Here is a 57,671-nt window from a genome sequence, read left to right as displayed (position 1 = left end):
TGATCAGTTTTCAAGAGGGATTCGTTATTACTTAGCGAAATTATATTAGGAGAGTAATCATTTCAAAACGTTTATAAGAAACAGATTACTGCAATTAGAAAAGGGGACATACCTATGAATGAATTGATTTTCGTCTTATTAATTTGTCCGTTATTTATCTTTATCGTATCTGTTATTGGAACACGCAAAACGAAAACGTATTACGTAATGCCGATTGTAACGTTTGCTAGTTTTTTAATAATAGGTGTTATCGCCTTTACTCCAAAATTTTTCTTTTGGGTTGGCATGTACAGCATCTTCTCATTTATTGTTTCTTATATGACGCTATTGTTTGTGAAAGGATATGAGGTTGCTGAAAACGCTAAATAGTTGTTAGCAAGGAGACAGGAATATGATTTTCTTTGATATTGATGGAACTTTACATGAAGTTTTAACAATAATATAAAAAAACGACTGCGTTCCCCCGCAGTCGTCTTTTTTCGTGTTACGCTGTGATCCAAGCTTCGTTAGCTGGATTTTTACGCCACTCTTGTAATTTTTTCGTTTCAGCTTGTCCGATCATACCTTTTTCTGCTGCAACTTCAGTTAATGCACTGTAATCACTTAAAGAATATGATGCTACGTTCGCTGCTTCTAACTTTTCTTTTCCTGCTTCTAGCTCGTATGTGAAGATTGATACGATTCCTAATACTTCACAGCCAGCTTCGCGAAGTGCTTCTACACATGTAATTGCACTGCCGCCAGTTGAAATTAAGTCTTCTACTACTACAACTTTTTGACCTTTTTCAGCTTTTCCTTCGATTTGATTCCCTTTACCGTGACCTTTTGCTTTACTACGTACGTAGCACATTGGTAAATCCATACGATCACTTACCCATGCCGCGTGCGCAATACCAGCAGTTGCTGTTCCTGCAATAACTTCTACAGTTGGGAAGTGCTCTTTAATTAACTCTTCTAATCCAGCTGCAATCGCTTGACGTACTTTCGGATAAGATAAAGTTAAACGGTTATCACAATAAATTGGTGATTTCATACCTGAAGACCATGTGAATGGATCATTCGGTTGTAAAAATACTGCTCCAATTTCTAATAAATGCGATGCGATTTCTTTTTTCATACTGTTACACCTTCCCACTGTTGTTTTACTGTTTTATACGCTTCAAGCGGATTTTCTGCTTTTGTAATACTACGTCCAACTACGATATAGCTTGAGCCAAGTTCCCTCGCACGTTTCGGTGTTGCTACGCGCACCTGGTCATTTACATCATCGCTTGCAAGACGAATCCCCGGTGTTACTGTTACAAATTCATTTCCGCATACTTCACGTAATTTTGGAACTTCAAGCGTTGAACAAACAACGCCATCCAGTCCACTTTCTTTCGTTAATTTTGCATAATGAGCAACCGCTTCTTCTAACGTTTTCTCAATGCCGATCTCTTTTTTCATCATAGCTTCCGAAGTGCTTGTTAGTTGTGTAACTGCAATACAAATCGGTCTCTCTTTTCCTTCTTGCTTACCTTCCTCTAATCCCTCAATCGCAGCTTTCATCATGCTGCTTCCCCCAGCAGCATGAACATTTACCATATCAACATCTAGACTAGCTAGGCTACGCATAGCGCTTTTTACCGTATTTGGAATATCATGAAGTTTTAAATCTAGAAAGATCTTATGCCCTTTTTCTTTTAAGTACGAAATAATCGCAGGGCCTTCTTTGTAAAATAACTCCATACCAACTTTAACAAATAACTCTTCCCCTTCAAAGTGGCGCAAGAATTGTTCTACATCTTGTTTCCCCGGAAAATCTAGTGCAACGATTAACGACTGTGACATGTTTGCTTCCAGCTCCTTCCTTGACATTCCGAAATGTGATCAAATCCTAATTCATCTAGTAATGCTGGTAACTCTTCAATAATTGTCGGACATACGAACGGATCGATAAAGTTCGCTGTACCTACTGCAACTGCGCTTGCGCCAGCGTAGAAGAATTCAATTACATCTTCCGCTGTTTCAATACCACCCATTCCGATAATTGGAATGTTAACCGCTTGGCTTACTTCATGTACCATACGAATTGCTACTGGCTTAATCGCAGGACCTGATAATCCGCCTGTACGGTTTGCTAAAATTGGTTTAGCTGTTTTTAAATCTAGACGCATACCAAGCAATGTATTAATCATCGTTAAACCATCTGCACCTGCATTTTCAATCGCTTTTGCAATCTCCACAATGTTTGCCACGTTCGGTGACAACTTCACATATACAGGTACTTCAGAAACCTCTTTTACTCGCTTCGTTAAATCAGCAGCAATTTCAGGATTTGTACCAAAGGCGATACCACCTGTTTTTACGTTTGGACAAGAAATATTTAATTCCAGTGCATGGACATTAGGCGCTTTAGAAATTTCCTTTGCAACCGCTACGTAATCCTCAGCTTGTGAACCTGCAACGTTTGCAATGATTGGAAGGTCAAATTGTTCTAACCATGGTAATTCAGAATTCATTACTTTTTCTAATCCTGGGTTTTGAAGTCCGATTGCATTTAACATGCCACCCGGTGTTTCAGCAACACGAGGCGTAGGATTTCCATAGCGTGGTTGTTCTGTCGTCGCTTTGATCATGATTGATCCTAGTACACTTAAATCGTAAAACTGTGCATATTCACGACCAAATCCAAAGCATCCAGATGCCGGTATAATTGGATTTTTTAATGATAATCCTGGTAATTCAACTTGCAATCTGTTCATAGTACAACCTCCCCGATTGGAAATACTGGTCCGTCGCTACACACCTTCTTGTAAGAATGTCCACTTGGATCTTCTTGTAAGTGGCATACACATGCGAAACAAGCTCCAATACCACAGCCCATACGTTCTTCTAATGAAATATAGGCTTTTTTCTCTTTGTAACGCCCTTCTAATGCACGAAGCATCGCTAACGGACCACATGAATAAAGAATATCAAAGTCAATTCCGTAATGATCAATTACATCTGTGACAAATCCTTTTGTACCGTGTGTACCGTCTACTGTCGCAACGTACGTATCACCAAGTTCTGCAAATTTTTCTTCATAGAAAACAACATCTTTCGTTTGAAAACCTAAGATGTGAATTACGCGTACACCTTTTGCAACGAGGCGCTGTGATAATTCATAAAGTGGTGGTACACCAATCCCCCCACCTACTAGTAAGGCTGTTTGACCAGCTTCTGCTTCTTCTACAGGAAAACCGTGCCCTAATGGTCCTAGTACGTCTACCATTTCACCTTGTTTTTTAGTGGCTAATGTTTTTGTTCCTTGTCCTTCCGCACGATATAGCATTGTAAATTCGTTCTTCTCTTGATCTACATTACAAATACTAATTGGGCGGCGCAGAAGGGGCGCAATGCCCTCTGCTACCTTAATGTGTACAAACTGCCCTGGTTCGTTCATTTGCTGTACTAAAGTTCCTTGAAGCACTAATTCGTAAATGTTCTTTGCGATTTCTTTTTGATTAACGACGATCATATTTTGCTTTTGCATCATGCATGTACCACCTCGTGACGCTTTGTTTGCGTAATTTCTTTCATTGAATGAGCTGAGAATGTCATAGATTCTAATACTCGTAAGATTGCTCTCGTTGTATCAAGTGATGTTAAGCAAGCTACACCATTTTCTACTGATTCACGGCGAATGCGGAAACCATCACGCGCTGGTTGTTTGCCTTTTGTTAATGTATTGATTACAAACTGTGCTTTTCCTTGGCGGATAATATCTAGTAAGTTGTAGTCTTCAGAATCAATTTTGTTTACAACTTGTACTGGGATATTTTGCTCTGTTAACGATTTTGCTGTTCCAGCTGTTGCTAATAAGTTATAGCCGATTTCATGGAAACGTTTTGCAATTTCCATCGCCTCTTCTTTATCTTTATCCGCTACAGTAATGATTACTGATCCGTGCGTTGGGATGTTAATTCCAGAAGCAACTAACCCTTTGTATAATGCTTTTTCAAGCGTTAAATCTTTACCCATTACTTCCCCTGTTGATTTCATTTCAGGTCCTAATGTTGTATCCACTGAGCGTAATTTCGCGAATGAGAATACCGGAGCTTTTACATATACTTCTTTCTCTTCTGGGTGATAGCCCGTTCCGTATCCTTGCTCTACTAGGTCTTGCCCTAGAATAACTTTCGTTGCAACGTTTGCCATTGGTACACCTGTAATTTTACTTAAGAATGGTACTGTACGGCTCGCACGTGGATTTACTTCAATTACGTACACTTGATCTTCGAATACGACAAACTGGATATTTAGTAATCCAACAATGTTTAATCCTTTTCCAAGTGCAATTGTATGTTCAATAATTTGTTCTTTTAATTTTTCAGATAAGCTTTGTGGTGGATATACTCCAATTGAGTCACCAGAGTGAACTCCAGCGCGTTCAATATGTTCCATAATACCTGGAATGAATACATTCTCACCGTCTGAAATTGCATCTACTTCAATTTCTTTACCGACCATGTAACGGTCGATTAATACTGGGTGATCTGCGTGAACTTTAACTGCATTTTTCATGTAGTGCAGTAGTTCTTCTTGACGATATACGATTTCCATCGCACGTCCACCTAGTACGTAAGATGGTCTTACTAATACTGGGTAACCAATTTCTTCTGCGATTGCTACCGCTTGTTCTACAGTCGTTGCTGTTTTACCAACTGGTTGTGGGATACCAAGTTTTGTTAAAGCAGCTTCGAATTTATCTCGATCTTCTGCACGGTCTAAGTCTTCAAGTGATGTTCCTAAAATCTTCACACCATGTTCTTCTAATTTTGCCGCTAAGTTAATCGCCGTTTGTCCACCGAACTGAACGATAACACCTTCTGGTTTTTCTAAATCGATGATGTGCATTACATCTTCAATCGTTAATGGTTCAAAGTATAATTTGTCAGAAATACTGAAGTCTGTTGAAACAGTTTCTGGGTTATTGTTAATGATAATCGCTTCATATCCAGCTTCTTTAATTGCCCATACTGAGTGAACTGTTGCATAGTCAAACTCAACACCTTGACCAATGCGGATCGGACCAGATCCTAGAACTACTACACTCTTACGATCTGTTACAATTGATTCGTTTTCCTCAGCGTATGTGCTGTAGTAATACGGTGTTGCAGATTCAAACTCTGCCGCACAAGTATCTACCATTTTGAATACCGGCGTCATATTATTTTCTTTACGCATATCGTAAATTTCGCGCTCCGTTTTGTTCCAAGCTGCTGCAATGTAGTGATCGCTGAAGCCCATTTCTTTTGCAGTTTGTAGTACTTCCATATTTCCTACATTCGCTTTTACTTCGCGTTCCATATTTACGATATTTTCAACTTTTTGTAAGAAGAAGAAGTCCATTTCACACCATTCGTTAATCTCTTCTTTCGTTACACCTTGACGAATTGCTTCTGCTACGATAAACAGTCGCTCATCATCTGCTTTAATAATGCGTTTTTTCATTGTTTCTTTATCAAGTTCTTTTAAGTGGTCTAATTCTAAGTGATAAATACCAAGTTCTAAAGAACGAACCGCTTTTAATAATGATTCTTCTAAGTTACGTCCGATTGACATAACCTCACCAGTTGCTTTCATTTGCGTTCCAAGTGTTCTGTTCGCTGATTCAAACTTATCAAATGGCCAGCGTGGAATTTTTGAAACAACATAGTCTAATGCTGGCTCGAAGCAAGCGTAAGTTTTTTGTGTTACTGGGTTTACGATTTCATCTAATGTTAAGCCGACTGCAATTTTCGCTGCTAATTTCGCAATTGGATATCCAGTTGCTTTAGATGCTAATGCAGATGAACGACTTACACGTGGGTTTACTTCGATTACATAGTATTGGAAGCTATATGGATCTAGTGCAAGCTGAACGTTACATCCACCTTCAATTCCTAGTGCACGAATAATTCGTAATGAAGTATTGCGTAACATTTGGTATTCACGGTCGCTTAGCGTTTGGCTCGGTGCTACAACGATAGAATCACCTGTATGAACACCAACTGGATCGATGTTTTCCATGTTACATACTACAATCGCGTTATCATTTGAATCACGCATTACTTCATATTCAATTTCTTTACAACCAGCAATACTTTTCTCTAATAAACATTGTGTTACTGGGCTATGTTTTAAACCACTTGTTACGATTTCAATTAACTCTTCTTCGTTATGGCAAATTCCGCCACCCGTTCCGCCTAATGTGAATGCTGGACGAACGATTACTGGATAACCAATTTCGTTTACAAAGCTATATGCTTCATCAAGGTTATGAATGATTTCACTTGGTGGTGTTGGTTCATTTAAATCTTGCATTAATGTACGGAACAAATCACGATCTTCCGCTTGCTCGATTGCCGATAATTTTGTTCCTAAAATTTCAACTCCGCACTCTTCAAGTACGCCTGATTTTGCAAGTTCAACAGCCATGTTTAAACCTGTTTGACCGCCTAATGTTGGTAAGATTGCATCTGGACGTTCTTTACGAATGATTCGGCTTACGAATTCTAATGTTAAAGGCTCAATGTATACTTTATCTGCAGTTGCAGTATCTGTCATAATTGTCGCTGGGTTAGAGTTAACAAGGATTACTTTGTAACCTTCCTCTTTAAGAGATTGACAAGCTTGTGTTCCAGAGTAGTCAAACTCCGCTGCTTGCCCAATTACAATTGGTCCTGACCCGATTACTAAAATTGTGTTAATGTCTAGGCGTTTTGGCATAACTCTTCCCCTTCTTTCTTGAAGTTTTCAATCATTGTTAAGAAATCTTCGAATAAATCATTTGCATCTTCTGGTCCTGCTGAAGCTTCTGGATGGTATTGAACTGTAAATGCTGGGAACTTCTTATGACGAAGACCTTCTACTGTTCCATCATTTAAAGCAACATGTGTAATTTCAAGTTCTGTATTTTCAACTGATTCTTCTTCTACTGCGTAACCATGGTTTTGAGATGTAATTGCTACTTTTCCAGTTGCAAGATTTTTTACTGGATGGTTTAAACCACGGTGACCGAATTTTAACTTACTTGTATTCGCACCAGATGCTAAAGCAAATAGTTGGTGTCCTAGGCAAATTCCGAATAAAGGAACTTTACCGATAATGTCTTTTAACATTTCAATTGCTTCTGGTACATCTTTTGGATCCCCAGGTCCGTTACTTAACATAATTCCATCTGGGCTAAGGCGTAAAATTTCTTCAGCTGTCGTGTTGTAAGGAACTACAATTACATCACAATCACGTTTATTTAATTCTCTTAAAATACCATGTTTCATACCGAAGTCTACTAATACAACACGATGTCCGCGGCCTGGGCTTGGGTATGGATCTTTCGTTGATACGCGTTTTACATGGTCTGTAAATACTGTCGCTTTTAATTGGCTTACGATGTATTCTACATCTGCATCCATGTTACAAAGGCGTCCGCGTAATGTACCGTATTGACGAATTTTTCTCGTTAATTTTCTCGTATCAATTCCTGCTAATCCTGGAATGTTTCTTTCTTTTAAGTAGTCATTTAACGAAATTTCATTACGGAAGTTTGATGGGTGATCACAAATTTCGTTTACGATTAAACCATTTACAGATGGGTGAATCGATTCAAAATCGTCACGGTTGATGCCGTAGTTTCCGATTAATGGGTACGTGAATGTTACAATTTGACCGCAATATGATGGATCAGATAATGTTTCTTGATATCCAGTCATTCCTGTTGTAAATACAACCTCACCTGACTTTTCGATTTCTCCTCCGAAACCTGTTCCAATTAATACTGTTCCATCTTCTAAGATAAGTTGTCTTTTCATACTAATGCACTCTCCTTTTGCCATGCGATCTTACCACCAACGATTGTCATTACCGGCCATCCTTGGCATTTCCAACCTGCGAATGGTGTATTTTTTCCTTTTGATAAGAATGTTGTTGGATCAATCTCTTCTTCTTGTTCTAAATCAATGATTGTAATATCAGCTGTTCTACCTTCTTTCAGGCGACCTGCTTCTAAGCCGAATGTATCAGCTGGCTTTTCTGTTAAGAATTGAATTAACTGTTCTAGTGTAATAATTCCTTTTTTCACAAGGTTTGTGTATAGAAGTGGGAATGCTGTTTCAAAACCAGTAATTCCGAACGGTGCTCTTTCAATTCCTTGCGCTTTCTCTTCCGCTGTATGCGGTGCATGATCAGTTGCAATCATATCGATTGTTCCATCTAATAAACCTTCAATTAATGCTGCATGATCCTCTTTTCCACGAAGCGGTGGGTTCATTTTAAAGTTAGGGTCAGCTGATGGGATATCATCTTCACATAACACTAAGTGATGGGGTGTTACTTCTGCTGTTACTTTAATTCCAGCGCGTTTCGCATCACGTATTACACGTACAGATCCTTTCGTACTTACATGACATACGTGATAGTGACAATCTGCCGCTTCAGCAAGCAGTATATCCCTTGCAATATGTACAGATTCACATACTGATGGGATACCGTTTAATCCGTGTTTCTCAGAAAACTTCCCTTCATGTACACAACCTTTATTAATAAGAGTATTCTCTTCACAGTGCGCAACTACTGCCATATTCAGTTTTGCTGCACGCTTCATAGCAGCTAACATCATGCTAGCATCTTGTACGCCTACACCGTCATCAGTGAAAGCAAATGCTCCAAGCTCTTTTAATGTTTCGAAATCTGTCATTTCAGAACCCGCTTGACGTACTGTAATTGCTCCATATGGTAGTACGTTAACATGTGCTTTTTCTTTAATACGATTTTGTAAGTCTTCCATATGTTCTCTGCAATCTGGTACTGGGCGTGTATTTGGCATTGCGCAAATTGTTGTGAATCCACCTTTTGCCGCTGCTAGCGTACCTGTTTCAATTGTTTCTTTATGTTCACCACCTGGTTCACGAAGGTGTACGTGTACATCTACTAATCCAGGTGCGATTAACTTTCCGTTCACATCGATTACTTCAGCATTATCTGCCGTAATATTTTCTGCTACCTTAGCGATTTTACCGTCTTGTACGAGAAGATCCGTTGCTACGATTTTTCCTTCTTCATTCATATAACGACCATTTTTAAACAAATAATTCATGTTTCATTCCTCCTAATACATTTGGTAAGGCGCGTTTTAGTACAGCCATTCTTACGTAAACTCCATTTTCCATTTGTTTAAATATGCGTGAACGCTCACACTCAACAAGTTCACTTGCAATTTCAACATCTCGGTTTACAGGAGCTGGATGCATAATAATGCTTCCTTCTTTCATACGCTTTTCTCTTTCTACTGTTAATCCGTGTTTCTCATGATACTCTTTCATAATGTCTGTTTCATAATGATCATGACGCTCATGTTGTACACGAAGTAGCATCATTACATCCACTTCCGGAACAAGTTCATCTAATGGTTTGTATGTTCCAAATGTGTTGTCTTCATCTTTCCACTCTTCTGGACTTGCAAAGTAAATTGTTGCACCTAGCTTCGTTAATGCTTCTGCATTCGAACGTGCTACTCGGCTATGACGAACATCTCCTACTATCGCAATCTTCAAACCTTCAAATCTTCCAAATTCTTGTTTAATTGTAAGAAGGTCGAGTAGGCACTGCGTTGGGTGGTTTCCACATCCATCTCCAGCGTTTAAGATCGGGATCTTCACCTGATCTTTTAGTTCATCGAAGTAGCGATCTTGCTCATGGCGGATGACCACTGCTTTTGTTCCGATTGATTCTAGTGTTCTTATCGTATCGTATAAAGTTTCTCCTTTTTGTACGCTAGATGCATCCGCTGAAAAGTTTAAAACATCAAGTCCTAATCTCTTCTCAGCAACTTCAAAGCTAAATCTCGTTCTCGTACTATTCTCAAAGAACAAGTTTGCAACAAAAGTTTGCTCTGTCGTTTTGCTCTCTTTTCCATTCGCAAAATCTTCTGCGTCTTTTAGGATTTCTGAAATTTCTACTTCCGATAATTCACTCATCGTTAACAAATGGCTCATCGTCATCCCTCATCTTTCTGATTTTTATGTTACCACTTTTGTATTTTTATAACAACATTTACATAAAAATACCCTAGTCATGTGAGACTAGGGTGCAAGAAAGAAGCCACCCTTTCCGGTCTCACAGGACTGAATTAAAAGGTTATTATTATGAAGCAATCTGCTTAGATTGTTTTATTTGTTTCGTTTCCGGTAGTAGATTTAACAGTACACCTACAATTGCTGTTAGTGCCATTCCTTCTACTTGGAATGATTCTCCTACGTGAAGTACCGCTCCACCAATACCGATTACTAGTATTACTGATGCAATCATTAAGTTTCGTTTGTCACTTAAATCTGTTTTATCGTCTACCATCATGCGTAATCCGCTTGATGCGATTACACCGAATAGTAAGATTGATACACCACCCATAACTGGTGTGGGGATCGAATGAATCAGTGCAGAAATCTTACCGATAAATCCGAACATGATTGCGAATACCGCTGAACCGATGAATAAGTATACACTGTACGCTCTTGTAATTGCTAGCACACCGATGTTTTCACCATACGTTGTATTCGGTGGTCCACCGATTAGTGATGCGATTAATGTGGCTACTCCATCACCGAAGATTGAACGGTGTAAACCTGGTTTTTTAATTAAATCTCTTTTAATAACATTTCCTAATACAATTTGATGTCCGATATGTTCTGAAATTGTTACTAGTGCAACTGGTACCATCAAGAGTACGATCTTCCATGAAAACTCTGGTGTGTATGTTACAAATGGTACTGTGAAATCTGGTACAACAAACCATTTTGCCTCAGCTACCGGCTTTAAGTCTACTAGCCCTTGGAAGTAAGCGAAAATATATCCGCCGATAATGCCAAGTAACACTGGTATGATACTGAAAAATCCTCTTCCGAATATTGAGCATATAATTGTAATTGCTAATGTTACTAATGCTACTGAAAAGTGTGTAAAGCTATATTTGCCATCCGCACCATTCATCGCCATGTTAACTGCTGTATGTGCTAAAGCTAGACCGATTACCATTACTACTGGACCAACTACGATTGGTGGTAGTAATTTCATAATCCACTTTGATCCTGATTTCTTAATTCCGATTGAGATTAAGATATACACAAGCCCTGCTAGCAACCCACCAAGCATTGCTGCTCCTGGTCCACCTGCCGTTTTTGCTGTTATAATCGGTGCGATAAAGGCGAATGATGATCCTAGATAGGCAGGTACTTGACCTTTCGTTATAAGAAGAAACGCTAACGTTCCTAATCCACTTGATATTAATGCTACTGACGGATTCAATCCTGTTAAAAACGGAACAAGCACTGTTGATCCAAACATCGCGAACAAATGTTGTATACTTAAAAATAACCATTTTCCCGGTTTCGGTACTTCATTAACGTCTAACACTGGCTTTTGTTCCATTGTTACATCCTCCTTCAGTTTAAATCTTTGCAATAAAAAAACTCTTTGTGCCTGTGCACAAAGAGTCCTACACTTTCGTATGCCAAATTTGACATATGAAAGCCAAGACCCTTTGGCAGCCTCACAGGACTACATTTAAAAGGGCTTTACTTATCGTATATGCTTACTCGATCTTGTTGATCTGTCTCTTGCAAATCAACTTCGATACGCTCTTCACTTGATGTTGGAATGTTCTTTCCTACATAATCAGCGCGAATTGGTAGTTCACGATGACCTCTATCAACAAGAACCGCCAGTTGGATTTGTGATGGTCTACCTAAATCCATCAGAGCATCCATTGCTGCTCGAACTGTTCTGCCTGTATATAATACATCATCTACAAGGATAACTTTTTTCTTCGTAATATCTACAGGGATATCAGAACCTTTTACAAGTGGTTCTTTATTTTTCGATTGTAGCGTTAAATCATCACGATATAACGTAATGTCTAGCTCTCCAACCTCTATTTCTTTTCCTTCAATTTGACCAATTCGTTCTGCCAAACGTTGTGCAATAAAAATTCCACGAGTTTTAATTCCGACAAGAACACAATTATCGACACCTTTATTTCGTTCCACGATTTCATGACTAATTCGTGTTAAAGCGCGGCGAATCATTTGGTCATCTAAAACGACAGCTTTCTCTTGCATGCTCTACACCTCCAAGCTTTTTTCTTGCGTGAGAGTAATGGTATAAAAAAAGTCCTCTCAGCGTGTGCGAGAGGACTTTTGAAAAAGGGTACAGCATACCCTATGCATTTCAAACCGTTACCTTCTCAACCTCACGGGGCTGTGTTAAAGGATCATTATTTAACTGTTGTCAGTATCTCAGTTTTCTTATGATTTGTCAATACTATTTTCGCAAAATATTTAATGCGTCTTCAAACACTTTTGGAATCGGTGCCTCAAACTGAATATATTCACCAGTACGAGGATGATCAAAGCCTAAAATACCTGCATGAAGTGCTTGTCCGTTCATATCTAATGTTTTCTTTGGTCCATACTTTGGATCTCCTGCAAGTGGATAACCAATATATTTCATATGAACACGAATTTGATGTGTACGCCCTGTTTCTAAGCGACATTCTACAAGTGTGAAATCTTTGAATCGCTCTAACACTTGGAAATGCGTAACAGCATGCTTACCATTTTCATCAACCGTCATACTTTGGCGTTCTTTCTTATCACGAGCAATCGGAGCATCAATCGTTCCCTTATCGTGCGGAATAACACCATGTACAATCGCTTTGTAACGTCTCGTTACTGTTTTTGCTACAAGTTGATTTACAAGTGATTCGTGTGCCATATCATTTTTAGCAACCATTAATAGACCAGACGTATCTTTATCAATACGATGTACGATACCCGGACGCATCACACCATTAATGCCTGATAAGTCTGTACAATGGTGCATAAGGCCGTTCACAAGTGTACCACTTGTATGACCTGGTGCTGGATGCACAACCATACCACGCGGCTTATTAACAACAAGTACATCTGCATCTTCATAATAAATTTCTAAATTCATATCTTCTGGCTGAATATCTAACTCTTCTGGCTCAGGAATCGTCACTGTAATTTCATCATTTTCTCTAACTTTATAATTCCCTTTTACAGCTTTTCCATTAACTGTAACAACGTCATCTTTAATCCATTGTTGTACTTGTGTACGTGACCATTCATTATTTATTCCTGCAACGAATTTATCAATTCGCTCATTTTTTTGTTCTTCTGCAACTGTTACTTGTACTACTTCACTCATTCAATTACTCCTTCGTTTTCTTGCCTTCTAATAATGTTTGAATAATAATTAATACAACACCAATACATAATGCTGAATCAGCGATATTGAATACTGGATAGTTGTACGAGAAAATATACACGTGAATGAAATCCACTACTTCTTGTCTAAATACACGATCAATAAAATTACCAATTGCTCCGCCTAAAATTAGACCTAATGAAATTCCTAGAAGCTTGTCTGTTTTTGCATATTTTTTCATATAAAATACGATAAATGCTACAAAAACGACTGTAATAATGTAGAAAAACCACATTTTATTTTCTAAAATACCCCAAGCAGCTCCTCTATTTCGATGTGATGTTATGTATAATACATTATCGATAATCGGAATACTCGTACCCAATTCCATGTTCTTTACAATTAGCCATTTCGATATTTGATCGATGGCAATGACAAATAACGCTATTACATAATATATCATTTTCATTTCCCCCACAAAGACAGTGTACCTCAAAATTTTAGCATAGCTGCAACCTTTTCACAATGAACCTTTATAGAAGAATAAAATAAATTAAAAAAAGGTAATATAATATCGTTGTGCACATTCATACATTTACTTTTTCATAGAAAAATTCATGAATGGTACGTGCAGTCGGCATCGTTTTCATTTGTTTTACCGACATTACTCTCCCTGTGTCTTCACAAATACCATACATATCTATTTCCATTTTAAATAATGCACGTTCTACATCTTTTAAATCCTCTTTTATATCATGTAATAAAAGTTTTTTCTTTATCTCTTCCTTAATTTCATACCCAAGCTCTTCGCTAAACTCTGTATTATATTTGTACATAACCTCTTTAGCTAGCCTCTCTTGTAACTCTTTTCGCATCAATTGCAATTCTTCTTTGATTTCCATATACATTTCATTCACGTGTACATTCCTCCCAGTTGCAATGTACGATTAGTGTGTCCGAAATTTATATGCTTACCTCTCACACATTTTTCCTTCATAGGAAAGAGAGTGAAAGTTATTTCAATATACTGTTAACCAAAAAAATGACTGCACTTTACGTGCAGTCACCCCTTATTATTTTACATAATTTTCTTTAACAACCGTTGCACAACGCTCACATAATGTTTCATGTTCAGCATCTTTACCAATTGTTTCTGAAACTACCCAACAACGTTCACATGTTTCACCAGTTGCTTGAACAACAACAACCGCTGTATGTTCATACTTCGGTGCATCTGCTGGCGCTTCTTCCATCATGCCACCAAGTTTGTACTCAGAAACGATGAATAATTGCTTTAAGTCTTCGTTAATAGACTCTAACATAGCTTTCATTTCTGCAGTTGGATATAGCGTAATGCTTGCATTTAATGACTTACCGATTACCTTTTCATTACGAGCTACTTCTAACGCTTTTAATACGTCATCACGCAATGTCATAAATGCATCCCATTTTGTTTTTAATACTTCTGCACCATCTAATTGTACAGCTTCTGGCATATCAGTTAATTGTACACTTTCTTCTGTTACACCTGGAATGTATGGCCATACTTCATCAGCTGTATGCGGTAAGATTGGTGTTACAAGTTTCGTCAATGCAACAAGAACATCATATAATACAGTTTGAATTGCACGACGATCTTCATGGTTCGCACCTTCAATGTATAAAATGTCTTTTGCAAAGTCTAAGTAGAATGAACTTAAATCAATTGTACAGAAGTTATGAATTGCATGATATACAGCAGCGAAGTCGTATGTCTCATATGCTTCTTTTACTTTTGTAATTAAGTCATTTAATTTCACTAACATGTAACGATCTACTTCACGAAGTTCAGCTATAGCTACTGTATTTTCACTTGGCTTAAAGTCGTCTAAGTTTCCTAATAAGAAACGGAATGTGTTACGGATTTTACGATACACTTCTGCTACTTGTTTTAAAATATCATCCGAAATACGTACATCAGATTGATAGTCAACAGAAGATACCCATAATCGTAAAATATCTCCGCCTAATTGATCCATAATTTTCTTCGGTACGACGATGTTTCCAATCGACTTACTCATTTTACGTCCTTCACCATCTAATACGAAACCGTGGCTTAGTACGCCTTTATATGGCGCTTTTCCTGTTACAGCAACTGCTGTCGATAATGAAGAGTTAAACCAACCACGATATTGGTCAGATCCTTCTAAATATAAATCTGCTGGACGTTGTAAGTCATCGCGCTCTTCTAATACTGCTTGGTGAGAAGAACCTGAGTCGAACCATACATCCATGATGTCTGTTTCTTTACGGAATTCACCATTTGGGCTACCTGGATGTGTAAATCCTTCTGGTAATAGATCTTTCGCTTCACGCTCAAACCATACGTTAGAACCGTGTTCACGGAATAAATCAGCTACATGGTTAATTGTTTCATCCGTAATGATTGGATCACCATTCTCAGCATAGAATACAGGTATTGGCACACCCCATGCACGTTGACGAGAAATACACCAGTCACCACGGTCACGAACCATGTTATGAAGACGAGTTTCGCCCCATGCTGGTACCCATTTTGTTTCCGCAACAGCTTCTAATAACTCTTTACGGAATGCTTCAATAGATGCAAACCACTGTGCTGTCGCACGGAAAATAATAGGTTTTTTCGTTCTCCAATCATGTGGATATGAATGCGTAATGAATGTTAGCTTCAATAATGCGCCTACTTCTTCTAATTTTTCTGTAATTGGCTTGTTAGCTTTATCATAGAATAAGCCTTCAAATCCAGGTGCTTCCTCTGTTAATACACCTTTATCATCAACTGGACAAAGTACTTCTAAGCCATACTTTTTACCAACAATAAAGTCATCTTCCCCGTGTCCTGGTGCTGTATGAACACAACCTGTACCTGCATCTGTTGTTACGTGATCTCCTAGCATAACTAATGAATCACGATCGTAGAATGGATGCTTTGCAACTGTATACTCAAGCTCGCTACCTTTTACTGTTTTCACAACTTCAGCGTTTTCCCACTCTAACGTTTTTGCAACTGTCTCAAATAGTTCAGAAGCAATAATATATTTTTCATCATTTACTTTTACAATAGCGTATTCAAGTTCTGGGTGAACAGAAATACCTAAGTTTGCAGGCAACGTCCAAGGCGTTGTTGTCCAGATAATGTATTTCTCATCACCTTCTAATACGTTCTTTCCATCTTTTACAGGAAATGCTACGTAAATAGATGCAGATTTTTTATCTTGGTATTCAATTTCAGCTTCTGCTAAAGCTGATTCACTCGTTGGTGACCAATAAACTGGCTTTTGCCCTTTATAGATATAACCTTTTTTCGCCATATCACCAAACACTTTAATTTGTTGTGCTTCATATGCTGGCTCTAAAGTAATGTATGGGTTATCCCAATCAGCACGTACACCTAAACGCTTAAATTGCTCACGCTGACGTTCTACTTGTTCATATGCATACTCTGCACATAACTTACGGAACTCAGCAACTGTCATTTCTTTACGCTTCACACCTTTATTTGTTAAAGCTTGTTCAATTGGTAAACCGTGTGTATCCCAACCTGGGACATATGGTGCACAAAAACCAGTCATTGATTTATAACGAACGATAAAGTCTTTTAATACTTTATTTAATGCATGTCCCATATGAATGTCACCATTCGCATATGGAGGTCCATCATGCAGTACAAATAAAGGACGACCTTTCGTATGTTCTTGTACCTTTTCATAAATATTCATTTCCGCCCACTTTTCTTGCATTGCAGGCTCACGTTTTGGTAAATTCCCACGCATCGGGAACTCTGTTTTTGGCATTAGTAATGTATTTTTGTACTCCATGCTCAATTCCTCCTTACATGTATAAAAGAAAGACCTAAAAAACGGAATAAAAAAGAGACTTTCTCATCCCAAAAAGGGACGAGAAAGTCTCCCGCGGTACCACCCTAGTAGATTCTATACGTATGTATACAATCCTCTTTATATTCTTAACGCGAATATACGCCTACGCTTACTCTATTTGTTCAGCGCGGAACTCCAGGGTGATATTCCCATTATCTCCTTATCCTGAGCTTACACCATCCTCAGTTCGCTATATAAGGTATGAAAAAGGTATTTATCCCTATCTTCGTTTTTCTTAATAAATATGTTGTTTAAAATTATATGTAATAATGAGAAAAACGTCAAGCTTACACTGTTTCTTCTTTTTTCAACAGCTCGTCTACTTCGTCTTCTAACTCAATTAGTTTATCCCAATCATCGTTGTTTAACATTTCAAGCTGTGTTTCTAATAACATACGGAAACGAGTGCGGAATACTTTCGCTTGTTTCTTTAGCTCTTCAATATCAAAAGCAACTTTTCTTGATTTTACTAAAGCTTCGTTAATAATACGGTCTGCATTCTTTTCAGCTTCACGTACAATTAATTTCGCTTCTTTTTGGGCATTACGTTTTACTTCTTCCGCTGCTTCTTGTGCAACAACGATAGATTTGTTTAACGTATCTTCAATATTAGAGAAATGATCTAACTTCCCTTCTAATTGCGCAACTTGTTCTTCTAAAGCTTTTTTCTCACGAATGACTAATTCATAATCTTTGATAATTTGATCAAGAAACTCATTTACTTGATCCTCATCATAGCCACGGAATCCGCGACCAAATTCTTTGTTATGAATATCTAATGGTGTTAACGGCACAACGCCACCTCCAAGTAGTTATCTAAATTTCCTCTTTCAATTATATCTTTTCTTCGACAAAATAGGAGGATTTCCTTCTAAAAAACCAATCATTTTAGTATACCATACAAAATTCTCCATTTGTCGCGCTTTGTTCTACCTTCTACAGAAAACAATTTACTGCGTCCATATCCTCTCACTGAAAAAACATCTCCTGGATAACATTCATAAGAGGTTTGCTCCACTGTTTTCCAATTCACTTTTACTAAACCATTTTTTATGAAAGGTTGTACTTTTTGCCTAGATATATGTAACATTTCAGCTAACATAACATCTAAACGAAGTGAAGAAACCGTTCCGGATTTCTCCCCCCACGTTTCTTGTATCTGTAGAATTTTTTCCCCTTGCACTGGTGATAAGGAGACTTTCACTTTTCCTATAGATTGTAAGTTCATCTCAATATAAGATACAACTTCTTTCGCGACTACAATTTGGGCACGATCTTCTTGAAGCAAAATATCACCACATTTTTCTCTCGTTAAACCGAGAGACATAAATGTACCTAATATTTGCCTATGCTCTAGCGTATAAAACTTGGAAGGATAGTCAATTTCCAATACTTCTACTTGAAATTCCTCTTCATTTATTACTAGATAGTCCGGATAAATGAGTGCTCTTTTGCGCTCTGCTTGAGACGTTGCACCATCAAATTGTACAGTAACATCCCCTTGGCCTATTACCATAGTAACAATTTGTTGTTGCCTTGGATCAAGGAAATCTGTTAATTTCACTTGATGGTACTCCGCTGCTCGCTTCCACTCTAACACTTTATCCACAAAGACCACTTCATCAGGTCTAAAATGCTCGTAGATGCTCATACATATAACCTCTTACTATAAGAAATAGCCGAATAAACTTATTAAACCATTTGTCGCAAGTCTTAAAGCAAAGATCGCAACGAGTGGCGAAATATCAATCATACCAAGCGGCGGAATAAATCTGCGAAATGGTTCTAAATATGGTTCACAAATACGCGCAAGAAACTCTCCGAAAGTTGATTCCTTTGCACCTGGGAACCATGATAGGAGAATGTAAATAATAAGTGCCCACGAGTAAATCTCGATAGCATAAACTAAAAGTCTTAAAACGGTTTCCATGGCGTATTACCACCTCTTTATATTTGTGTCTTCTTCTTCACCGAATAACTCTGAAATTGCACCAACAATATCTACATTTTCAGGCGTACACATAAATGTTTTCGGTCCTATTTTTTGAATGTCCCCGCCTATAGCGTATACAGTACCACTTAAAAAGTCAACGATACGTACAGCTTGATCCGTAGACATTCGTTGTAAATTAATTACAACAGCTCGTCTACCTTTTAAATGGTCCGCAATTCCTTGCGCTTCCGAATATGTGCGTGGTTCTAATAAAACAACTTTTGAGGATTGCTTCGCTGTTTCAATGCTCACAACATTTTGTTTCGTTTGCGCTTTTGGAAACGTAACATCTTGTTGTTCTGGCGGATCTTGCTGCTTCTTCATGTCCGTTTGCTCCTTTTCATAACTATATTGAGCTGCTTCTTTTTCTTCAGGTGTATCAAAAAAGAAGTATTTTACTTTTGACCAACTCATAATAAGATTCTCCTTCCTTTTACGCTTTTCCTACTAAAATCGTCCCCAAACGAATGTATGTAGCACCTTCTTCAATTGCAATCGTGTAATCATTAGACATTCCCATTGATAATTCTTTACATGGTGCATGTAATAATTCTAACTCCTGCACCTCTGTTTGTAGCATACGTAATGTCTTAAAACAGCGTCTAATTTCTTCCTCTTCTTCTGTAAACGGAGCCATTGTCATTAGTCCAACCACTTCAATCTTATCCAATTCTTGCAAACTTTGAATAAAAGAAACGGTTTCTTCTATTGCCAATCCTTGCTTTGATTCTTCAGATGATGTTTTCACTTGAATAAAACATTTCACTTTCTTATCCGCACGTTTTTGAATTTCTTTTGCAAGTGAAAGACGATCTAATGAATGTAAATAATCGATTTCATTAATGATTTCTTTTACTTTTCTCGTTTGTAATGATCCAATAAAATGCCAATTCACTTTTGAACCGAAATGTTCATACTTCTGTAAGAAACCTTCATTTCTATTTTCACCTAAATCGATAATTCCTGCTTCAATTACTTCGTTTGTTTTTTCAATTCCTACCGTTTTTGTAACTGCAACGAGTTTAATATCTTGCAAAGAACGTCCCGCTCGCGCGCAAGATTGTTTAATTGCTTCGTTTACAGTTGTTAAATTTGTTTGTACTGTCACTTGCTTTCATCCTCCTTAAAACCTATGAAACTCAACATTCTCCCTGTCTTACCTTGATCACGACGGTGAGAGAAAAACAGTTGTTCTTCACAGCTTGTACAAAGAGATGACATTACAATATTCTCTTCTTTTATGCCTGCTTGTACACATAATATACGATTAATTTCTTTTAAATCAATTGCGTACTGTCCGTCAGAAACTTTTTTATAAGGAACAGAACCGTTTACTACTTGCTCTGCTGCTGTTAACACTCGATCATCAACAACATAACAACAAGATCCAATTGCTGGTCCAATCGCAACATGAATTTCATCACTCGAAATCCCTTCTGCATTCCATTTTTGAATCATTTCTTTTGCAATCTCTTTTACAGTCCCTTTCCATCCAGCATGCGCAAGTCCTATCATACCATGTGATGGTGCATAAAAATAGAGTGGAACACAATCAGCATAACAAGATGTTAAAAGAACATCATTATTAGTCGTATAAATGCCATCTGTTTTTGAAATGCCGTCTTCATATGAATAAACGCCACTTCCTTTTTCCTGTTGTCCTACTTTTTCAACATGATGATCATGAACTTGTTCAGAGCAAATCCAGTTTTCTAATGGTTTTTGTAACTTATTTGCTAAAATGCGTCTATTTTCATGAACGTTCTCGGCAATATCATTCACATGTAATCCTAAATTCATTGCATGAAAGGAGCCCGTACTTACCCCACCATCTTTTGTCGTAAATCCAGCAGTAATGTTTCCAAGTTCTTTCCACGCTTCTAAATACAGTATACCGTCCACATATTTAAATGGTTCTCTCATAACAGCGGCTCCTTTTAATTAAAATAACATAAAAAAGCATGGTACTTCCTGTCTATTTTACCATACTTTTATTTTTTCATAATCCTAACAGAAAAAAAAGAGGAATTTGTAATATTCTTTATGAAATTGTCGGTGTTTGTATTGATTCTGTTACAGAATTAACAGGATTTACTCTAACAAGTATGACATCTTCCCCAATTTTCACAATTTCTTTCCAAGGAATTACAATTTCTACGTCTTTCCCAAAAATCCCAAACATACGTGCCTGTTTAGAAATAATAATAGAATCGATCTTCCCTGTGTTCATATCAATTTCAATATCACCAATATTACCCAGCCTTTTTCCGTCTGAAACATTTATTATATCTTTCATCTGCAATTCCGAAATTTGTATCACTTTCATCCTCTCCCTTATATATGACGAATCGAAAAAACATTGTTTCTCAAATGAACAGGAAGCAACCTCTTACCAACTTCATATTATTTTCATTATATGAACACAGCTACCCTACTATGAGCGCAAACAAACTATATGACATATAAAAAGGTTTCACCATAAATGGTGAAACCTTATCCTTGAATTGTCTTATTCATTTGTTTAATAGCTGATTTCTCTAAACGTGACACTTGTGCTTGAGAAATCCCAATTTCTTCTGCAACTTCCATTTGTGTTTTCCCTTGGAAGAAACGTTTGCGAATAATCATTTTCTCACGATCATTTAAACGCTTCATTCCTTCTTTTAGTGCTAGCTCTTCAACCCACTGCTCGTCCTTTTGTTTTTCATCACTTAACTGATCCATAACAAAGATAGGATCTCCCCCATCGTTATAAATCGGCTCAAATAATGAAACTGGATCTTGAATTGCATCTAAAGCAAAAACGATTTCTTCATGAGTCACTTCAAGCACTTTTGCAATATCCATTGCTGTTGGTTCTTTTGAATTTTCTGCAATCAACTTTCCTCTTACTTGTAACGCTTTATACGCAATATCTCGTAATGAACGAGATACGCGAATCGGATTGTTATCACGCAAATATCTGCGTATTTCCCCAATAATCATCGGCACAGCATACGTTGAAAATTTTACATTTTGGCCTAAATCAAAATTATCAATGGATTTCATAAGTCCGATGCAACCAACTTGAAATAAATCGTCAACATATTCTCCTCTGTTATTAAATCTTTGGATGACGCTCAGTACAAGACGTAAGTTTCCATTCACTAATTTCTCTCTTGCGCTTATCTCTCCACTTTGCATTTCACGAAATAATTTACGCATTTCATCATTTTTTAGTACGGGAAGTTTAGCTGTATCAACACCGCAAATTTCTACTTTGTTTCTCGTCAAAGTGTTCCCTCCTATCGGGAGTTGCTGTACAGTGTAAAGTATTTCCTTTGAAGGAGATTTTATGCATGCGGTTTTCTCTTCATTTTTCATTTTCGTTGTCCTTCCTCATACAACGAAAGAGAATAAGACCAGCCTACATAACGGCTGGTCTTATTCTTTACACCATTTTATTAAATTCTTTTCGTAATCTTTTTATGATTCTTTTTTCTAAACGCGAAATGTATGACTGTGAAATCCCAAGCATATCCGCTACATCTTTTTGCGTCTTTTCCTCTCCTCCAGCAAGCCCAAACCGAAGTTCCATAATTTGTTTTTCACGATCATTTAATTGATGTAATGCTTTCATTAGAAGATGACGATCAACCGTAGCTTCTAAATCTTTTGTAATAATATCATCGTCTGTCCCTAATACATCTGATAATAAAAGTTCATTCCCGTCCCAATCGATGTTAAGCGGTTCATCAAAAGAAACTTCTGAACGATTTTTATTATTCCGGCGCAAATGCATTAAAATTTCATTTTCTATACAACGTGATGCATATGTTGCTAATTTTATTTTCTTTTCTGGATTAAATGTATTTACCGCTTTAATAAGCCCAATTGTTCCAATGCTAATTAAATCTTCAATATTTATCCCTGTATTTTCAAACTTTCTTGCTATATATACAACTAGCCGTAAATTGCGTTCAATCAGTAACGACCTTGCTGCCTGATCTCCTTTTGGCAATTTATTCAAAAGAACTTCCTCTTCTTCTTTCGTTAACGGTGGTGGTAACGCTTCACTTCCACCAATGTAATAAATTTCATCGGTCTTAATTCCTAATTTCAACAATACTTTATACCAAAGGTATACTAAATAAAATTTTAATTTCATCATATTATCCCGCCTCCCATTATTAAGCAATTACCATTTTTTGCGAAATTAACATTTTCGGATGCACAATACATTGATACTCTCCATTGGTTGACAACTGTTGTGTATTTAATCCAATCAATACTTTATTGACGACAATAGAACTACCTTCATGATAAATTTGTACACTTTCTGGCTTAATTGCCCATAAAAATTGATTCTCTACTCCTACTGCTCGGAAAGGAATTAAGCGTAATTTTGCCGCCCACCCAGAATCATTTTCTGGTATTTGAGGAATCTGTGTTTTGGAATAAATTTGTTCTGTTAACCAAGCTGGTAAACAATGTTCTAACGATGAAATATGCATAATCATAACAGGTGTTTTCGTTAATGGGTCGTAAAGTTGATTCCCACTATCAATTAAACCTGCGAGTTCTAGTTCCTCTTCAGCTAATTGAATTTTCAATTTCACAATTTGATCATAGTGTATTTTTGTAACCTCTACGCTTTCAATACGCTTTTTAGAAAAATAATAAATGACTGGAAAACCAAAAATAACGAACAACCAACTAATTGGGTCACCATAAGAAATTGATTGAGATTGAACCAACCCATTTACCATTTCATTCGTTTGCAAAAAGAAATGAGTGCCCATTAATCCTCCGCCAACCATAAAGGTTACAAAGTAAAAAGTAAAAACAGTTTGTGCATAATTTCTAAATGTTGTAAACCCAAATGCTGTATACACAATAAGTAACGAGTACAGTAGTTTCATAATCGGATGTGTCATCATAGAAGCAAAAGGAGTAAAGGCAAAAATAACAATGGTTGAACCTATCAATGCCCCTAACACAAGCCTCCATCTTTTGATCTTCTTTTTTAACACGGTAGCCGTTAATAAAAGTAAAAGAAAATCAATGCAGGCGTTTAACAACCAAACAACGTCGGCGTAAACAACCAAACAATTCACCTCTTTTTTTAAGTTGAGACTAGTATAATGCATATCCAATAGGAAAGTGTGTCAATTTGCGGAGGTGTTTTTTTGTTATTTTGTGCTTTCTAGACATAATCTGTCGGTAAAAAATAAAAGTATATGTTTCATAGAATGCTATATACTTTTTACTTACATATAAAGTGAAACTTTAATCACCACGCACCAATCATGTTATCCGGCAAATAGCGGAATAGATTAAAATATATAAAATAAAAAAAGACCTGCTTAGGCAGATCTTTTCCCCGTATAAAACAAAAAAGGAGCATAAATGCTCCTTTCCTTTTATCGTCTACGACGATTACGTAAGAATGCTGGAATATCGATATCATCTGAATCTGAATGACGCTCATGTACAACTGGCTCTTCACGCTTCATTTCACGTTTTACTTCACGTTGTTTTGGTGATTGAGCTACTGGCTGTTGCTGTTGTTGCGTGTGATTCACATTCGGACGGATAATTGGTTTTGGTGGTTGAGTTGCAATTGTATCATCAAAACCAGTTGCAATTACAGTTACAACGATATCATCTTTTAATCCTTCATTAATAACCGAACCGAAGATCATATTTACTTCTGGATCTGAAGCTGAAGCTACAATATCTGCCGCTTCTTGTACTTCATATAAGCTTAAGTTAGCTCCACCAGTAATATTCATGATAACACCTTGAGCTCCATCAATAGATGTTTCTAATAATGGACTAGAAATCGCTTTTTTCGCAGCTTCAGCAGCACGATTTTCTCCATTACCAGAACCAATACCCATTAAAGCAGAACCTCTATTAGACATAATTGTTTTTACGTCTGCGAAGTCTAAGTTAATTAAACCTGGTGTTGCAATTAAATCAGAAATACCTTGAACACCTTGACGTAATACGTTATCCGCTTCACGGAATGCCTCTAACATTGGCGTGTTTTTATCAACAATCTCTAATAAGCGATCGTTTGGAATTACAATAAGTGTATCTACATTTTCTTTAAATGCTGCAATACCAGATGCCGCTTGTGTTGCACGCTTACGTCCTTCAAATGTAAATGGACGTGTTACAACACCAACTGTTAATGCACCTAATTCTTTTGCCACTTGAGCAACAACTGGCGCTGCACCAGTTCCAGTTCCGCCGCCCATACCAGCAGTTACGAATACCATATCAGCACCACGAAGTGCTTCTTGGATCTGTTCTTTACTTTCTTCTGCAGCTTTTTTCCCTACTTCAGGGTTTGCACCTGCACCAAGTCCACGTGTTAATTTTCCACCAATTTGCATTTTTGTTTCAGCTTTTGATAGATTTAATGCTTGTGCATCAGTATTCACAGCGATAAAGTCTACACCTTGTACACCGTGTTCAATCATACGGTTTACAGCATTGTTTCCGCCACCGCCGACACCGATAACTTTTATATTCGCTAATTGATCTTGAGTAGTATCAAACTCTAACATGTCGAAATCCCCCTAGAACCTCATTTTTCGTGTCCAATTTTAATCCCATAAATAACGGAATACACGTTTTACTTTTGACATCATACGGTCATCATTTTGATTATTATTGTTTTGATTACGCGTTTTTTGTTTCGCAGGTTGCTGTTGTACCGACGCTGGAGCTTGTGCTGGTACTGGTTCAAAATGCTCTTGCTTTTCCTGTACATTTTTCCCACGTAATTTAGCTTTTTGATAAGAATGTTTAATTAATCCTACTCCACTTGTATATTGTGGCTCACGCACGCCAATATAATCAGGAGTTGCTATACGAACATTTTCATGTAAAATATCATATGCAAGATCAAGAACCCCTGGCATAGAAGCAATTCCACCAGTTAGTACATAACCAGAAGCTACTTGCTTTACCCCTAACTTACGCACTTCATCTTGAACAAACATTAAAATTTCCTCTACACGAGCCTCTATTATATCCGATAATTCCAACTGAGAATATTGTTCTGTTTGATCGCTTCCCATAATAGGAACCGTAAACATCTCTTCTTCAGACGCTGTATCATAAAAAGCATGTCCATATTTCAACTTAATTTGATCTGCATTTTCTGTTGAAGTTTTCAACCCAATCGCAATATCTTTCGTTATATGGTCTCCACCTAATGGTAATACGCTCGTCGCTTGTAACTCTCCATCTTTAAAAATAGATAAAGTTGTAGATCCTCCCCCCATATCAACAAGGGCTACTCCTCTATTTTTTTCATCTGAAGATATAGCAACTGTTGCAGCCGCTAAAGGTTGAAGACAAATATCAACAATTTCAAGACCTGCTTTTTCTACACAACGAAGTAGGTTATGTAGTAAAGTTCTCGAGCCTGTAATAAGTGTACCTTCCATTTCTAATCTTACACCGATCATCCCGCGCGGATCGTTAATCTCGTCAAGACCGTCTACAATGAACTGTCGAGGTACCACATCAATAAACTCACGTTCTGGAGCAATTGACACAACTTGTGCTGCATCTAGAACGCGTAAGACATCTTCATTCCCGATTTCACGATCTTCATTTGAAACAGCGACTACTCCGTGACAAGGAAGTAGTTGTACCTGGTTTGCATTGACACCTACTACAACTTGCTCAATGTGGATTCCCACCATGCGCTCAGCTTGTTCAATTGCTTTTTTAATTGATCGAACAGTCTCGTCTATATCAACTATCGATCCCTTCTTTAAACCATTTGATTTTACATTTCCAACACCAATAATGTTTAAGCTGTCATTAACCATTTCACCAATGATGACTTTAACATTGGATGTACCGATGTCAAGACTAACATATATTTCATTGCTGTTCATTCTTTGGCACCTCCTTCTTTATTTATACCATACAACTCAATATATGGAACAACAATCGCAACTTTACTATTTATAAGAAAAATATTCAACGTCTTTATACGTTTCCCTTTTTTAACCCTATATTTTTCTTATTTTTATTTAACATTCATTTAAGAATATCGCAGTAAACTGTGAATAACTGCTTATCTTGAAATAATTCCATTTCAAGTGTAAAGATTACCGCCAAGTATAAGTCTACACTAAGATGTACTCATAGAAAAGTGAAACTTGTACCAATCCTAGTATGAATCTAAGAATTTTTACATCTTTTTCATCAAATGAACCATTCTTGTAAATTCAGGCACATCCAATAGAACGTTCGTTTCGTTTTTTCTACAATAACGTAGCGAACACTATCTTTCTATTCTTTTTTTTCTTCCGCCCCTAATTCTTTCGTATATGCCCCTACTTCTAAGTCAATTAATACCTTTTTACCCGGCTCAATTGTTTTTAAGATAAGTGGATAAGCTTCCATACGTTTTGCGAAATTTTGAATCGTAGTGCTCACTTCATACCCTTCATTCATATATAAAGTAAGGTGGTCTTCATTCGCATTCGTCGGTGAATAACGAATTTCAGAAATAGACCTTAAAATAGTTGGGGTTAATTTTTCAAGCTCAGCAATTAACTCCTTCATTTTTTCCTCTTTAAAAGGTTCAAAAATTGGCGCTGCAACAGGAAGTTTTCCGTTCGGGAGTACATCAAGTGTTTTCCCATTCTCTAATAACGGTTGTAATTTCCCTTCTTTGTTTATATAACCAATCGTTAAATATTCTTCAATATGAACGTCAATTTTATTTGGAAAACGTTTCTTTACATTTACTGCTTTAATTTCTTTTCGTTTCGTTAAATTTTCTTCAGCTTTATGTGCTGTCACCCGGAAATAACTTGTATCATACGTCACACCTGATTCCTTCATCACTTGTTCATCTGTCATATAATGATTTCCAAACACACTTATCTTTTTTATATTGCTAAGCGGAGACCGAAAATAAATTAAAAAGAGAACTAATAGAAATAAAATTGATATGTATAAAATCAACCGATGATTAACATGTTTCTTCTTTTTTTTCTGTTGATTTTTTAACTTTGGTACACGATCCTGTAGTTTAATTACTTTACTATTTTTCATGTACGATCCCCCTACGTAACATAAAGAACGGCATGTTCCTCATGCCGTTCTTATCTTCTTATTATAACATAAATGATAATGAGCGGAACGAATAACCGTTATCTTCCAATGATTTCTACTTCTGTATGCATTTCTACGCCAAATCCATCCTTAATTGTTTGTTTTATTAATGCAATTAAAGATAAGACATCTTGCGCGCTAGCTCCCCCAGTATTAATAATAAAATTCCCATGCATTTCAGAAATTTGAGCTCCACCTATTTGATAACCACGAAGCCCCGCCTTTTCTATTAAATCTCCTGCAAAGTATGGAGTTGGATTCCGAAACACACTTCCTGCGCACGGATGATTCCATGGCTGTGTTTCACGACGGTAATCTTTATTCTTTTGCATAACACTTACAATTCTCTCACGCTCACCTATTTGTAATTGAAACTCAGCCTCCAAAACAATACCAGGACGTTTCGTTTGCAATACAGATGTACGATAGGAAAACTCCATTTCTCCATGCGTTAACCAGTCAATTGTTCCGTCTTCAAACAAAATAAGAGCTTTTGATAATATGTTTGATATATCCGAATTATGTGCTCCTGCATTCATATACACTGCACCGCCAACACTTCCTGGAATACCACTTGCGAACTCCAGACCGGCTAACCCTTGCCGACTAAGTAAAGTTGATAATTTAATTAGGGGATACCCACCACCAACTCTTACTCTATGTTTTTCGACTTCTAAGTGGTCTAATCCTTCTCCTAAACGAATAACGACACCTTCTATACCTAGATCAGATACAAGAAGGTTCGAACCGCGACCAATTACAGTCCACTTTGTTTTATATTTCTTTACTAACTGCAACGTTTTTTCAATACCGGCAACATGCTTTGGCACAATTAAAATATCAGCTGGTCCACCTATTTTCATAGTTGTATAACGTGCTAACGGTTCATCCACTAACACGCGACCAACATTTGCTTCTATAAGCTCATTTACTAATTGCTCCATAAACAATCTCCCCCATACTAAGCATCCTTATTACAGTAGTATGCAGGGCGTTCACCTAACGTTATTTTTTTACAAGCTTATTCATTACTTCATACAACTGATTTGCTGCATCTGGAATACCTAATTGCCCAGCAGCAAGCTTCATATTTTGTAATGTTTGTGCATCTAATAAAATCTCGTCAATATCACGAATAAGTGTTTCAGCTGTTAAATCTTTTTCAAGCAACATTTTTGCTGCTCCTTTATCGACAACAGAACGTGCATTTTTTTCCTGATGGTTATTTGTTACATAAGGACTCGGAATTAACACACTTGGCTTACCTAACGCTGTTAATTCTGCAAGTGTTGTTGCTCCAGCTCTTGAGACAACAAGGTCTACACCTGTAAGTACTTCTGGCATATTATGAATGAAAGGTTTAATAATAACATTATTCGGGTTCCCTTTTTGCTTCACTGCATCCATCACTTTGTCGTAATGAACTTCACCTGTTACATACAATATTTCGTAACTTTTATTTCCAAACTGTTCAATTGCCTCTACGAAAGCATCGTTAATTGGTCTAGCCCCACGGCTGCCACCAAAAATAAGCACGGATTTTTTAGGAAGAGATAAACCTACTGAACGTTTTCCTTTCATTCCATTTTGATCCATTACTTCTGACGCTCGTGGGTTTCCTGTCATGACCACTTTTGACTGCGGAAAATGTTCTGCAGCCGCTTCAAAACAAACTGCAACTTTATCAACATAGCGGCTTAAAAATTTATTCGTTACACCAGGTACACTATTTTGTTCATGTACAATAGTTGGAATACCTAATTTTGCCGCAGCATATACAACAGGTCCACATACATATCCACCTGTTCCAATCACAATATCTGGATTGAAACGACGAATATATCGTTTACTATCTTGTACACCTTTTAGAAAACGCATCACCGTTTTCACGTTGTCTAACGATATTTTACGCTTAAATCCACTTATAACAATAGATTGAAACGGTATACCTGCTTTGGGCACGATTGTGCTCTCTAATCCATTCTCCGTACCAATATATAAAAACCTTGCTTCCGGATTTAATTTTTTTATTTCTCTTATTAAAGCAAGAGCCGGATAAATATGACCTCCAGTGCCCCCACCACTTACTAATACACGCACTACTAACTCCTCCGCTTCTCTTTTTCTTATTACAGTCGTATTTATTTCTATATACATATTGTTTCTTCGTACACATACGAAAAACCCTGTCTTATAAAACAGGGTTTAGTAGCGAGAATGGCGACTTATATTTAATAATACACCTACTGCCATTAACATTAATGTCAAACTTGATCCACCATAACTTAAAAACGGCAAAGTAATACCCGTAACAGGCATCAATCCTGTTACAACACCAACATTAATCATTACTTGAATCGCAATCATCGCCACAATACCTACTGCTAAAAACGTACCATATAAATCTGGCGCTCCTAAAGCTATACGAATCCCACGCCATAATAATAGACTAAATAATAATAACACAAATGAACCACCAATAAAACCTAATTCCTCGGATAAGATTGCAAATATAAAGTCTGTTTGCGGTTCAGGTAAATAAAGAAACTTTTGTCTACTTTGTCCAAGTCCAAGCCCGAATAATCCACCTGGTCCAATTGCGAGTAACGATTGAATAATTTGAAATCCACTTCCAAGCGGATCTGACCACGGGTCTAAATATGATGTAATACGTTTCATCCGATACGGTGCTGATGCAATTAGCCCTACAAATCCTGCTACACCAAGCAAACCAAACATTGCAAAGTGAAAGACTCTTGCTCCTGAGATAAATATCATAATGATACATGTCCCAACCATTACCGTCCCTGTACCAAGGTCGGGCTGTAACATAATCATTCCGAAAGCAAGAAATACAAAACCTAAAGCTGGTAGTAAACCACGTTTAAAAGAGGTAATTAATTTTTGTCGTTCCGCTAAAAATTTCGCTAAGAAAATAATCATCGCAAACTTCATAAATTCGGACGGTTGAATGGAAAATGCCCCGATTCCAATCCAACTTCGCGCTCCTCCTCGAACAAGACCTACTCCAGGAATAAGAACGAGAATAAGAAGAATGAAGCAAACTAGCAAAATTACTTTTGAATACGTACGCCACACCCAATAATCAATTTTCATAATAAAAAACATAGCCACTACACCAAGACCTGCGAATAGCAATTGCCTTTTTGCAAAAAAGAATGAGTCCCCCATTTTATAAGAGGCCCAAACCGCACTCGCACTATAAACCATAATCATTCCGATTGTTAACAACGCAAGTGTAACGATGATGAGAATAAAATCAGGCGTTTTCTTCATTACCCATAAACACCACCTCTTTAGGCAGAAACTTTTGCCCTATGTAACAAAACATCAGTAGGTGTTAGCCTACTGATGTTTTGATTTACTTTATATAAGTTTATGCACAGCTTGTATAAAAATGTCTCCTCTTTCTTCAAATGTTTTAAATTGATCCCAGCTTGCACATGCTGGAGAAAGAAGAATTACATCGCCATCTGTAGAATGAGCATAAGCTTTCACTACAGCTTCATCTAAAGTATCGACACTTTCAATTGTATCTAATCCCGCTTTTTCTGCAGCTCTTACTAATTTTGGAGCTGTTTGTCCAAATGTTACAATCGCTTTAACATTTTTGAAATACGGAATTAAATCATCGAATTCATTTCCACGATCTAGCCCACCTGCTAATAACACAGTCGGTTGTGTAAACGCAGATAAAGCTTTCTCTGTCGCTAACATATTCGTTGCTTTTGAGTCATTATAAAACTTACGGTTGTTTATAGTTGTTACGTATTCTAAACGATGTTTTACACCTGTAAAACGTTTTAAAACTGCCGTAATCGCTTCATTAGAAACACCCAATAATTTTGAGATACTCATCGCTGCTAAAATATTTTCTAAATTATGTTGACCAGGTAAAACGATATCGCCTACTTCAACAACTTTTTCACCTTTAAAATAAAGAGCATTATCTTTTATACACGCACCATCTTCAATTTCTTTCGTTGTTGAGAACAGTACTTTTTGACCTTTACTATAAGCAGATAAAGCCATCACATCTGCATCATCTGCATTTATTACACTATAATCATTTTCTGTTTGGTTTTTAAAAATATTCGCTTTTGCTAAACCATATTCTTTCTTCGTCCCATGATAATCTAAGTGGGCCTCAAATAAATTTAAAAACGCAGCAATTTTAGGTTGGAACACTTCTACTCCCATCAATTGGAACGATGAAAGTTCTGTAACTACAACTTCATTTTCTTTCGCATCCTGTGCAACTTCACACGCTACAGTTCCAATGTTCCCTGCAATTACGGGATGCTTTTGTCCTTCTTTTAGCATTTCAAATGTAAGCATTGTCGTCGTCGTTTTACCGTTAGACCCCGTAATCCCAACAAATGGTGCTTCTGAAATACGATATGCTAATTCAACTTCCGTAACAATTGGAATTTGCTTTTCTTTCGCAGCAACTAATATTGGATTAGAATACGGGATTCCTGGATTTTTTACTACAAGAGAAATATTTCTCTCTAATAATTCTAAAGGATGACCACCGCATACAACGTCCATTCCTTTTGCTTGTAATTCTGCAGCAAGTACATTCTCTGCTAAAGGCTTTCCGTCATTTACAATAACATTTGCCCCTAACTTTTGTAACAATGTAGCTGCTGCATAACCACTTTTTGCAATGCCTAATACAAGAATATTTTTATTTTGAAATTCAGTTACAGTTTTCAATTACATCCACACCCCGATATAAATTCCTAACACAGCTAATAAAAATCCTACAGACCAAAACGTCACAACGACACGCCACTCTGACCAACCACATAATTCATAATGATGGTGTAGTGGACTCATTTTAAAGACACGTTTTCCTGTTGTTTTAAATGAAATGACCTGAATAATAACCGATAAAGTTTCCATTACGAATACTCCGCCAATGATTACAAGTAGCAATTCTTGTTTTAATAAAATTGCTACAGCTGCAATGGCTCCACCTAAAGCTAATGAACCTGTATCTCCCATAAACACTTTTGCTGGATTCGCATTGAATACTAAAAATCCAAGTACAGCTCCTACAACTGCCATACAGAATATCGCTACTCCAAATTGCTCTTGTGCCACAGCAATAATACTAAATGCTCCAAATGCAATAGCAGCAGTTCCTGATAATAAACCATCTAAACCGTCAGTTAAGTTAACTGCATTTGATCCACCAATAAGCATAAATAGTACAAGTACAAAATACGCCCAACCTAATTCAAACTTAACATCCGTTCCCGGAATCATGATGTATGTGTGGAACGCTTGCCCTTTTCCAATTAAAAAGAACGCAATAGCAATAACAAGCTGACCTACTAATTTTTGTTTTGATGTTAAACCAAGATTTCTCTTCTTAACTACCTTTATGTAGTCATCTAAAAATCCAATCAATCCGTAACCAAATGTCACTAATAGTAATAACGATACCTCTGCACCTAAATGATTAAACTTAATCGCCATAATAAGTGAAGTTACCATCATAGATACGTATATGACGATACCACCCATTGTCGGTGTCCCTGATTTTTTTTGATGTGATTTTGGTCCCTCATCACGAATACTCTGTCCGAACTTTAATTTTCTTAAAAATGGAATAAACAATGGCGAAAGGGCAACAGAAATTAAGAATGCTACCCCAGCCGTTACTAATAAACCTTGCTCAAGCACATGTAGTCCTCCTCTCACGTTGTTACTCTTCGTTGTTTAAACGCTCTGTAATTGCTTCTTTAGCGATTTCACGATCATCAAAATGATGAACATCTTTACCAATAATTTGATATGTTTCATGACCCTTACCAGCAATAATGATAATATCTTCAGCTTTTGCGTTAGCAATTGCATGGTATATCGCTTCTTTTCTATCAATAATTACTTCATAATTATTTCCATTTGCACCATGTACCATATCATCTAAAATAGCTCCTGGCTCTTCACTTCTTGGATTATCTGAAGTGTAAATGGCGTGAGTTGCATATCGTGTTGCAACACTTGCCATGATTGGTCTCTTCGTTCTATCTCTATCACCGCCACAACCAACGATGCAATATACGTCACCTTTTGCAAACTGTTTTGCTGTTTTTAATACATTTTCTAAGCTATCTGGTGTATGTGCATAATCAACAATAACTGTATAATTTTGTCCACCATCAACTACTTCAAAACGTCCTGGAACTCCAGCTAGTTCCTTTATTACATCAATGATTGTTTCTAAACTTACACCAGAAACAAGTCCTGCCGCTGTCGCAGCTAGTACGTTATATACATTAAATTTCCCAATTAATTTCATCGTAACATTTACACTCTCATACGGTGTTACAAGCGTAAATGTAGTTCCACCACTTGTCATAACGATATCTTTTGCCATAACATCACTTGTTGTATCAATTCCATACGTTACAACAGGTGCTGCAGTACTTCTCATATATTCCGCTGTTACAGCATCATCGTTATTCAATACCGCGTATTTTTCACGATTATGATTATAACTATTGCCAAGTTGCGCAAATAGCAACCCTTTTGCATGTTTATATTCTTCCATCGTTTTATGATAGTCTAAATGATCTTGTGTTAAATTTGTAAACACTGCGACATCGTAATCACATCCGTGTACACGGCCAAGATCTAAAGCATGTGATGAAACTTCCATTACTGTGCTATCCACACCGTGTTCAACCATTTTTGCAAACGTCTGTTGAAGTGTTAGTGCATCTGGTGTTGTATTTTTCACCTCAAATGTTTCATCACCGATTTTCATATTAATCGTTCCAATTAGCCCGGTTTTATGACCATGTGCGCGCATAATCTCATCCATAATATGCGATGTTGTTGTCTTTCCATTTGTACCTGTAATACCGATTAAATGTAACTTGTGTGTTGGTTGACCATAAAAATAATCAGCTAAAACCGCTAACGAACGAAAAGTATTTTTCACAAGTACAACTGGAACGTCAACATCAATTGGTCTTTCCGCAACAATAGCAGCCGCTCCTTGTGCCGCTGCTTGCTTAGCAAAATCATGGCTATCAACCGTATATCCTTTCATACATACAAATAAGCTTCCTTCTTTCACTTTACGTGAATCAGCTTCTATAGATGTGATTTCTGGATTTTCTTTTGGAACAACTGGAAAATCATGCAAACATGATACAAGTGTATGCAACTTCATTTCACTAAACCCTCTCTACATTGTGTATTTATCTCTTTTATTAATAAGCAACACGTTACCTCCTAATTATGTAAAATAGGAGGTAAGTGCTACTGTGTCTAATAAATAGACCTATTTATAACCGAGACTCTTGCGGTCTCAAATTAAGTAACTCTTCTATAAAGAACTCACTTCCACCAATTGTACCATAAAACGTACTAGGTTACCTTTAATTCCCGAAGTAAATTCTAATTTTTGAGCCTTCTTTCACTTTAGCTCCTGCTTCTGGGGACTGTTTAATGACTTTCTCTCCATCTCCGCTTATATCAAGCTTCAAATCAACGAGTTGCGTCTGTAAGTCTTTCTTTTTCATACCAATTAAATTTGGAACTTCCACAGTTGGTGTATCTCCCCATTTATATTCTCTCTCAACTTGTTCTTTTCTCGGTTTCACTCCCATAACAGGAAGTGCATCCCGCAGAATATTCCCAACAATTGGAGCTGCTACTACTCCACCAAATTGCGTTACACCTTTCGGATTATCAACAGCAACATATACAACAATTTCCGGATCATCTGCTGGAGCAAAACCGATAAAAGATACGATATAATTATTCTCTAAATATTTACCATCTTTCACTTTTTGGGCTGTACCTGTTTTTCCGCCTACACGATACCCATCAATAAAAGCACCTTTACCAGATCCCTTTGCTACAACATTCTCTAATGCATACCGAACTTTTTCTGAAGTTTCCTTGGAAATAACTTTTCTTTTTTCCACAGGTGTCTTTTTACTTACAACTTGATTGTTTTTCGGATCAATAAATTCTTTAGCTATATACGGTTGATACAATGTTCCACCATTTACAGCTGCTGCTACCGCCGCCACTTGTTGAATTGGCGTAACAGAAACACCTTGACCGAATGAAGTTGTTGCTTGCTCGACTGGACCGACTTTGTCTAAATTAAATAAAATCCCACTACCTTCACCTTGCAGGTCAATTCCGGTTTTTTGTCCAAAGCCAAAATTACGAATGTATTTAAACAATCGATCTTTACCAAGACGATCACCCAGCTCAATAAATCCTGGGTTACAAGAGTTTTGAACTACTTCTAAAAACGTTTGGCTACCATGGCCTCCTGCTTTCCAGCATTTCAATCTTGCTCCACCAACTTCAGCTGCTCCATCATCATAAAACGTATCTTTCTCTAAGTCTACTAAATTTTCATTCAAAGCTGCGGCTAACGTAATGATTTTAAATGTTGAACCAGGTTCATACGTACTCCATACTGGTAAATTTCTATTGTACACTTCTGGAGAAACACTTTGAAAATCTGCCGGATCAAAACTCGGCCGACTCGACATACCTAAAATTTCACCATTTTTCGGATTCATCGCAATCGCAATCATACCATCTGGATTATATGTCGACTCTGCGATATTCATTTCTCTTTCCATAATTCTATTAATACGTGCATCAATTGTTAAGCCTAAATTCAAACCAGCTTCTGGTTTTTTGAAATCATCGCCAACATTAGGCATCCTTTGCCCTTTTGCATCTGCAAAAAAGCGCACATGACCTTCATCACCATTCAGTTCTTTATCATAATATTTTTCTAGTCCCATAAGACCTTGGTTATCACTACCTGCAAACCCTAATACATGTGATAAAAAGTTGCCAAATGGATAGTACCGGATAGAGTCTTCTGCGATATAAACACCTTTCAAACTTAATCCTCTTACCTCTTTCGCCTTATCATGTGATATTTTCCTTCCGCCTTTATCTAACCTTACAATTGATTCTTTTTTTGTAATCCTCTTATAAATCTCATCTTTTTCCACACCTAATACTGCAGCTAACTTCTCTGCAGTCTCTGCTGGTTTTTCAATTTGCCTCGGTACAACAAAGACAGTTGGAGCACTTTTATTCGTGGCAAGTTCCACACCATTTCGGTCTAAAATTTTTCCACGTTCAGGTTCAAAAGTAATATTACGACTCCATGAATCTTTCGCACGATCCGTTAACATATTCCCAAGAAAAAATTGCACATATCCAAGACGAATATCGATGATAGTGAAAATAAGTATACCTGATATGAGTATAAAAATAAGTCGTTTTCTAACTGTTACATTTGATACACGCATATTGGAACAAGCCTCCCTTACGCCTAGCTTGTTCCAATATATGCTTGTACTTATTTAATTAGAACTTCTTCTCTTTTACCATTACGGCTTTTCTGCTTCTTGTTGTGGTTCAAGTGGCGGTACAAGTGTTACACCTAACTCTGTACCAGGTTGCAACAATGTTCCTTCTGGTACACTTTGTTCGGTTACGTATCCTGTACCAGTAGGTTTTAGATTAAGCTTTAATGTTTTTGCTAAATTCATAACATCACGAAGTGCCCAGCCTTGTATATTTGGCATTGTAGGTTTATCTCCCACTAAGAAGACTCGATCACCCTTCAATGTTTGTTCAGTCGCTTTCGGTACTTGATGCTGTACTTTCCCTTCACCTAATACGATCGGACGAAGTTTTGCTTTATCAATAGCCTTTTTCGCTTCTTCCATCGTTTTTCCCGTTACATCTGGAACAGCAGTTTGTTGCTCTTTCACATATTTCTTCGGATCTTTCACTTCATTAGGCTTAATCTTTAAATACTCTAAACTATTCTTCGTTACATATTTAAAAATATCAGCTAAAGGTTGTGCGCCGCTCTCATCATCTTTCAATTTCGGCTTTTTAACAGCTACATACACAACAAGTTGCGGATTGTCCATAGGTGCCATACCTAAGAATGAGAATATATAATTCTCTCTTCCCGTCATATAGCCTCCTTTTCCATCCGGAATTTGCGCTGTTCCTGTTTTACCACCAACTGAATAGCCATCGACTTTATAAGCAGTTCCTGTTCCTTTCGGCGATGTAACAACGCGTTCTAATAACTGTCTTACTTGCGCTGCTGTCTCTTTTGTAACAGGTTTTCCCACTTCTTCTGGTTTATGTTCTAATTTTACTTCCTCTGTTATCGGATCTACAATTTTATCAATTGTATAAGGTTTCATCATTTTCCCATCGTTCGCAATAGCAGTTGCAGCCTGTACAAGCTGAATTGGTGTTACAGTAGAACCTTGTCCAAAAGCTGTTGTTACTTGCTGTATTTGCTGATCGAATACAATGGTATTTGAACCTTCACCAGGTAAATCAATATTCGTTTTTTCATCTAATCCGAAAGCATGGATATATTTCCGGAAACGGTCTGGACCAAGTTTTTGATCCCCTAAAATAGCAAACGCTACGTTGGAAGAGCGCTCTACACCTTCATCAAATGTGATAGATCCCCATCCAGCACCGCCATTATGATCTTTTATTTTGCGGTTCCCGACTTGATATGTACCAGACTGATAATAATCTTGTCCCTTATACACACCTTCATTAATAGCTGCTGCTAGCGTAAAAATTTTCATTGTTGATCCAGGTTCAAATGCATTTGCAATTGCGTCATTATAAAAATAATTATTATTCTCTTGGTTCGGATCATAACTAGGCTTACTAGACATCGCTAATATTTTCCCTGTTTTTGGATCCGCAACAATTCCTATTAAGCTTTCTGGCTCATAATGTTTACTCGCTTCTTTCATTGCATCTTCTAAATAACTTTGAATACGCTGGTCGAGTGTTAAATATACATTATCTCCATTTTTAGGTGCCTTCACATTCACTTTTCCACCGTCAAGAGATACGCCTCTACGATCGCCTGTATAAGCTACCTCTCCATTGGAAGCACCTAAATACTTATTCAAACTCTTTTCTAAACCAAATTGACCTACAGCGATTCCCTTTTCATCAGGTCTCGCATGACCTACAACATAAGATGCAAAATCACCGTTTGGATACACTCTTGCATTTTCAGTAATAAAAGATATACCTGGTAATTTCAATGCTTCTATTTGTTCTTTCTGTTCTTTCGTCAAGCCTTTACCTAATTTCCCAAACTCTACTTGACTTCTACCCTCTTTATTTAAAGTAGCTAAAATCTTCTCTTCATCTTTTCCGAGTACGTCCGCAATTTTCTTAGCAGTATCCTCTTTATTCTCAACAGGCTTCGCACCTTTTAATTCCGCTACAAGTTTATAAGAGTTTGCATCTTGTGCTAACACATGGGAATTTTGATCATAAATCGTCCCACGATTCGCTTCCAGAACTCCTGTTTTACTATGTTTTTGCTGAGCGAGTTTATCCAAATCCTGATTATGCACTGTTCCTGTCGCTTGTATGTAAAAAAATCGGGCTAATAACAGCAAAAAGAGCAGGAGGAATAAAATCATAAAATACCCTGCTCCCTTATTGGTATGAAATTTAGTCATATTTCTCTTCATTTTCCCTTCACACCTATTGTCTTATTTGAGGCCTTTCACATTATTCGCATTAATTTCTAGCCCGTGTTTTTTTGCAACTTCAGCGATTCGTTCATAACGACTTAACTTCTCTACTTCAGCCTGTAACTCTTGATTTTCTTTTTGCTGCTGTACAATTTTTTGTTCTATTGTCGCAGCTTCTACATTAACTTGATAAAGGCCTGCTTTATTTCCAATAAACGCTACACAGGCATACAATAAAAAGCCAATAAACGCTACATACAACAGTTTTTCGATTCTTGTAATCTTCGCTTTAGCTTTTGGTTGAACCATCTGCTGTGGGGGCGTTTGAATCTGAACCTCTTCTTGCGCTTGTTGCTTGTACTTTACAGCTAAGTTACTCATACCTCTCTCCCCTTTTTATCGTTTTTCAGCGATTCTCAATTTCGCAGAACGCGCTCGATTATTTTCTTCTAACTCTATATCAGAAGGTAAAATCGGTTTTCTTGTAATAAGCTTTAATTTCGGCTTAAATTCATCAGGAATAATTGGTAATCCTGGTGGCAATTGTGGCGTTGTACTATTTCGCTTAAACGTCGTTTTACAAATACGGTCTTCTAAAGAATGGAATGTTATAACGCTAACTCTTCCGCCTGGCTTAACCATCTCAATTGCAGATTCCAACGCTTCTTCAAATACTTTCAATTCATCATTTACCGCAATACGGATCGCTTGGAACACTCGCTTCGCAGGATGTCCACCCGTTCTACGAGCAGGAGCTGGAATACCCTCTTTAATTAGTTCTACTAATTCCCCTGTCGTTTCAATAGCTTTATTCTCACGATACGCTTCAATTTTTCTTGCTATTTGTTTTGAAAATTTCTCTTCGCCATACTGGAAGAAAATTCTTACAAGTTGTTCATATGACCAACTATTTACAACATCATAGGCTGTTAATGGGGCATCTTGATCCATTCGCATATCTAACGGTGCATCATGATGGTAACTAAAGCCACGCTCTGGTGTATCTAATTGCGGGGATGAAACACCTAAATCAAATAAAATACCGTCTACTTCTGTTATACCTAATTCCTGTAGTTTTTCAGATAGGTAACGGAAATTACTCCTTACTGTTATGAACTGCTCACCGTATGAAGAGAATTTTTCTTTCGCATTTTGAATTGCTATCTCATCTTGATCAAACGCGATTAATCTTCCGCCTTCAGTTAATTGGGATAATAAATAAGAACTATGTCCTCCTCCCCCCAGTGTACAATCTACATATGTACCACCTGGCTTTATATCTAAGCCATCTACTGTTTCCTTCAAAAGCACTGTTACGTGATTAAACATTGTTGCACCTACTCTTTTTCCAATTAATTATGTTGAATGTATCTCCTCCTCTAAACGCATATTTCACGACTAGAGAACGAAATACTATGAAAGAACGACTCATTTAACTTGCCTACAAAGGCAGCATACTATACAAATCGCCATTTTCTTTTATTATATACTAAATTTTATCATCTTTTGCGGGAATTTAAATAAAAAACTGTCGAAAAAGATAATAATACGTTTACATTTTGTGCTATTTTGTCATATATTTAAGTATCCTGCATAATTACGATATTAGCTTTTTAAAAATTAATAATTCAGAAAAAAAATCACTTCACAGTAAATTCAACGGAATAAAAATAAAATCCTGCTCCTAAGAGCAAGATTCTATAGTTTTATAACGTGATGTTTTCCATCCCAAGAAAACGGTTTTTCCATTACACGATCAACGAAATCTAAACCAAACTGATTTAAATAGTAACATACATTCCACACACGCTCTTGTGGCGCTCCCAATGGACGGATTGCAAATTGTATACGACGGAATTTATTTAGTTCCACTTCATGTTTTTTCTCAACATTTCTTTTCAACATTCTTTCCAACAGTTCAATTTGTTCATTAATTTTGAACTCGTTTTTCCCTGCAAACGAACTTAATCCAGAATCTATTTTCTTTACAAACTGTTGTAATGACTTATGAATATCAATTATTTCTTTTTTCGCCTCTTCAAATCGTTCATCTATCGGTTCCTCTATTTGATTAGATAGCCAGTTTTCACGCAACTTATCTACGTTATTTAAAAACGGGTCACTCTCTTGCAATTGTAAATCGTGTAAATCTGTCGCTATATCCCTCTCAATATAAGTAATTGTAATACGAGGAACGACAGGAGGCATTCGGAAGCCGATAGTATGGAAGACTTGTTGTAATTCACTCCAGTAAGCTAATTCCCCTGGACCTCCAATAAACGCCAACGTAGGAAATACATACTCTTGCATAAGAGGGCGCGTTACAACATTATTACTAAAGCGCTCTGGGCTTCTTTCCATCTCTTCAATCAATTCCTCATATGAAAAGGAATACGTCCCATCTTTCCCAACAAACTTCCCTTGATTGTCTTCAAGCAACACTCGCTCATTATCAATTTCCATAAATATATGTACTGCATTAGACTTTGTTTCAATAATTGGCTTATATCCTAATTCTGTAATTACTTCCTGTTGGTTATGAAGCCCCTCTTGCACTTCTTTATACTTACTTACAATTTGTTTAAAAAACGGCACTTCTAATTTTCTTAATTCAGGATGATGCGAATCGACAAGAATTAAACCAGAATTCATGAACATTTTCATAATAAGGTGACCAAAGAAATCTACATACGTATTCGATTTCCGTAAAGAATCATCAATAAATCGCAGTACATCCTTTGTAAAATTCGTTTCAGGGTATGTTTTAAAAATTTCTTCAATCCACTTTCTACAGTCTTCCAAAGAAAGCTCAGACTCTGAAGCACTCGCCTTTTTCGGATTACGATCATGAAAAATGGTCTTTTTTATTTTTTTATTCTTCGTTACAAAAGTATGATTAATTTCATCCATATCATGGTCTTCACCAGCAATCCAGAAAACAGGAACAACTTTAACGCCTAAACTTTCTTCCTTTTCCTTCGCAAGCTGTAAAACTGAAATAATTTTATGAATCGTATAAAGTGGCCCAGTTAATAACCCAGCTTGTTGTCCAGCTATAACAACATATGTATCTTCATCTTCAAGCGCTTTTACATTTTGAATTGTAGCTTCTCCCGCTTGTAATTTTGTATTATATTCTAATAAATGCGCTACTAAATCTTGGCGGAAAAACTCCCTCTCACGCAAATCTTGTACACGCTGTTTAAAAGCATCTTCTGTTAACATATAATCAAAACACGACTGTATCTCTTTTTTACCGTTCATATAGTCCGCTACAACACCTTGTTGCGGAACAGAGATTTCTTTTATCTCCATATAATTCTTCCTTTCGTATCCTGTTCTCTCACCAATCCACATTGTAGTCAATGTTTCACGTAAAAGCAAAGAATTACACTTATACTTTTACTTCTAACCCTTTTATTGCATCGAACAAAAATTGAAGTGTCGGAACGGATCGTTGCTGTTTCTTAGCTTCTTCTAATACATATCCAACAATCGCACCAATCTCTGTTTGTCTATTCGCCCTTACATCCGCCAGCATAGATGATGTATTATGAGATGTTCTTTCACATACATGACGTACCATTTCCCATACCATTTCTTTTTCTTCTTTAACGAGAAAAACGACTTCCTGGAATACTTGCTCCATCATCTGATAAAAAAACGGGTTCGTGATCAATTCTCCGTTCTTGACCTGTAATAATGCCGTCAATGGATTGATACATACATTCACTACTAATTTTTTGTGCATAACATCCTTCCAATTATCTTCTATTCGAATTGGAAAATGCGGAAAAGGAAAGCAATTAAATATTTTTTCAAAATGTATAGACCGACCGCGCACGATTCCAAACTTCGTTACACCTATCCCTGTATGATAAACGGTATGTCTTTCTTCTTTTTTCGCACCATGCTCTACAATTCCAACTGCAATATTTTCATTCTCTATTTTCTGCATAGCATGAAGGTGTGACATTCCGTTTTGCAAAAAGACTACTGAGGATTTCCCTCGCACAAAAGGTAGTATGTCAGTTATATGATATTGCTTAACAGCAATAAATATATAATCTAGCTGCTGGTCTAGCATGCTTTCTATTGGTAATACTGGCGGGGATACCGTTTCACGTTTCCCCTCCCTAATACAAGTTACACCCGTTATATTTAATTCGTCAGCCTGCTTAGCTGTCCTTGTAAACAACGTAACATCTTGATTACTTTTTTGTAAATAAAATGTATACAATAGACCAATAGCTCCCGGTCCCACAACTCCAATTTTCATTTTCACACAAGGAACTCATTTGAACACGATACATAAGTCCCTTTTTCCCCTCCTCTTTTATTCCGCGAACCCTCGATTCATACGGAATCATAATTAACTAAAGATGATCAAATGCCACCTCTTCTTTCAATATGTATATACTACTTATTACTATACTTCTACTCTTAGTTTAGCAAATCCTCAAAAAAATAATAAAAGAAATACACTATCATCTTCATAAAAATAAAAAAATGAGTTATAATATTATTATAAATATTTTCACTTTTCTGCATTCAATGAGACAAAAAGGATGTGATGTTATGGGATTCCCAAAAGTTGAGCGCTTGCTCATCAATTATAAAACATTAGACGAGTTTAAAAAATTTAAAGGCTGCGGAGCTCAAGAACTATCCATGTTAGAAGAATTACAAGCAAACATTATTGAAAACAATAGTGAATCTCCATTTTACGGTATTTATTACGGTGGATCACTCATTGCACGTATGAGTCTATACATGAAAAGGAACGGCGGGGAACCATTCGAAATTACAGGTACTTACCTAGAACTTTATAAACTTGAAGTATTACCAACTTTCCAAAAACAAGGATTCGGAGAAATGCTTGTAAATTATGCGAAGGGACTGCAGTTCCCAATTAAAACGATCGCACGTATCCATTCAGCTGGTTTTTGGGATAAATTAAATTTCCAACCTGTGTCAGTACCTGATGGTGATTTTTACGTTTGGCACCCAGAAACAAATTTGAATGCGGTTACAAATGAAGAGTCTGCATAAGAAATAAAAAAACAGCTACATAGCAGCTGTTTTTTTATTTCTTTAACTTCTCTAATTTCCCATTCGAACGAGCGCTATTTCTTTCCGCTACCATTACACTTCTTTTTTGATCGATATAATCAAGCAATGTTCTATATTCTTCCTCATATACTGATAATCGCTCCAACAGGCTCTCTTTCTCTGTTTGTAACGATTCAATTTGCTGTTGCAACACCACTAAAGAGTTTTCATCTTTATAATTTTGCAAGAAATCAATAACATCATTCAATGTAATTGACGTAGGTTCTAATACCTTCGTCTCTTTCACTTCATAATTTTCCACTTTACGCAGTTGCTTCTCTTCTTCAATACGTTCTTTGTATTGCTTTCTAACGTAAGAATTCCATCTAAAGCCACATGCTGCTGGTGTACGAGATAAATGTCTTCCCACTTCTTTAAAGGCAGATAATTGCGTTCCACCTTCTCGAATATGCCGGAGTACTACTTCTGCCAGAAGCAAATCTTCATCATCAGTCCAAGCATCTTGTCTTGTTGTCGCCATCTCTCTAGTCCTCCCTATGCATTTTTTATTAAACATATGCAGTTACTAGAAAAGATAGAATACAACAAATGAAGAATAAGACAAAAAAATAAACGTAGAAGATATCTTCTACGTTTATTTTCCCGCAATTACTTGCTGATTACTTCTTTACCTTTGTAAGTACCGCATGCTTTACATACACGGTGAGCTAATTTCGCTTCACCACAGCTTGGGCACTCTACCATACCAGGTACTGATAATTTGAAATGCGTACGACGCTTTCTTTTTACTGTTTTAGAAGTTCTTCTAAAAGGTACAGCCATTCTTCCCACCTCCTTAAAAGAAATAGTTATTTTCATATGAAGGCCTGAACCAGTCTTCCGATTATTTGTCAAAAAACTTTGCAAGTCCTGCCAATCTTGGATCAACAGGCTTTTCTTTGTCTTCTTCCGAAATCACTTGCCAGTCTTGACCTTGCGTCGGTGCTCCACCAGAAACATCATCACTGAAAATTTGCATTGGAATCTCCAAAAGTATATTTTCCTTGATTACGGGCAGTAAGTCAAGTACTTCTCTTTCTAAACAATGAATTTCAGCTTCAGTTTCAAATTCTTCTTGTGAAGTTTGGAACACCTCAGTTGTTTTAATGTCAAATGGTAATGTCACATCTACTAAAGAGCGAGAACATGGTAAAACCATGCTTCCAGTTATATGTAGATGGAACGTAAACTTACCGGAGCCAAAATCAACTCTTCCTGTTACATGAACAGGATTAATTTCACGAATATCTTTCTCGACCTCTTTTAGCTCACTTACATCTACCATCTCATCCAATGTCAATCCTTTATTTCTCAATTTATTCAATTGATGGATGGACCATTTCATATCATATCACCTCAAGGCAACAAACAAAATTATAGCTAGCCATTTTATATTTGTCAATGTTTTTTCTTTACACTATAATGAAGTCATCATAGTAAATAATATATAGAGTATCACGTTTTTCAAAAAGATGCTACATCGAAAGGAGAGATTACCATAAAAGCCAGTGGTATTGTTGTTGAATATAACCCTTTTCATAACGGTCATGCTTATCATGTGCAACAAACAAAAAAGTTAACACACTCTGATATTACAATCGCTGTTATGAGTGGCCCTTTTTTACAACGTGGTGAGCCAGCACTCGTATCCAAATGGTATCGTACCAAAATGGCCTTAACATGCGGTGTAGACCTCGTTGTAGAGCTTCCTTATGCCTTTTCAACGCAAAAGGCCGAAACCTTTGCAAATGGCGCTATTTCTATTTTAAACGCCCTACATGTTTCTGAAATTTGTTTCGGCAGTGAAGATGGACAAATCGAAAATTTTTATAACACCATCTCTGTGCAGAAAAATGAAGAAGAGACTTTTAATCGTCTTGTAAAGCAATTTATGAACGCAGGTAATAGTTACGCAAAAGCTACATCTGAAGCTTTCCTACACATTTTATCTTCTGAAAAAAATATAGACATGTCACAACCAAATAACATTTTAGGCTTCCAATACATAAAAGCAATTCTAATGCAAAATAGTTCTATGCAAGCACAAACGATAAAAAGATTCGCATCTCATTATCATGATGAAACATTTAACGACCAACATATTGCAAGCGCAACAAGTATTCGCAAACAACTTTTTAGTGAAAATAGTTCCTTTACAGAAATTGAGCCTTTCATCCCAAAAGCGACTGCTTCTCTTTTAACGAGTTATAAACAAAACTACGGGACATTACATAATTGGGAACAATACTTTTCATTTTTTAAATACAAACTTATGACGATGTCTCCAGAAGACTTACGACATATATATGAAATTGAGGAAGGTTTAGAGCATCGTATTTTATCAAAAATACAAACCAGTTCCTCCTTCCATTCATTCATGGAAGCGTTAAAAACGAAACGTTATACGTGGACTAGATTACAAAGAGCTTGTACACATATTTTAACAAATACAACAAAAGAAGAAATACATTGCGCAAATATAGAGCAACATGCACCATACATTCGTCTATTAGGCATGTCACAAAAAGGACAAACGTACCTTTCAAAAAACAAGAAAAAAATAGAGCTTCCAATCCTTACCCATACAAAAACATTTGACCATCCTACTTTACACATAGATCGAAAAGCCAATTCTGTATATTTCTCCATCATACAAGAACCATTACGAACACAACTACTAAAACAAGATGCAACACATCACCCAATTCGTTACGATGAAACAACTGCAAAATTCCTATAAAAAAATCTCTCTGAAAAAGAGAGATTTTTTTATTTATTGCCCATTTTTTCCAAATACATTAATGCATCATCCAACGTATCAACTGGCACAACTTTCATTTTCGTTTTAATATCTTTCGCAGCCTCAAGTGCATCTTTATAATTCGATTTCTCTGCACCTTTTTCATTTGGTGCAAAGAACACTTCAGCACCAGCATCACTTGCAGCAACCACTTTTTGCTGAATACCGCCAATCGGGCCAACTTCTCCCTTTTCATTGATCGTCCCTGTTCCAGCTATTTCATGCCCTCTTGTTAAATCATCTTCCACCAGTTGGTTATATATTTCTAATGTAAACATTAGGCCTGCCGATGGTCCGCCTATTTCATGAGAGTCAATTTTCACTTTCGGATCTACCACTAATTCTCTTTCCGTAACGATAGAAACACCTATACCAACACGTCCATTTCCATTCGGAATAGTCTTTACATTTAAATTTTCTTTTAACTGTTTCCCATCCCTCTTGTACTCAATATTTACTGTATCTCCTTCTTTTTTCCCTGTCATATATTCAATAAATTGTTCTGTCTTTTCAAATGTTTTTCCGTCGACGGCAATGATAACATCTCCAAGTTTAAGCTTTCCTTCTGAAGGCATCCCTATCGCTACACCAGCAACCAACACACCTTTATTTTCAAAAGAAACAGTACGATTTGCACGTTTATAAGCATTATAAATCGCTGCATTTTGCGAATCTTTCATCGCATAATTTTGGCGAAATTGATATTCTTCATCACTTTCACCTTTTTGCAATATTTCTTCCGCTTTTGAAATATGTGTATATTTATTAAACTGTGCCGCTATTAAATTCACTACATTTGCCGGTCCCATTGAAACCGTAACAAGCATAAAATCACCTGATTCTTTTGTTCCCCCTTCAACTTGAACGTAAGGCTCTAATTTGGCAGCCATTCCTGGTTTCGTTACATAATACGGCAGACGTACATAAACAAGTAACATTGCCAATATAACCCCTATTAAAATTGCATATATAAACCGAAAACGCTTAAACATTATGTTTCTCCTTCCACTGCTCAATTAATAAATGAATATTTGCAACATGCTTTTCCGCTTCTACCTCTCCAACTCGAATAATGTCTTCAATGTTTGTAAAAGCCCGGGAACTAAATTGTTCTACAGCTGGTCGCATCATTAAATCAGATGCAATTTGCCGATTTATCACAAGCTCATGTTGCATAATTTCAATACTCTGCATAATTACATCATAAATAGACGTAACCTCTCCATTTACTTTAATCGGGGATACATCAACAGCAATGACAATATCGGCACCTAACTCTTTCACAACCGATACTGGGATGCGATCAATTACTCCGCCATCTACCAATAATCGTCCATCTATTTTCTCTGGCACAAACACTCCAGGTACAGAAATACTTGCTCTCACCGCCTCTGCAACTGGACCACTTGTAAAAACTACTTTTTCCCCCTTTAAGATATCAGTAGCCACAACAGCCGTCGGGATATCTAATTCTTCTAAATTTTTATTATATGTAAACATTTTAATCATATCTTTGACACGTTTTCCAGAAATAAATCCCATTTTCGGAACCGTAAAATCTAAATAATATTTCCTCTTAAAAACATTTGCCAGTTTATACAGTCTTTCAACGTTTGAACTAGCCGCATAAAATGTACCTACTAAAGCCCCCATACTACTTCCTGCAATCATATGAATCGGTATATCATTTTCCCTTAAAACCTTTATAACACCAATATGAGCAAAACCTTTTGCGCCCCCAGATCCAAGAGCTAAGCCAATTTTCGGTTCTTTCACTTTTCTCACCCTTTAATTTTTTTCGTTCCTTTTTCATACTTATGGTCTAAATTCACTACGTATCCACGTATACTGAAATGAACGTTTTTTGGGACAAAGGGGGATTTACTTACATGTATGAAAAATGGAAAACGGCTTTCCTTACCATATCAACACTTTTTTTAACCTTTTCTCTTGTACTCCACCCCCAAGCTGCTTTACAAGCTTCCATTCGAGGGTTAAATATATGGTGGGAAGTTGTATTCCCTTCACTTTTACCGTTTTTCATCATTGCCGAACTTCTCATTAGTATTGGTGTTGTAAAATTTATAGGCGTTATATTAGAACCACTTATGCGACCACTTTTCCGCGTTCCAGGAATAGGCGGATTTGTTTGGGCAATGGGAATGGCTTCAGGCTTTCCCGCTGGCGCCAAATTAAGCGCTAGACTGCGCAAAAGCAATCAACTAACACAAATTGAAGCAGAGCGCCTCGTATCTTTTACAAACTCATCCAATCCACTTTTTATTTTTGGCGCTGTTTCTATCGGTTTTTTCAATAATCCGAAATTAGGAATCGTATTAGCTGCTGCACATTATGTAAGTAATTTTGCTGTCGGGTTACTGATGCGTTTTTATGGCAATAACAACAGTTCCACGCATGATAAACATGTTACTAAAAAACACCCTTTTCAAAACCCTTTTTCAATTCTACACGAGACACGTATGCAAGAAAAAAGACCAATAGGAAAATTACTTGGGGACGCTATCGTTTCTTCTATTCAAACGCTACTTATGATTGGTGGATTTATTATTTTATTCTCTGTTTTAAATAAAATGATTACTGTATTTCATATTACAGCAGCCCTTTCTTTTATTATGCAACATATTTTATCATTCTTCCAACTAACTACTGAATTTAGTATCCCAATATTATCTGGCATGTTTGAAATGACACTTGGAAGCCAAATGATTAGTCAAATAACTGAAACACCCCTCCTGCAGCAAACTATGGTAACAAGCTTTATTTTAGCATTTAGCGGCCTTTCTATTCAGGCACAAGTCGCTAGCATATTAGCTGAAACAGACATTCGATTTAAGCCCTATTTTTTCGCACGAATTATCCAAAGTATTCTTGCCCCTATTTTTACTTTTATATTTTGGAAACCATTTTATGAAAAAGTAAGCTCTTTCTCACCTATGCAAAAAGATATCCCTGTCTTTTTATCGAATCATTCTTCTATTCTGCATGAATTTTGGACATCTTTTATACACTACGGACCGATATTTACATTATTTTGCTTATATGTATATGTCATCTTATTATTTTTTCGGAGCAACAAAGAAAAACCCCGTTCACTTTAACGGGGTTTGAAACTTTTCTTTTAAAGCACGTTCTACAACAGGAGGTACAAGATCTACTACACTTCCTCCATAACTCGCAACTTCTTTCACAATGCTCGAGCTTAAAAATGAGTATTGATTGTTTGTCATAATAAAAAAGGTTTCAATGTTTTCATCTAACTTTCGATTCATAGAAGTAATTTGCATCTCATATTCAAAATCAGAAACTGCGCGTAATCCACGTAAAATCGCGTTCGCATTACGCATTTTTGCATACTCAACTAATAGTCCACTATGTGAATCTACTTTGACATTAGGAATATCCTTTGTTGCTTCTCGAATTAAATCTAAACGCTCTTCCACTGAAAAGAACGGTTTTTTTGACGAGTTGTTTAAAACTACTACGTATACCTCGTCAAATACTTTTGCTCCCCTTTTAATAATATCCAGATGCCCAAGGGTAATTGGATCAAAACTTCCCGAAGAAATAGCTATACTTGTCATTCCGTCCCCTCACCTTCATACTTATAAATCGATATCGCTGTAATGCCATAATTTTCAGCTCGCACTTTTACAAGTCTTCCTATAGCCTCAGGTAAAACTACATCATTACCATGCTCCGCCATAATTAAACCATCGTTATGTAGCAATCCATGTTGATCCATTACACTAATTAAAGATACAATTTTTTGATCTTTATATGGAGGATCAATTAATATAAGATCAAATGATATTTCACGTTTTATAAGTGCTTTTATCGCACGTTCTGCATCATTCCGATATACTTCAGCTTGTTCCTGTATTCTACAACTTTCTAAATTTTGATGGATTACCTTTATCGCTTTATTGTCTCGATCAACAAAAATCGCTTTATCAATCCCTCTACTTATAGCTTCGATTCCAAGACCACCGCTACCACCAAATAAATCAAGAGCAACACCCCCATCAAAATAAGGTCCTATCATATTAAAAATGGATTCTTTTACTTTATCAGTCGTTGGACGTGTTGTATTACCTGGCACCGCTTTAAGTGGGTGTCCTTTACATTTTCCTGAAACTACTCTCATCTGTTGTCACTACCTTTATTTCAATCTAAAGAGCAATTATAGAAAGCCCTTCTCCATTCGGTAACCGCTACCAAACTTTACGATTCCATTCATCTTCCAACGAAGACTAGAAGAACTTAGCTTAAAATAACCGCTCTGCATTTTTATGTATTCATCTCACCATTCGCTAACACGAACTATTCGTTTCACTTTATCTTTTTTATCCTATCATAAAATAAAAAAAAGAAAAATAAAAAGCCCAACATAAAATTTAATTTCATCATGTATATCTTCATTTAGATTGGACATAAATAACTATAACAACATCACCTTCGATGTTGTTGCCAACCGCGGAGAAGACTTACGTTTCCCCATAAGTTCTTCCTCCGGTTTCTCCTCTCCCTTTGCCTTCTTACTAGTACATGCTAGTATAAGAAGGGCCCTGCTTTGCAGGGTTTTTTTTCTTTGTCTACTTTTCATTTAAAAAGTGAGATGGTACAGTAAAAGAAAGAGGAGGAAAAGATATGATTCAACGCTTTATAGAACTCGGAGAGGGCTACTCTGATTTATATGAATTACTTGAAATTGCCAAAGCAAATCAAGAACGTATAACACATATGTTACAATTTGAAACAATTAAAAATGAAAAAAAAGTGTGCTCACTTGTTGTAATATTAAAACCAACTACTACTGGTGATTTCCAACCATTATACATATGTCGTGAAGGCATTCCTGTACTTGAAAATAAAAAAAGTAAACGCGTCATTTTATTTGAAGAAACGGCAGAACAACTTGGAAAAAAAGTGACTACCTTTACGGTAAAACCATCCACAACTTTCCCAGAAAAAGAACTGTTTTTCAATCATTTAATTGGTATTTTACGAATGAATAATTTTATTCCTCCAATGAAATAATGTGTTATTTCAAATAAAAAATCCCCTGTTAAAATTAGCAGGGGATTTTTTCTATTAGCTATAATCGTATTCTTTTGCCCGATCAGGACGTGAATTTTCAAATTCCGTTTTTAAATACGGGCGGTACGACTGTTCTATCTTTTTCACAAAAGGAAGTTTGTTCAACTTTTGCATCATATGCTCAATTTGTTCCATATCACAATATACTACTGCATATTTTAAACGTTTTGATATGTAATGTATGTTACCATATTTTCTTAAAATCTTGGCATGTTTCAATGAATGTAAATAAACAATCATACTTTGTCGTTGCCCGAACATAATCTTCTCCATCTTCTCCTTTTAAAAACATATATTTTATATTTTATGAAAACCAATCAGAAATTTATGACATTACAGGACAAACTCTGTATACGTTTTCTTCTACCTTCTAAAAAACAGGGTGATTTACCCCGTTTTTTTACAACCGCAACCTCCGCCGGTACCACAACCGCCACCACAGCCACCAGCATCAAAAAATGGATTTCCTGTTGGAACTTTGATGGAAGAGGACACCTCAGAACCGATTGCTACACTAACTTCATCTAACAACTTTTGTAAAGCCGTTTCTACTCGTTTAAAAGCTGCAATCTTATCATGTAAATCTACAGAACGCTTCAATTCCCTCATTTTCGTCGAAACGAAAGTATAGTCAGGATGATATTTACCGAAACGTTGCACTTCCTCATATCGTTCTTTCATCGCTGTAAATTGCTGAATTAACGTCTGAACTTCCATATCTTCATGCAAGTCTTTATAACATTTACGGTAATCTTCTGCTATATCTGAACAGATGATCGCTTTTGCAAGCTGCTCTGCCTTATCTAATATTAATACGCTTTCTAGCGTCGCTACAATCATGAGAGACACCTCCGAGTATTTATCATACCACATTTAGAATAGAACTACTAATTGAAGTGTCTCACTAAACAGAAAGATATCATTCTAACTATTTTTTAATAATTTCAGTACACATTTATACATTAATATGTTCCGCGATGTTGTATTTAACAACATCCCACTTCCCACTATTTTCATTCACATAACTAATACATGCGTTTTTTAACGGTGTTTTAAACGAAATATCTTCCGGAGCAATTGCATGTAAAATTGCTTTTATCGCATGAGAATGGGCTACAATAATAATACGTTTGCCAGAATGAGTTTCTGCAACATCTTTTACCGCGGCAAAACAACGAGCTACAATTTCTTCATCTTGCTCCATACCTTCTACTTTACCTTCTGCAATTAATTCCCTAACAGTCGCAACTGGCTTCCCAGAAGCTTCACCAAAATTACGTTCAATAAATCGCTCATCTAATAAAATTGATTGTAATCCAGTTGCCTCTGCAATTTCCTTAGCTGTTTCTTGCGCTCTAATTAATGGGCTACTTATAATTATATCCCATGCCTCCGCTTGCAAAGCAGCTGCACTTTGACTCGCTTGCTTCTTCCCCACTTCATTAAGCGGAATATCTTCACGTCCCTGAATAATCTCTTGAAAATTCCAATCAGTTTGTCCATGTCGTACTAAACAAATTTCCGTCATGCTCATGCTGCAACTCCTTTTTAAATAATCCGCTTCTATTGTATCAAAAGTTCTGCATGACGGACATAGTTTTCCCTTCCAATTATGTTGCATTTTGCTGCTTCATATACTGAAACATATCAATCATAATGGAAGCAACTGCCAATTGATTTTGAAATTTCTCAACTTTATCTGGTATCGTTTTTTTGAAATGTTGCATAGCTGCTAACTCAAATGCCTCTTTTTCTTCAGGGTTTCGCGTTAGTTTTCTATACCAGTAAGGTTGCTCCCTAATATAGCGAGATAAATCCTCATCAGCCTTTATAAACTCCATAATTTCTGCTCTCATCCGCTTTCCTCCTAATCCTTCTGAAAGAAAAATGGATTATTTTCGGAAGTACTCTCTTCTTGCTGCGTGCGTTTTCCTTGAAATTGTTGAAAAACTTGTTGCACACTCCCAATAGCACTCGTCACATTGGCTAAATGATGTTGCATTTGTTCCACGTCTAACTTTTTAAAGAAAGAAAGCATTTGTCCCATCACATCAGCAGTTTTTTCTTCTTCAGTTCGAGTATCCTTTTCTTTTCCATTTTCTTTTTTCTTTTCTTTTACCGAAGAAAAAGCAGGCGCTCCATCCGGTCTAAAAGTTGCCCATATTGGATCTTCTTCACCAAGTAAGTACCATTCCTCATAAAACTGTTGCCAAGTTTTATGACCACTTCGAACTTCATGAACCATTTTAGGGTGATGGTTTACAAACTCTTTAAACTGTTGAACCGATGGATGTAACGGTCCTTTTGTTGTCGGCATAATCCTCACCTCTTCATGTATATCTACTATATAATAAGAAAAAAAAGGCGCATGGTTCGCCTATTTTTAGACGATTCATGCACCTTTTTATCCTACTATTTGCATAGAGGAAGATTCCCATCCACAATTTACAGTTTCATTTTATTTCCGAATAAAGTTTTGTGTATAAAACTTATCGTATACGCCAACACCTAATCCTGTAAATTGTTCATTCAATAAATTTTTTCGATGTCCCTCACTATTTAACCAACCTTGCAATGCCGCAACCCCATCACTATGTTGCGCCGCTATGTTCTCACCGGCAAGTTGAAACCCTACTTTCCCGCGCTGTAAACGATCTCCTAACGTACCTAATGTAGGTGAATCGTGTGAAAAATAATTATTATCCTTCATATCTTTACTATGACCGATTGCCACCTCTGCCGTTTGTTGGTCCCACGCTAATAACGGTAAATTATGACGACTTCGAATAATATTTGTTAAATCAAAAATTTGTTGCATATTCCCATTCTCTATTTGTTTCATTTTATCTGGAGTTAATGGTTGTTCTGCTAATAATTCACCCGAATAAACGAGCTGATACGGTCTTTGACGCAATAACGTTTCGTCATCCATATAACGAACACCGACAAGCTCATGCGTAAAATGATCAAAATATAATTGTGCCCAACCATCTTCTACTGCTACTAATGGTTGTTCCATCACTTCGGTATCAGATAACTCAAATTGATAACTATTCTTTCCTCTTTTTAACGAAATCTCATGAGAAAGTGGATTCTTTTTATACACATCTTCATACTTTTCATTTATATAATAAGGTGGCACCTTAACTTGCTCACCAGCGACATACGCCGTTACAATTTTACGTTCAGCAACCCCAAATTGAACATACTGAGCTAAATCTTGATTGTATACCCACCATTCATATCCGTAAGCAGATGGTTCTATTCGAGAAGGTTCGCCCCATTTTGCTAATAAATTTTCAGAGTCCCCACCAATCATATTTAAAACCGTATCAGAAGAGTCTTCATTTACTTGTTTTTTCTTTTTCACAATTTTATTTTCTTGCTTTGATTGAGATGGGGTTAATATATATTGTGAAACGAGTAATTTCCCGTATAAATCAACAGCTAAAATTAAAATTGTAATCATTACGATACGCAATAATTTCTTCAATCGATATACCTCCTGCAAAAAACATAAAATTGAGATATACACAAATCCTTTTCTTTCCTTTTTTTGTGTGTACCGTACTCTTTTCACTATATCATATTTTCGCAAAAAAAGTCTGGATTATCCCTTTTCTCTCAATATGAATTGCACTTTCTTATTATTCATACTATTATAAAAATAATGGTGTAACATTAAAAAAGGAGGTATTTTATGCAATTTACAAATACGAAATTTAATGGGGCAGTCGTTGATTTAACACTATTAACAGAGATTATGGAAAAGAACCATTTTGTACTTGCTGGACAGTGGGATTATGAACGAGTTACATACGATTATAAATTCGAAATATTAAACGATGTTTATTATTTACGTGTACAAGGTTTAGCTGTTGAAGGTGACATTGGCAGCAGACACGCTGAAATAAAGCTACTCCCTCCCTTATTAGGTAAACATTATTATCCTCACGGCGTTGAATATGGTGATGGTGAAACTTTCCCAACGAATGTAATTCAAAAAAGCGAACAACTCCTACAAAATATCGAAAAAGAGTTAAAAGAATTCCAAATCATTGAGTAAATAGAACAAGCGCATCAATATGATGCGCTTGTTCTATTTATCTTACTTAAGAATGAATCGTCTTTTTGACTGGATACCCATAAATAGTTCCATCCTTTACTTTAATCTCATCTTCCCAAGGAACCTTATATTTACCTTCAGCTAAATCTTTTACAAACGTATATGGGTTTTCTTTCACCCCACCAGGAGTCGCTACATATCCCCTTGAACCTAGATTATATATATTATTTTCGAGACCCCATCCTAATCTAGCTTGATCTGCTAGCTCTGGATATACTTCAGCAGTAACAATCTCCCAAGGATTTCGGTGTCCCTGCACTAAAGTAGTCCCATCAAAATTACATACTTGTCCTTCACCAAAATAATAAAATACACCATCATAACCGGCTAAGTTCACCGACAATGTATACATTAAATTTTGCCATGCATTCGAACGATTAGTTAACATCCATTGTTCACTAACTTGTGTGCTATATCCAGAAATACGAATCAAGACATTTGCACCTTTATAAGCTGCTTCACGAGCTACTTCAGGAAACATACCATCATGACAAATACAAACAGCTAATTTACTTCCTCCTGGCCCATCACAAACAGGTAAACCTAAATCTCCAGCCTTCCAAGGTTCAACTGGCACCCAAGGATTTAGCTTACGATACTTCAAAATCATTTATGATGATAGGTAAGGCTTTGATGTAATCTCCACCTTTTCCCCCACCTCACACCGTACGTGCTAGTTTCCTAGCAT

58 protein-coding genes, 1 pseudogene and 1 other annotated feature are annotated in these 57,671 nt (G+C 36.7%); of the genes and pseudogenes, 6 read left to right on the top strand and 53 right to left on the bottom strand.

Annotation, left to right across the window (positions count from 1 at the left end; genetic code table 11):
* The first annotated feature begins 114 nt into the window (after nucleotides 1-114).
* On the top strand, nucleotides 115-369 hold the full coding sequence (locus PDQ33_RS00295) for a YbeF family protein (RefSeq protein WP_001003915.1): 255 nt from the start codon (nucleotides 115-117) through the stop codon (nucleotides 367-369).
* Nucleotides 370-484: 115 nt separating this feature from the next.
* On the opposite strand, the gene pyrE is transcribed toward PDQ33_RS00295, so the two are convergent.
* The 39 genes from pyrE to panE form a co-directional block, all read right to left on the bottom strand.
* Nucleotides 485-1,117: an orotate phosphoribosyltransferase gene (gene pyrE / locus PDQ33_RS00290; protein WP_000711449.1), complete on the bottom strand. Its 633-nt coding sequence runs from the start codon at nucleotides 1,115-1,117 to the stop codon at nucleotides 485-487.
* Nucleotides 1,114-1,830 carry an orotidine-5'-phosphate decarboxylase gene (gene pyrF / locus PDQ33_RS00285; protein WP_061131595.1) on the bottom strand — a complete coding sequence of 239 codons (717 nt, stop codon included), beginning with the start codon at nucleotides 1,828-1,830 and terminating at the stop codon, nucleotides 1,114-1,116. Before pyrF ends, pyrE begins: the two co-directional genes overlap by 4 nt.
* Nucleotides 1,815-2,744 (bottom strand): dihydroorotate oxidase B catalytic subunit, encoded by a 930-nt coding sequence (gene pyrD, locus PDQ33_RS00280; protein WP_001081057.1) that lies wholly within the window; start codon nucleotides 2,742-2,744, stop codon nucleotides 1,815-1,817. Before pyrD ends, pyrF begins: the two co-directional genes overlap by 16 nt.
* Nucleotides 2,741-3,520 (bottom strand): dihydroorotate oxidase B electron transfer subunit, encoded by a 780-nt coding sequence (pyrK, locus tag PDQ33_RS00275; protein ID WP_000983352.1) that lies wholly within the window; start codon nucleotides 3,518-3,520, stop codon nucleotides 2,741-2,743. The genes pyrD and pyrK overlap by 4 nt, the downstream gene beginning before the upstream one ends.
* Nucleotides 3,517-6,735 (bottom strand): carbamoyl-phosphate synthase large subunit, encoded by a 3,219-nt coding sequence (gene carB, locus PDQ33_RS00270; RefSeq protein ID WP_061131594.1) that lies wholly within the window; start codon nucleotides 6,733-6,735, stop codon nucleotides 3,517-3,519. The genes pyrK and carB overlap by 4 nt, the downstream gene beginning before the upstream one ends.
* A complete protein-coding gene (locus tag PDQ33_RS00265) occupies nucleotides 6,720-7,817 on the bottom strand; it encodes a carbamoyl phosphate synthase small subunit (protein WP_000828682.1) in 1,098 nt (365 codons plus the stop codon). Before PDQ33_RS00265 ends, carB begins: the two co-directional genes overlap by 16 nt.
* Complete coding sequence (gene pyrC, locus PDQ33_RS00260; RefSeq protein ID WP_001108374.1) at nucleotides 7,814-9,100, bottom strand: dihydroorotase; 1,287 nt, start codon at nucleotides 9,098-9,100, stop codon at nucleotides 7,814-7,816. Before pyrC ends, PDQ33_RS00265 begins: the two co-directional genes overlap by 4 nt.
* Complete coding sequence (pyrB, locus tag PDQ33_RS00255) at nucleotides 9,084-9,998, bottom strand: aspartate carbamoyltransferase (protein WP_061131593.1); 915 nt, start codon at nucleotides 9,996-9,998, stop codon at nucleotides 9,084-9,086. The genes pyrC and pyrB overlap by 17 nt, the downstream gene beginning before the upstream one ends.
* 148 nt (nucleotides 9,999-10,146) lie before the next feature.
* On the bottom strand, nucleotides 10,147-11,427 hold the full coding sequence (uraA, locus tag PDQ33_RS00250; protein ID WP_270392346.1) for a uracil permease: 1,281 nt from the start codon (nucleotides 11,425-11,427) through the stop codon (nucleotides 10,147-10,149).
* Nucleotides 11,428-11,573: 146 nt separating this feature from the next.
* Nucleotides 11,574-12,116: a bifunctional pyrimidine operon transcriptional regulator/uracil phosphoribosyltransferase gene (gene pyrR, locus PDQ33_RS00245; protein ID WP_001156487.1), complete on the bottom strand. Its 543-nt coding sequence runs from the start codon at nucleotides 12,114-12,116 to the stop codon at nucleotides 11,574-11,576.
* A 202-nt stretch (nucleotides 12,117-12,318) separates the two neighbouring features.
* Nucleotides 12,319-13,227, bottom strand: a complete 909-nt coding sequence (locus tag PDQ33_RS00240) for an RluA family pseudouridine synthase (protein ID WP_000005840.1) — start codon at nucleotides 13,225-13,227, stop codon at nucleotides 12,319-12,321.
* A gap of 4 nt (nucleotides 13,228-13,231) precedes the next feature.
* The gene (gene lspA, locus PDQ33_RS00235; RefSeq protein ID WP_000642177.1) at nucleotides 13,232-13,690 is read right to left on the bottom strand and encodes a lipoprotein signal peptidase LspA; all 459 of its coding nucleotides are present in this window, start codon (nucleotides 13,688-13,690) and stop codon (nucleotides 13,232-13,234) included.
* A gap of 124 nt (nucleotides 13,691-13,814) precedes the next feature.
* Complete coding sequence (locus PDQ33_RS00230) at nucleotides 13,815-14,144, bottom strand: molecular chaperone DnaK (protein ID WP_001004664.1); 330 nt, start codon at nucleotides 14,142-14,144, stop codon at nucleotides 13,815-13,817.
* 156 nt (nucleotides 14,145-14,300) lie between these two features.
* Complete coding sequence (gene ileS2 / locus PDQ33_RS00225) at nucleotides 14,301-17,066, bottom strand: isoleucine--tRNA ligase (protein ID WP_270392347.1); 2,766 nt, start codon at nucleotides 17,064-17,066, stop codon at nucleotides 14,301-14,303.
* Nucleotides 17,067-17,137: 71 nt separating this feature from the next.
* Nucleotides 17,138-17,362 (bottom strand) — a binding site (T-box leader).
* Between the two features lie 51 nt (nucleotides 17,363-17,413).
* Complete coding sequence (gene divIVA, locus PDQ33_RS00220) at nucleotides 17,414-17,920, bottom strand: septum site-determining protein DivIVA (protein ID WP_001131612.1); 507 nt, start codon at nucleotides 17,918-17,920, stop codon at nucleotides 17,414-17,416.
* A gap of 89 nt (nucleotides 17,921-18,009) precedes the next feature.
* Entirely contained in the window at nucleotides 18,010-18,777 is a 768-nt protein-coding gene (locus PDQ33_RS00215) for a YlmH family RNA-binding protein (RefSeq protein ID WP_061131590.1), read from the bottom strand.
* A 15-nt stretch (nucleotides 18,778-18,792) separates the two neighbouring features.
* Nucleotides 18,793-19,056 carry a YggT family protein gene (locus PDQ33_RS00210; RefSeq protein ID WP_000450920.1) on the bottom strand — a complete coding sequence of 88 codons (264 nt, stop codon included), beginning with the start codon at nucleotides 19,054-19,056 and terminating at the stop codon, nucleotides 18,793-18,795.
* Between the two features lie 6 nt (nucleotides 19,057-19,062).
* On the bottom strand, nucleotides 19,063-19,533 hold the full coding sequence (locus PDQ33_RS00205) for a cell division protein SepF (RefSeq protein WP_000119138.1): 471 nt from the start codon (nucleotides 19,531-19,533) through the stop codon (nucleotides 19,063-19,065).
* A gap of 19 nt (nucleotides 19,534-19,552) precedes the next feature.
* On the bottom strand, nucleotides 19,553-20,227 hold the full coding sequence (locus PDQ33_RS00200) for a YggS family pyridoxal phosphate-dependent enzyme (protein WP_000218169.1): 675 nt from the start codon (nucleotides 20,225-20,227) through the stop codon (nucleotides 19,553-19,555).
* Nucleotides 20,224-21,042 carry a peptidoglycan editing factor PgeF gene (gene pgeF / locus PDQ33_RS00195; protein WP_001209002.1) on the bottom strand — a complete coding sequence of 273 codons (819 nt, stop codon included), beginning with the start codon at nucleotides 21,040-21,042 and terminating at the stop codon, nucleotides 20,224-20,226. Before pgeF ends, PDQ33_RS00200 begins: the two co-directional genes overlap by 4 nt.
* A 118-nt stretch (nucleotides 21,043-21,160) precedes the next feature.
* Nucleotides 21,161-21,445, bottom strand: a complete 285-nt coding sequence (locus PDQ33_RS00190) for a YlmC/YmxH family sporulation protein (protein ID WP_001998116.1) — start codon at nucleotides 21,443-21,445, stop codon at nucleotides 21,161-21,163.
* Nucleotides 21,446-21,612: 167 nt separating this feature from the next.
* The gene (sigG, locus tag PDQ33_RS00185) at nucleotides 21,613-22,392 is read right to left on the bottom strand and encodes an RNA polymerase sporulation sigma factor SigG (RefSeq protein WP_270392351.1); all 780 of its coding nucleotides are present in this window, start codon (nucleotides 22,390-22,392) and stop codon (nucleotides 21,613-21,615) included.
* Nucleotides 22,393-22,549: 157 nt separating this feature from the next.
* Nucleotides 22,550-23,269 (bottom strand): RNA polymerase sporulation sigma factor SigE, encoded by a 720-nt coding sequence (gene sigE, locus PDQ33_RS00180; RefSeq protein WP_000976948.1) that lies wholly within the window; start codon nucleotides 23,267-23,269, stop codon nucleotides 22,550-22,552.
* A gap of 19 nt (nucleotides 23,270-23,288) precedes the next feature.
* Nucleotides 23,289-24,206 (bottom strand): sigma-E processing peptidase SpoIIGA, encoded by a 918-nt coding sequence (gene spoIIGA, locus PDQ33_RS00175; protein ID WP_061131589.1) that lies wholly within the window; start codon nucleotides 24,204-24,206, stop codon nucleotides 23,289-23,291.
* A gap of 315 nt (nucleotides 24,207-24,521) precedes the next feature.
* Nucleotides 24,522-25,676, bottom strand: coding sequence for a cell division protein FtsZ (gene ftsZ / locus PDQ33_RS00170; protein WP_061131588.1), 1,155 nt, complete (start codon nucleotides 25,674-25,676; stop codon nucleotides 24,522-24,524).
* 39 nt (nucleotides 25,677-25,715) lie between these two features.
* Nucleotides 25,716-27,023, bottom strand: coding sequence for a cell division protein FtsA (ftsA, locus tag PDQ33_RS00165; RefSeq protein WP_270754438.1), 1,308 nt, complete (start codon nucleotides 27,021-27,023; stop codon nucleotides 25,716-25,718).
* A gap of 400 nt (nucleotides 27,024-27,423) precedes the next feature.
* Nucleotides 27,424-28,194, bottom strand: coding sequence for a cell division protein DivIB (gene divIB / locus PDQ33_RS00160; protein WP_061131587.1), 771 nt, complete (start codon nucleotides 28,192-28,194; stop codon nucleotides 27,424-27,426).
* Nucleotides 28,195-28,292: 98 nt separating this feature from the next.
* Complete coding sequence (gene murB, locus PDQ33_RS00155; protein WP_000437042.1) at nucleotides 28,293-29,198, bottom strand: UDP-N-acetylmuramate dehydrogenase; 906 nt, start codon at nucleotides 29,196-29,198, stop codon at nucleotides 28,293-28,295.
* Nucleotides 29,199-29,259: 61 nt separating this feature from the next.
* Entirely contained in the window at nucleotides 29,260-30,354 is a 1,095-nt protein-coding gene (murG, locus tag PDQ33_RS00150; protein ID WP_061131729.1) for an undecaprenyldiphospho-muramoylpentapeptide beta-N-acetylglucosaminyltransferase, read from the bottom strand.
* Between the two features lie 105 nt (nucleotides 30,355-30,459).
* Nucleotides 30,460-31,551, bottom strand: coding sequence for a stage V sporulation protein E (spoVE, locus tag PDQ33_RS00145; protein ID WP_000753510.1), 1,092 nt, complete (start codon nucleotides 31,549-31,551; stop codon nucleotides 30,460-30,462).
* Nucleotides 31,552-31,641: 90 nt separating this feature from the next.
* Nucleotides 31,642-32,994 (bottom strand): UDP-N-acetylmuramoyl-L-alanine--D-glutamate ligase, encoded by a 1,353-nt coding sequence (gene murD, locus PDQ33_RS00140; RefSeq protein WP_061131586.1) that lies wholly within the window; start codon nucleotides 32,992-32,994, stop codon nucleotides 31,642-31,644.
* Nucleotides 32,995-33,969, bottom strand: a complete 975-nt coding sequence (mraY, locus tag PDQ33_RS00135) for a phospho-N-acetylmuramoyl-pentapeptide-transferase (protein ID WP_000893058.1) — start codon at nucleotides 33,967-33,969, stop codon at nucleotides 32,995-32,997. It abuts the gene before it with no gap.
* A gap of 22 nt (nucleotides 33,970-33,991) precedes the next feature.
* On the bottom strand, nucleotides 33,992-35,467 hold the full coding sequence (gene murE / locus PDQ33_RS00130) for a UDP-N-acetylmuramoyl-L-alanyl-D-glutamate--2,6-diaminopimelate ligase (RefSeq protein ID WP_270754443.1): 1,476 nt from the start codon (nucleotides 35,465-35,467) through the stop codon (nucleotides 33,992-33,994).
* 208 nt (nucleotides 35,468-35,675) lie between these two features.
* Nucleotides 35,676-37,592 carry a stage V sporulation protein D gene (locus tag PDQ33_RS00125; RefSeq protein WP_001266227.1) on the bottom strand — a complete coding sequence of 639 codons (1,917 nt, stop codon included), beginning with the start codon at nucleotides 37,590-37,592 and terminating at the stop codon, nucleotides 35,676-35,678.
* An 81-nt stretch (nucleotides 37,593-37,673) separates the two neighbouring features.
* Nucleotides 37,674-39,824, bottom strand: a complete 2,151-nt coding sequence (locus PDQ33_RS00120) for a penicillin-binding protein (protein WP_442866542.1) — start codon at nucleotides 39,822-39,824, stop codon at nucleotides 37,674-37,676.
* A gap of 21 nt (nucleotides 39,825-39,845) precedes the next feature.
* A complete protein-coding gene (gene ftsL, locus PDQ33_RS00115; protein WP_000067081.1) occupies nucleotides 39,846-40,208 on the bottom strand; it encodes a cell division protein FtsL in 363 nt (120 codons plus the stop codon).
* A gap of 15 nt (nucleotides 40,209-40,223) precedes the next feature.
* The gene (gene rsmH / locus PDQ33_RS00110; RefSeq protein ID WP_000481790.1) at nucleotides 40,224-41,156 is read right to left on the bottom strand and encodes a 16S rRNA (cytosine(1402)-N(4))-methyltransferase RsmH; all 933 of its coding nucleotides are present in this window, start codon (nucleotides 41,154-41,156) and stop codon (nucleotides 40,224-40,226) included.
* A 369-nt stretch (nucleotides 41,157-41,525) separates the two neighbouring features.
* Complete coding sequence (gene bshC / locus PDQ33_RS00105; RefSeq protein WP_061131584.1) at nucleotides 41,526-43,142, bottom strand: bacillithiol biosynthesis cysteine-adding enzyme BshC; 1,617 nt, start codon at nucleotides 43,140-43,142, stop codon at nucleotides 41,526-41,528.
* Nucleotides 43,143-43,221: 79 nt separating this feature from the next.
* Nucleotides 43,222-44,112 (bottom strand): 2-dehydropantoate 2-reductase, encoded by an 891-nt coding sequence (panE, locus tag PDQ33_RS00100; RefSeq protein ID WP_061131583.1) that lies wholly within the window; start codon nucleotides 44,110-44,112, stop codon nucleotides 43,222-43,224.
* Nucleotides 44,113-44,405: 293 nt separating this feature from the next.
* Between panE and PDQ33_RS00095 the strand changes: the two genes are divergently transcribed.
* A complete protein-coding gene (locus PDQ33_RS00095) occupies nucleotides 44,406-44,879 on the top strand; it encodes an N-acetyltransferase (RefSeq protein WP_000506707.1) in 474 nt (157 codons plus the stop codon).
* 34 nt (nucleotides 44,880-44,913) lie between these two features.
* On the opposite strand, the gene PDQ33_RS00090 is transcribed toward PDQ33_RS00095, so the two are convergent.
* The 3 genes from PDQ33_RS00090 to PDQ33_RS00080 all read right to left on the bottom strand — a co-directional run bounded on the left by PDQ33_RS00090 (nucleotide 44,914) and on the right by PDQ33_RS00080 (nucleotide 46,284).
* Nucleotides 44,914-45,420, bottom strand: a complete 507-nt coding sequence (locus tag PDQ33_RS00090) for an RsfA family transcriptional regulator (RefSeq protein ID WP_270754444.1) — start codon at nucleotides 45,418-45,420, stop codon at nucleotides 44,914-44,916.
* A 128-nt stretch (nucleotides 45,421-45,548) separates the two neighbouring features.
* Nucleotides 45,549-45,722 (bottom strand): 50S ribosomal protein L32, encoded by a 174-nt coding sequence (gene rpmF, locus PDQ33_RS00085; protein WP_001984764.1) that lies wholly within the window; start codon nucleotides 45,720-45,722, stop codon nucleotides 45,549-45,551.
* Between the two features lie 61 nt (nucleotides 45,723-45,783).
* Nucleotides 45,784-46,284 (bottom strand): YceD family protein, encoded by a 501-nt coding sequence (locus PDQ33_RS00080; RefSeq protein ID WP_270754447.1) that lies wholly within the window; start codon nucleotides 46,282-46,284, stop codon nucleotides 45,784-45,786.
* A gap of 213 nt (nucleotides 46,285-46,497) precedes the next feature.
* Between PDQ33_RS00080 and PDQ33_RS00075 the strand changes: the two genes are divergently transcribed.
* The gene (locus tag PDQ33_RS00075; RefSeq protein ID WP_061131571.1) at nucleotides 46,498-47,679 is read left to right on the top strand and encodes a nucleotidyltransferase; all 1,182 of its coding nucleotides are present in this window, start codon (nucleotides 46,498-46,500) and stop codon (nucleotides 47,677-47,679) included.
* Between the two features lie 29 nt (nucleotides 47,680-47,708).
* On the opposite strand, the gene PDQ33_RS00070 is transcribed toward PDQ33_RS00075, so the two are convergent.
* A complete protein-coding gene (locus PDQ33_RS00070; RefSeq protein WP_270392359.1) occupies nucleotides 47,709-48,731 on the bottom strand; it encodes a SepM family pheromone-processing serine protease in 1,023 nt (340 codons plus the stop codon).
* A complete protein-coding gene (locus PDQ33_RS00065; protein WP_000662598.1) occupies nucleotides 48,724-49,515 on the bottom strand; it encodes a patatin-like phospholipase family protein in 792 nt (263 codons plus the stop codon). The genes PDQ33_RS00070 and PDQ33_RS00065 overlap by 8 nt, the downstream gene beginning before the upstream one ends.
* A 113-nt stretch (nucleotides 49,516-49,628) precedes the next feature.
* Here PDQ33_RS00065 and ylbJ point away from each other — a divergent pair, with 113 nt between their 5' ends.
* The gene (gene ylbJ, locus PDQ33_RS00060; protein ID WP_270754448.1) at nucleotides 49,629-50,858 is read left to right on the top strand and encodes a sporulation integral membrane protein YlbJ; all 1,230 of its coding nucleotides are present in this window, start codon (nucleotides 49,629-49,631) and stop codon (nucleotides 50,856-50,858) included.
* Here ylbJ and coaD read toward each other — a convergent pair.
* Nucleotides 50,850-51,341 (bottom strand): pantetheine-phosphate adenylyltransferase, encoded by a 492-nt coding sequence (coaD, locus tag PDQ33_RS00055; RefSeq protein ID WP_270754449.1) that lies wholly within the window; start codon nucleotides 51,339-51,341, stop codon nucleotides 50,850-50,852. The genes ylbJ and coaD overlap by 9 nt on opposite strands.
* On the bottom strand, nucleotides 51,338-51,904 hold the full coding sequence (rsmD, locus tag PDQ33_RS00050; protein WP_001266987.1) for a 16S rRNA (guanine(966)-N(2))-methyltransferase RsmD: 567 nt from the start codon (nucleotides 51,902-51,904) through the stop codon (nucleotides 51,338-51,340). The genes coaD and rsmD overlap by 4 nt, the downstream gene beginning before the upstream one ends.
* A 503-nt stretch (nucleotides 51,905-52,407) precedes the next feature.
* Between rsmD and PDQ33_RS00045 the strand changes: the two genes are divergently transcribed.
* Nucleotides 52,408-52,797 (top strand): DUF7147 family protein, encoded by a 390-nt coding sequence (locus PDQ33_RS00045; RefSeq protein ID WP_000616011.1) that lies wholly within the window; start codon nucleotides 52,408-52,410, stop codon nucleotides 52,795-52,797.
* A 54-nt stretch (nucleotides 52,798-52,851) separates the two neighbouring features.
* Here the strand turns inward: PDQ33_RS00045 and PDQ33_RS00040 are convergent, their stop codons facing one another.
* From PDQ33_RS00040 to PDQ33_RS00015, 6 genes are all read right to left on the bottom strand, one after another.
* On the bottom strand, nucleotides 52,852-53,118 hold the full coding sequence (locus PDQ33_RS00040) for a YlbG family protein (RefSeq protein WP_002080814.1): 267 nt from the start codon (nucleotides 53,116-53,118) through the stop codon (nucleotides 52,852-52,854).
* A 126-nt stretch (nucleotides 53,119-53,244) separates the two neighbouring features.
* On the bottom strand, nucleotides 53,245-53,697 hold the full coding sequence (locus PDQ33_RS00035; protein ID WP_000634351.1) for a YlbF family regulator: 453 nt from the start codon (nucleotides 53,695-53,697) through the stop codon (nucleotides 53,245-53,247).
* Nucleotides 53,698-53,812: 115 nt separating this feature from the next.
* A complete protein-coding gene (locus PDQ33_RS00030; RefSeq protein WP_061131727.1) occupies nucleotides 53,813-54,385 on the bottom strand; it encodes a histidine phosphatase family protein in 573 nt (190 codons plus the stop codon).
* Between the two features lie 82 nt (nucleotides 54,386-54,467).
* Nucleotides 54,468-54,713: a YlbE-like family protein gene (locus tag PDQ33_RS00025; protein ID WP_001200990.1), complete on the bottom strand. Its 246-nt coding sequence runs from the start codon at nucleotides 54,711-54,713 to the stop codon at nucleotides 54,468-54,470.
* An 11-nt stretch (nucleotides 54,714-54,724) separates the two neighbouring features.
* Nucleotides 54,725-55,174 (bottom strand): YlbD family protein, encoded by a 450-nt coding sequence (locus PDQ33_RS00020; RefSeq protein ID WP_001143335.1) that lies wholly within the window; start codon nucleotides 55,172-55,174, stop codon nucleotides 54,725-54,727.
* 141 nt (nucleotides 55,175-55,315) lie between these two features.
* Complete coding sequence (locus PDQ33_RS00015; RefSeq protein WP_270754450.1) at nucleotides 55,316-56,350, bottom strand: CAP domain-containing protein; 1,035 nt, start codon at nucleotides 56,348-56,350, stop codon at nucleotides 55,316-55,318.
* A 207-nt stretch (nucleotides 56,351-56,557) separates the two neighbouring features.
* Here PDQ33_RS00015 and PDQ33_RS00010 point away from each other — a divergent pair, with 207 nt between their 5' ends.
* Entirely contained in the window at nucleotides 56,558-56,923 is a 366-nt protein-coding gene (locus tag PDQ33_RS00010) for a YugN family protein (RefSeq protein ID WP_001160940.1), read from the top strand.
* A 46-nt stretch (nucleotides 56,924-56,969) separates the two neighbouring features.
* On the opposite strand, the pseudogene PDQ33_RS00005 reads toward PDQ33_RS00010, so the two are convergent.
* Nucleotides 56,970-57,593, bottom strand: a pseudogene (locus tag PDQ33_RS00005) (formamidase); the annotation flags it as partial.
* Nucleotides 57,594-57,671: the final 78 nt, after the last annotated feature.

The sequence above is a fragment of the Bacillus cereus group sp. Bc031 genome (assembly GCF_027716265.1).
Classification (GTDB): domain Bacteria; phylum Bacillota; class Bacilli; order Bacillales; family Bacillaceae_G; genus Bacillus_A; species Bacillus_A paranthracis.
The sequence above is the reverse complement of the archived record's forward strand: the minus strand, read 5'-3'. Positions and strand labels throughout refer to the sequence as shown.

Coding starts and splice junctions, on each gene's coding strand:
- PDQ33_RS00205 (WP_000119138.1), bottom strand. CDS start 19,533: ATGAGTTGGTCAAAAGTAAAATACTTCTTTTTTGATACACCTGAAGAA.
- PDQ33_RS00020 (WP_001143335.1), bottom strand. CDS start 55,174: ATGCCGACAACAAAAGGACCGTTACATCCATCGGTTCAACAGTTTAAA.
- PDQ33_RS00095 (WP_000506707.1), top strand. CDS start 44,406: ATGGGATTCCCAAAAGTTGAGCGCTTGCTCATCAATTATAAAACATTA.
- pyrR (WP_001156487.1), bottom strand. CDS start 12,116: ATGCAAGAGAAAGCTGTCGTTTTAGATGACCAAATGATTCGCCGCGCT.
- PDQ33_RS00010 (WP_001160940.1), top strand. CDS start 56,558: ATGCAATTTACAAATACGAAATTTAATGGGGCAGTCGTTGATTTAACA.
- pyrD (WP_001081057.1), bottom strand. CDS start 2,744: ATGAACAGATTGCAAGTTGAATTACCAGGATTATCATTAAAAAATCCA.
- spoVE (WP_000753510.1), bottom strand. CDS start 31,551: ATGAAGAAAACGCCTGATTTTATTCTCATCATCGTTACACTTGCGTTG.
- pyrE (WP_000711449.1), bottom strand. CDS start 1,117: ATGAAAAAAGAAATCGCATCGCATTTATTAGAAATTGGAGCAGTATTT.
- lspA (WP_000642177.1), bottom strand. CDS start 13,690: ATGATATATTATGTAATAGCGTTATTTGTCATTGCCATCGATCAAATA.
- ftsZ (WP_061131588.1), bottom strand. CDS start 25,676: ATGTTAGAGTTTGATACTACTCAAGATCAATTAGCGAATATAAAAGTT.
- PDQ33_RS00190 (WP_001998116.1), bottom strand. CDS start 21,445: ATGAAAGTGATACAAATTTCGGAATTGCAGATGAAAGATATAATAAAT.
- ftsA (WP_270754438.1), bottom strand. CDS start 27,023: ATGAACAGCAATGAAATATATGTTAGTCTTGACATCGGTACATCCAAT.
- PDQ33_RS00215 (WP_061131590.1), bottom strand. CDS start 18,777: ATGAGCATCTACGAGCATTTTAGACCTGATGAAGTGGTCTTTGTGGAT.
- PDQ33_RS00030 (WP_061131727.1), bottom strand. CDS start 54,385: ATGACGGAAATTTGTTTAGTACGACATGGACAAACTGATTGGAATTTT.
- PDQ33_RS00120 (WP_442866542.1), bottom strand. CDS start 39,824: ATGAAGAGAAATATGACTAAATTTCATACCAATAAGGGAGCAGGGTAT.
- PDQ33_RS00080 (WP_270754447.1), bottom strand. CDS start 46,284: ATGAAATGGTCCATCCATCAATTGAATAAATTGAGAAATAAAGGATTG.
- ftsL (WP_000067081.1), bottom strand. CDS start 40,208: ATGAGTAACTTAGCTGTAAAGTACAAGCAACAAGCGCAAGAAGAGGTT.
- murE (WP_270754443.1), bottom strand. CDS start 35,467: ATGAAGTTGCATACACTTGTATCATGTTTGCATGATTTTCCAGTTGTT.
- rsmH (WP_000481790.1), bottom strand. CDS start 41,156: ATGTTTAATCACGTAACAGTGCTTTTGAAGGAAACAGTAGATGGCTTA.
- PDQ33_RS00045 (WP_000616011.1), top strand. CDS start 52,408: ATGATTCAACGCTTTATAGAACTCGGAGAGGGCTACTCTGATTTATAT.
- pyrF (WP_061131595.1), bottom strand. CDS start 1,830: ATGTCACAGTCGTTAATCGTTGCACTAGATTTTCCGGGGAAACAAGAT.
- ylbJ (WP_270754448.1), top strand. CDS start 49,629: ATGTATGAAAAATGGAAAACGGCTTTCCTTACCATATCAACACTTTTT.
- pyrB (WP_061131593.1), bottom strand. CDS start 9,998: ATGAGCCATTTGTTAACGATGAGTGAATTATCGGAAGTAGAAATTTCA.
- murB (WP_000437042.1), bottom strand. CDS start 29,198: ATGGAGCAATTAGTAAATGAGCTTATAGAAGCAAATGTTGGTCGCGTG.
- coaD (WP_270754449.1), bottom strand. CDS start 51,341: ATGACAAGTATAGCTATTTCTTCGGGAAGTTTTGATCCAATTACCCTT.
- ileS2 (WP_270392347.1), bottom strand. CDS start 17,066: ATGGAGTACAAAAATACATTACTAATGCCAAAAACAGAGTTCCCGATG.
- PDQ33_RS00035 (WP_000634351.1), bottom strand. CDS start 53,697: ATGATTGTAGCGACGCTAGAAAGCGTATTAATATTAGATAAGGCAGAG.
- bshC (WP_061131584.1), bottom strand. CDS start 43,142: ATGGAGATAAAAGAAATCTCTGTTCCGCAACAAGGTGTTGTAGCGGAC.
- pyrC (WP_001108374.1), bottom strand. CDS start 9,100: ATGAATTATTTGTTTAAAAATGGTCGTTATATGAATGAAGAAGGAAAA.
- divIB (WP_061131587.1), bottom strand. CDS start 28,194: ATGAAAAATAGTAAAGTAATTAAACTACAGGATCGTGTACCAAAGTTA.
- PDQ33_RS00125 (WP_001266227.1), bottom strand. CDS start 37,592: ATGCGTGTATCAAATGTAACAGTTAGAAAACGACTTATTTTTATACTC.
- uraA (WP_270392346.1), bottom strand. CDS start 11,427: ATGGAACAAAAGCCAGTGTTAGACGTTAATGAAGTACCGAAACCGGGA.
- PDQ33_RS00295 (WP_001003915.1), top strand. CDS start 115: ATGAATGAATTGATTTTCGTCTTATTAATTTGTCCGTTATTTATCTTT.
- PDQ33_RS00210 (WP_000450920.1), bottom strand. CDS start 19,056: ATGGAAACCGTTTTAAGACTTTTAGTTTATGCTATCGAGATTTACTCG.
- PDQ33_RS00070 (WP_270392359.1), bottom strand. CDS start 48,731: ATGTTTAAGCGTTTTCGGTTTATATATGCAATTTTAATAGGGGTTATA.
- PDQ33_RS00240 (WP_000005840.1), bottom strand. CDS start 13,227: ATGAGTGAAGTAGTACAAGTAACAGTTGCAGAAGAACAAAAAAATGAG.
- rpmF (WP_001984764.1), bottom strand. CDS start 45,722: ATGGCTGTACCTTTTAGAAGAACTTCTAAAACAGTAAAAAGAAAGCGT.
- PDQ33_RS00265 (WP_000828682.1), bottom strand. CDS start 7,817: ATGAAAAGACAACTTATCTTAGAAGATGGAACAGTATTAATTGGAACA.
- rsmD (WP_001266987.1), bottom strand. CDS start 51,904: ATGAGAGTAGTTTCAGGAAAATGTAAAGGACACCCACTTAAAGCGGTG.
- PDQ33_RS00025 (WP_001200990.1), bottom strand. CDS start 54,713: ATGAGAGCAGAAATTATGGAGTTTATAAAGGCTGATGAGGATTTATCT.
- pyrK (WP_000983352.1), bottom strand. CDS start 3,520: ATGATGCAAAAGCAAAATATGATCGTCGTTAATCAAAAAGAAATCGCA.
- carB (WP_061131594.1), bottom strand. CDS start 6,735: ATGCCAAAACGCCTAGACATTAACACAATTTTAGTAATCGGGTCAGGA.
- PDQ33_RS00040 (WP_002080814.1), bottom strand. CDS start 53,118: ATGTTCGGGCAACGACAAAGTATGATTGTTTATTTACATTCATTGAAA.
- sigE (WP_000976948.1), bottom strand. CDS start 23,269: ATGATGAAATTAAAATTTTATTTAGTATACCTTTGGTATAAAGTATTG.
- pgeF (WP_001209002.1), bottom strand. CDS start 21,042: ATGAGAGAACCATTTAAATATGTGGACGGTATACTGTATTTAGAAGCG.
- PDQ33_RS00090 (WP_270754444.1), bottom strand. CDS start 45,420: ATGGCGACAACAAGACAAGATGCTTGGACTGATGATGAAGATTTGCTT.